The following is a 42,499-nucleotide window of genomic DNA, read 5'->3' on the forward strand; positions in this document are numbered from 1 at the left end:
CATTTTCGGGTATAGTAGTCATCGAGTAGGGTCCTTTCTTGGTGGTCTCAGCAACCCCGAGGATACCCTACTTTTTTATGTTCTGGGAATACTCCAGATCATGGTACACAGACTATTGTACGTCATCCGTCAGCCGCTCAACGACGCCAATAAGGCAGATATTCCTCCCCTATTCACCCGTCAGCCGCTCAACGACGCCAATAAGGCAGATATTCCTCCCCTATTCACCCGTCAGTTGCTCAATAAAAAAGCGGCGGACGATACGCTCTCTCCAGAGCCCTAGTCCACCGCTGTTTCCTTCTATCCTTTAAAACTATCCTGCCACCGAAGCAGGCGATGCTCTAACAAACGGACCAAGGAGTCCGAAAGCTTGCCGACGGCCGCAAAAATCGTAATGCCGACGAACACGACATCCGTCTGCATGAACGAGCGGGCATCCTGGATCATGTAGCCTACGCCAGATTCCGCGCCAACTAGCTCCGCCACCACGAGCACGAGCCACGCGATGCTAAGCGACAGCCGTACGCCGAGCAAGATGTTCGGCAGCGCCGCGGGAATGATCAGCTTCACGATCTGCCGGTAACGGCTGAATTGCAGCACGCGCGACACTTCGAACAGCTTCGAGTCCACGTTGCGGACACCGAGGAATGTGTTCACATAGAGCGGGAAAAATGCGCCAAGTGAGATGAGCAGCACTTTGGACAGCTCCCCAAAGCCGAACCACATAATGAAGAGCGGCGTAATGGCCAGCAGCGGAACGGTGCGAATCATTTGAACCGTCGGATTCACGTATTCCTCAACCCGCCGCGACATTCCGACGAACAACCCGAGCAACAGGCCGCTGCCCCCGCCGATAAGAAAGCCTAGTGATGCCCGCACAACACTGATGCGCAAATGGCGCCCTAACTCGCCGTCGGCGATTAACGAAACGTATTGCTTCAATATAAGCAGCGGCGACGAGAATAGCTGCTGCGAAATCACCCCATAAGAGCTCAACGATTGCCATAATACAAGAATGATGGCCGGGATCAGTGCCGCCCTGTAGGCTAGCTTCCATTTGGCTGATCGCGCTTTGTTCACTGACGCTGGCTTATTCAAAACGCCCCCCTGCTTGCGCGCGTCCGCCTGTACGGTTGTCGACATCTCTCTCAACCTCTTCCTACAATAGAATCTTCTTTCTGCCTAAATGCTGTAAGCGTCCTGTTCCTGCTCCGTATGCTCTAGCTTGCTGAGCACATGCGTACGCAGCTCCGTGAAAGCCCGGCTCGTGCGCTTGCGCGGATACGGCAAGTCGATCGGCACGATATCTTTGATCCGGCCCGGCTTCGCATCCAATACGACAACCCGCGTGGACAGGAACACTGCTTCATCAATGTCATGCGTGACGAGCACCATCGACGTCTTATTCGTTTCCCAAATATCGAGCAGCGCCTCCTGCATGTGGCTGCGCGTGAATGCATCCAATGCGCCGAACGGCTCATCGAGCAACAGCACCTTCGGCTTGCGAAGCAGCGCCCTTGCGATCGCTACCCGTTGCGACATCCCGCCGGACAGCTGTCTCGGGTACGCCTTCTCGAATCCGGTGAGCTTCACTAACTGAATCAACTCATCGACCCGTTGGCGAATCGCAGGGTCCTTCAGCGACAGGTCGGCTGCGATATTGCCCTCAACCGTTAACCACGGGAATAACCGATGCTCTTGGAAAATGAACCCTTTCTCTTGCGAGGGGCGAACAACCCGCTCGCCTTCCAGCAGCACTTGGCCTTCGAAATCGGTGTCCAAGCCTGCGATGATTTTCAGCAGCGTACTTTTGCCGCAACCGCTGGGCCCGATTATCGTCGTAAAGTCGCCTTCGTTTACGTTTAGGCTCAGCCGATCCAACACATGCACGCCAGAGCCATTGTCCCCTCGAAACGTTTTGTTCACTTCCTGAATTTCAAGCACGGATCCCATGCCCAACACCCCTTCTACGCAGCCTGCTCGGCTCTATTATTCATCATCACTCTTGGCGAGAGACGATTCTCGTTTCCGTTTATTGGGGCTAATCTTAGCATTCGGGTCGGTATACTGTCAATACCCGAGTAAAACACTAGGAGAAATATTTATTCAAACATATACACCCTTCTATGAGAGTCATGGCAGGACATGAGAGTCATGGCAAGACACATGTGCAGCAAGACACAACTAAGCAAACTGTGCTCCGTTATGCTTGTCACGCTTAACAGTAAACTGGATGTTTCTAGTAAGAGAGAATATGGGGTGCCGCCGTACTGTCTATTTCTAACGGACCGAGGAGACGTTATTTGGCCAAAAACAGATGTTTTTTTGTTCTAACGGACTCAGCAGCCGTTATTCGGCTAAAAACACCATCATGAGGCAGCAAATAGACTAAATAACGGCTGTGGAGTCCGTTACATTTGCAATCGGCCCAAATAGAGGGATATAACGGCTGTCAGGTCCGTTAAAACTGGAGGGGATCGAATCTGAGTCTGTGGCATCTGCCGAAATTACGCCAGAAGCGCTGTTCGCACGCCAAACAGCCCCTATCCAGTGAAGGAAAGAGGCTGCTTGGTGTGCGTTTTATCACAATCTGCTGCTCTACTAAACCTTGAACTTCCCAATCATCGCCGAAAGCTCGCCAGCCAAGGCCGATAACCCGTCCATCGCCACGATCATCTCTTGAACGCCCGCATTCTGCTCCTCCGTATGGGCGTATACCTCACGGGAGCCGTCCGCCGCCTGTTGGGCAACATGCTCAATCGTCTGGATCGCGTGGACAGCCATATCTGACTGCGCGACAAGCGCATTCGCGCGCTCTGCAACTTTGCTAATCTGGCTAGCAACGTCTTCCATCGCTTGGCGAATGCCGCCGAACACTTCCCCTGTCTGGTTTACGCGATGCATGCCAGCCGTTACCTCCCGAAGGCTGACATCGGCTGCTTTCATAACCGAAGCAGTTTCGGTGCGAACGCCTTCAACAAGCTCGGATACGGCCGAAGCTGCGTTTCCCGTCTGCGTGGACAGTTTGCGCACCTCATCCGCTACAACCGCGAAGCCTTTACCCGCTTCGCCTGCACGTGAAGCTTCAATCGAAGCATTAAGCGCCAGCATCTGCGTCTGCTTGGCGATATTCGCGATCAAACTCGCTGTCTCGCCAATTTGCTCCGAGCGAATGCCCAGGCGCTCAACGAACGATCCGAGGCTGCCCATCTGCTCTTGAATGGCATGCATCTGCGAAACTGTCGATAATACAATTTCTTCGCCTGAACGCGTCGCCTGCAACGCGTAAGCGGATTGTTGGTCTGCACGCTCCGCCAATTCCGCGATTGCGCCAGCTCCAGACGACATCGTGCCAACCGCTGTGACGCCGCGGTCAACCCCCTGCACCTGCTTCTCCGTTCCAACCGCAATCTCGCCCATAATCGAAGAAATCTGATCCGAAGACTGCATAATATAATCCGATTGCTGGCGCAGCTTGTCCGCTGATTCCGTTACTTTGCCAGCATGCTGCCCTAGCTCGCTAATCATGGCATGCCAATTGTCCTTCATGCTATTAATCGCCAATGCCAAGTCCAGAATCTCATCCCGATTGCGCACATCGACGGACGCAATTGTCAGGTCGCCCGCAGCAAGGCCACCTGCCGTCCGAACCATCGTCCGCATCGGGCGAACGATAAGCCTTGATAGAATAAGGCCGATGAGAATGGCAAATGCAAGAACCGCTACACTGCACAGAATGAGCGTATTGACCGTCTGTTTCGATTCCTGCTTATAATCGCTCAGCCTCTGCTGCAGCGAGGCTTTCTCTGCCTCCCCCAGTTGTTCGGCTGATTGATTCAATTGGTCTGTGATCGGAATCGCCCACATAGACGCTTCCGTTTTCGCGAGATCAACGCGCTTCTGCTCCACATAACCCCGTACCTTCACAAGCAGACGCCCGAATGTCGCATTCGACTCTTCCAGCGATTGTACGGCTTTGTCCCGCTTCTCTACGCCAGTATCTGCGCCCAATCCTTCAATTCGCGAACCGAGCTGTTTGCTCAGCTCTTCCATTTGCTTCGCTTTATCCGCCGTCGGATCGACCAAGTAACTAAACAGCAAGCCATGCTGGTGCTGCGCGTCGATCTCAATTGCAGAAACAGTCTCCATTGCTTGCGAATACGAATCGATTAATGCCGTGTAATTTCGGTCCAGCTTGTTCATAAATAGGTAGGCGATACCTGCGGTCGCACATACCAGCAGCGACACCGCCACGAAAGCGACGGTCAGCTTGCGGCCTAGCGAGAAACGGAACGATTTTGTCACCTGAAGCCCCCCTCAAGTTTTTGTCTATATACACGCGCAAGGGCCGCCAGATAAAAAACACCTGCGGCCGATTACGAACGATATGTTATGAAATTATTTTTTCGCCATATATTTGCGGATGTCGAATGCAACTGCCGCAACGATGATGAGCCCTTTAATGATGAGCTGGTAGTATGGGCTTACGCCTACGAACGTCAAACCGTAGTTAATAACGCCGAAGATGAGTACGCCTGCTGCAACGCCCGGTACCGTACCGACGCCGCCTGCTGTAGATACGCCGCCGACTACGCAAGCCGCGATCGCATCAAGCTCATACATGTTGCCGTAGTTGTTCGTTGCGCCGCCCGTACGCGCTGCTTCCAGCACGCCTGCTAGGCCATAAAGCCCGCCGGATACGGCATAGATGATGATCAAGTTACGTGCAACGTTAATGCCGGATACATGTGCTGCTTGGACGTTGCCGCCGATTGCATACATGTTCTTGCCAAGGCGTGTCTTATTGAAAACAACCCAGCAAATCAGTGCTACTACGAGAGCGATGATAACGATATACGGTAGCGTATAGCCGCCGCCTAGATCGAAGTAACCCGAGCCCCACTTCATGAAGTCTGAACGCAAGCCGCCGATTGGCTGCGATTGGTTCGGTTTCATATCGAAGTACAGCGAGTTCAAACCATAAATGCCGACCATCGTGCCCAGCGTTGCGATGAACGGAGGGACATGAAGCTTCGCGACGATCAAGCCGTTAACCAAACCTACGAGCAAGCCCGCGATGATGCCGATAATAACCGGAATCCCTACCCACAGATGCGGCAAGTCTGGATAGAACTTGTTCGCATAAGTATCAATCTGAAGCATCGATGCTGAGATAACAGCTGTTAGTCCGACTACGCGGCCTGACGACAAGTCCGTACCGCCTGTAATAAGGACAAATGCTGCGCCCAATGCGATTATAAGCCGTGTCGACGATTGCTGCAAGATGTTAATAAACGTCGAGAAAGCCAAGAAGTTTGGATCAGCGATTGCAATGCCGATGACGAGCAAGATGAGCACGACGAAGATTGCTCTCTGCGCCAAATAATTTCTCACTTTGTATAATGGATGCGTGTTCATGCTTTATTCCCTCCTGTAACTGCCGATCGTTGCTGTGCCGCCAGCCGCATAATTTCTTGCTCGGTTGCCTTGCTGCCTTCTACGATGCCTGTCATTCGCCCTTCGCTCATGACCATAATCCGGTCGGACATGCCCAGCAATTCCGGCATCTCAGAGGAAATCATAATGATGCTTTTCCCTTGCTTGGCGAGTTCGATAATGATGGAGTAAATCTCGTATTTGGCACCGACGTCGATGCCGCGCGTCGGCTCGTCGAGCAGCAGAATATCGGGTTCCGTTAGCAGCCAACGCGCCAGCAGCACTTTCTGCTGGTTACCGCCGGACAGGTTCCGAATTTGCGTATCAACCGAAGGCGTCTTCGTCCGCAGCTTCTCTACGTTCAGCTGCGCTTCTGCCCTGCCTTCGCTCTCCTTGATTAATCCGAGCTTGTTCTGGTAACGGCCCAAGTTTGCGATAATCGTATTCTCGTAGACGGACAGTACAGGGAAGATGCCTGTAACCCGGCGTTCCTCTGTGAGCAGTGCGATCTTATGCTGCTTGGCGTCAGCTGGAGACTTGATCTTCACTTGCTTGCCATTAATGCTAATCGTACCGGAAGCGACGCCACGAAGGCCGAACAGCGCTTCGATCAGCTCTGTACGCTGCGCGCCGACAAGGCCGCCCAAGCCGAGAATCTCGCCGCGGCGAAGCGCGAACGATACGTCTTGGAACGATTTTGGATTCGGTGACGAAAGCTTCTCGACATTCATGAGTGTCTCGCCCGGCACATTCGTCCGCTCTGGGAACCGCTCTGTCAGGTCACGCCCTACCATTCGGGAGATGATCAGGTCTGTCGTCAGCTCGCTCGAATCCCAAGTGCCGATATATTTGCCGTCCCGCATAATCGTAACCTCATCGGAGATTTGCAGGATCTCTTCCATTTTGTGCGATATATAAATAATAGAAACACCGCGCTTGCGCAGCCGATTAATGATGCTGAACAGCTGTTCGACCTCGTTCCCCGTAAGCGAGGAGGTCGGCTCGTCCATGACGATGACCTTGGAGTTAAACGAAACAGCTTTCGCAATTTCCAGCGATTGAATCTTCGATACCGACAGCGAGCCCGTCCGAGCGCGCGGATCAACATCAATTTCCAGATCGCGGAACAGTTGCAGCGTATCCTCGTACATTCGCTTTTCATTAACAAGCTTAAGCGGACCGAATCCAAACGTCGGGAAACGTCCGAGCCAAATATTTTCCATTACGTTCCGGTGAGGAACGGGGTGCAGCTCTTGGTGAATCATTGAAACGCCGCTGTTTAGTGCATCTTTGGAGTTGTTAATCGCCATTTTGCTGCCATTGATAAAGATTTCGCCTTCGTCCGGCTTATAGATGCCGAACAAGCATTTCATCAGTGTTGATTTCCCTGCTCCGTTCTCTCCCATAAGCGCATGCACGGTACCGGGCTTCACTTTCAGTGTTACATTACTGAGCGCTTGCACGCCGGGAAAGGCTTTCGAAATCCCTTTCATCTCCAGTACATGTTGCTCCGCCATTCTCTATCCCTCCCACTTGACCAGCCCTCGCACGGAATGCGAGAGGGGCAACGCTTCAAAATGCCGCTGCCCCTCCCCCATCATTCCTTATTGCGCGTCAGCAATGTTGTCTTTGGTGATTTTTTTGTATGCAATCCATACATATTTGCCGTCAGTGATGTCAAAGCCGATGTTTTCTTTCGTTGGCGTTTCGCCTTTAGCCAGTGCCGTAGCAATTGCTACCGAAGCTGCGCCTTGGCTCTTCGCATCGTTAAGCACCGTTCCGAGCATCGTGCCGTCTTGGAGCGCTTGGATAGCAGGAGCTGTTGCATCAACGCCTACAACTGGGATGTATTTGTCGCCAGTGAAGTAGCCAGCTGCTTTCAATGCTTCGATTGCGCCGAGCGCCATGTCGTCATTGTTTGCGAGAACCGCTTCGATTTTGTCGCCATTGGAAGCGAGGAACGCTTGCATTTTCTCTTGGCCTTTTACGCGATCCCACATTGCTGTATCTTCAGCGAGCTTGTCAACTTGGATACCAGCGTCTTGAATCGCTTGTACCGAGAATTTCGTACGGAGCTCAGCATCTTGGTGCCCTGGCTCGCCAGTCAGCATAACGTACTGGAGTTTGCCGTCGCCGTTTTTGTCTGCTTTAGGATTAGCTTTCCAGTAGTCAACGATCAGTTGGCCGGAGATTGTGCCGGACTCTTCTGCTTTCGCGCCTACATAGAATACTTTGTCCCATTTGTTCATGTCTTCAGCTACCGGCTCGCGGTTCAGGAAGACAACTGGCGTGTTCGAGCTTTTTGCTTTGTCGATGATAACGCCTGCCGCCGTACGGTCAACTGGGTTGATGATCATCGATTTATATTTTTTGGAGATAAACAGATCGACTTTTTCGTTTTGCGTTGGTTGCGCGTTCTGGCTGTCAACGATGTCCAGCTCTGCTTTGCCTTTTGCTGCATCGGACATTGCGTTACGAACGCCCGTCATGAACGTGTCATCAAACTTGTAGATTGCTACGCCAAGCTTTGGCGTTCCAGCTGCTGCCGTGTCGCCGCCGCTGCCACTGTCTTCTGTCTTAGAAGCGCTGTTGCCGCAAGCTGCAGCCGTAAGCATAACCCCTGTCATAAGTGCAAGCATCAACGTCTTTTTAGTCTTTTTCATCTGTATTGACCTCCCTGGAGACCTCTGTAGTTCGCTATCGAGCAGCCTTTAGCTTTGTGTGCTTCGTGCGCTTCGCTTAGCGTCTAACGACATTATGCTTCATTTACGGCTGGATTCGAATGTAAAATTCTCATGCTTTCTATCGAAATTCTCATTACTTCGTCGAACGTTATGCGCATTTTTATAGTTACGGCGGTTTTCGTTAAGCTATTGGATAAAAGGAAACAGCATCTTCTGATTCGTCATCCAAAACATGTTGTCTGCATTAATAACCTTTGTCTCCAGCAAAATAGGCTTATCATCCCGTGCATTCGAGAGAAGGGAAACCGCCTGCTGCACGCCAAGGTAGCCGGTACTGAATCCGTTCTGTACGACTAGCTGTTGAATAACGCCGTCTTGCAGCAGCTCCAGCTGGCCGGTATCACTGCCGAAGGCGACTAGCTTAATCTGGCCCTGCTTGCCTAGCCGTTTCACCTCGTTGGATAACCCAAAGGAGCCCGTTGACTCCAGTGCTAGTGCACCATCGATTCGCCCACCGTCAAGCAGCTGCTTCGCCGCCTCCCAGCAAGCATCCTTCTGATTCCCGCATGCGCCGCTCTGCGCCATCGAAATTCCGCTATAGCTTGCAAGCACAGCCCGAATGCCGCTTTCCCGCTGCACCAGATCGGGATCAATTCGGTCCGAACGAAGAATGACGACCGTCCCCCGGCCATTCAACAGCTTGGCCATCGCCTCTCCCGCCTGCCGCCCCGCTTCTTCATTGTCTACCGATACCGCTGCCTGCACGCCCTTGGCTTGCCGGACATCGTTCAGTGTCACGACCGGCATGCCTTTGGCCGATGCCTTCGCTGCCACCTCTGACAAAACCTGCTCTGTCGCCGGATCAATGAGGATGGCAGACACGCCGTCGTTCACGGCCCGCAAGGCAGCAGCAAGCTGCTCATCCGCATCATCTGATGGCTCGAATGCAATGTATTCCAGCTGTGCGTCGAATTCCTTCGCTGCAGCGTCCGCGCCCAGCCGCATCGCCTCGCCCTGCTCGCTCGCATGAACGGGGGCAACTAGCACAATACGCCGAGGCGTCTCCGGCGCCTCTGATGTAAGCTGCGAAGCAGCGCATGCCGGCAGCAATATCAGAACAAGCAGGAACAACAGCACGGTTCCGATCCTCCATCTGCCGAAACCTTTTGCCTTAAGCTTCATCCCCCTGCACCTCCTCGTCACGCTCCCGCACGATCGGCATCGTTACGCGCACCGTCGTCCCTTCCTCCTGCTCACTTTCATAACTGAGCCCATATTGCGCGCCATAATACAGCCGGATACGGTCATGGACATTATGCACCGCAACGCCCGAACCTGCACTCGTCTCCAAAGATGGTTCGCTTGATCGCACCGCATCATTCGAATCCGTCCGGTCCAAAATGCCCGCCAGCTTCTGCGGCGACATTCCGATTCCATTATCCGCAACGACCAGCACAAGAAGCCCGCCCTCTACAGTTGCACGAATTTGAATGAGCCCTTCGTCCACCATATATTCAATGCCATGCACGATGGCATTCTCGATCAACGGCTGCAGCACCAGCTTCAGCGTACTGCAGTCTAGCGCCTCTTCGTCCGCATCGATGGTGAAGGCAAACTTACGCTTAAACCGCATTTGCTGAATGGTCAAATAATGCCGCGCATGCTCCAGCTCCTCACGAACGAGTATCGTCGTCTTGCCTTTGCTAAGGCTGATGCGGAAGAGCTTGGACAGCGACGTAATCATCGTGATGACATCCTCGTTCTTGCTCATGCCGACCATACGAACGACTGAATTGAGCGTATTGTATAGAAAATGCGGGTTAATCTGCGCTTGCAGCGCTTCCAGCTCATATTTCCGCTTGGACTCCTGCTCGAAGACGATCTGCTTCATCAGTTGCCTGATCTTATCCAGCATCAGGTTAAATCGGCTTGCAAGCTGCACAACCTCAAGCGGACCTTGCACCGGCAGCTCAACCTCGAAGTCCCCGCGTTCCACCGCCTTCATCGTCACGCCCATCCGCCGAATCGGCCGGGTCAGCATAGCAGCAAGCAGCATGGAAATGAGAATCGCCATAATGAGCACGACCGCAACGACGCGCACCATGTACCGGTTTACCTCTTGGCGGGTCGTCATAATTTCATCCAGGTAAGAGACGCCTACGACCTTCCAGCCGATATTTTGCACCGACTTCACCGTATTTAACCGTTTCACGCCATCCGATTCATCCGTATAGCTCGCAACCGAGGTGAGCGCTTGCTCCACGCTCTCGTTACGCAGCCCCATGTAAATTAACTGCTGCTGCGGATGGAAGACGATATTGCCCGCGCCCTCGTCAATGATATAAACATAACCCTTCTTGCCAAGGCTGATCCGGCTGCTGAGCTGATTAATTTTTTTGAAATTGATATCGACCAGCAGCACAATATTCATCGGTTTGCCGCCATGCATAACGGTGATGCCTTTGCTCATCGACACGACCCACTTGTATGTCCCGTTGTACAAATTTTGCACATGCGGCAGCGAGAAGCTCAGATGGTCCGGCACCCGAATCGCCGAGTGGAACCAGCTCTGCTGCGACACATGGGCGCTTGCCCGGACGGGCAGTGACGGATGGTTGCGCAATAGCGACCCTTGGGCGTCGAACAGTGCAATCGATACAAGATCGTCGCGGCTGTCCATGATCGTATCGAGCTGCTTGGTCAACTCCGCGTCATCCCACTGCCCTTCGGTCAGCATTTTTTTCTCTATCGTCCGGTATAACTGGGACATGCCGTCCACGTAATCCTCAAGATTGTAGCTCACTTGGTCCACAATCTGCTGCGTGCTCAAATAAACGTTTTGCTCGGCCGTTCGCGAAAACTTGTTATAAAGCAATACCGCTACGATGGCTACGATGAATAAAATAAAGAGCGAAAACGACCACAATATAATCGATCGAATGCTGCTTCGCTGCACCCATTCGCCCCACCGTAACGGCAGGATGGCCGAGCGGCTGCCGCCGCGCCTCATGTTTGCTGCTCCCCTTCCGCAGCAGAAGCAAGAATCCGGCTTCGGTACTCCTTGGGCGAGATGCCAACCTGTTTCTTGAAGCAGAAGCTAAAGTAATTCGCATCGGAAATGCCAACGCGCTCTGACACCTCGAACGCTTTCAGCTCGGTTGTGCGAAGCATTTCCTTCGCCGCTTCCATGCGAGTGTGCATAAGGTATTGCACGAACGTCATTTTGACCTCTTTCTTAAACAATCCGCTAAAGTAGCCTGTGCTGATGTGCAGATAAGCGCACAGCACCTGAATCGACATGTCCGGGTCAACATAATGCTCCTTCGTATATTGAATCGCCTTCTCGACGATATCTTTGTACGTGTGCTGCCGCTTGCTCGCAATATGCTTCATCAGGCGCTGGCAAAGATCATGGAACCACCGCTTCGCCTCAGGCAGCCCAGAAAACTTAAATATCTCGGCATGCATCTGGAAGCCAGCGCCGAACAGGCCATCCAGATCGACATCCGCATCCTTCGCCGTCCGCAGTACGGCCGTTACAACCTCAAGCAGATAAACCTGCATATCGCTGTAGGCATATTTCGATTCCAGCAATTCTGAGAATACAGCCTCGACCGCTTCCTCCAGCTCCTCCGCCGTCCCTAGCTTCAAGCTGCGAATGAGTGCCTGCTCCTTCAACTCATCGAACCGCAGCTTCTCATACCCGCGCCCTTCCACGTCATGGATATAAATGACTCGCTCCGAGCCCAGCACCAGGCGATAATCCAGCGCAAGCAAAGCATCGCCATACGAATATTTGACATCCGCAATGTCGGTCACGACAGATCCGACGCCAATCGTTACGGGCAGCTTCAAAAAGTGGACGATGCTCTTCAGGATGTTCCCGAGCGTCTCCTGCACGTTAACCAGCCAGCCCTCTTTATCCCCCGCATGCGCGTCAATGGCTAGTACAGCAATGCTATCTTGATGAATAAAAGCGGTTCCAATCCCATTCAAATCAACGAGTTCGCGGGCGATGTTCAGCATTGCGTGCAGCATGAGATCCAGATCGCCCGATTGCCGCAGCGAGTGCCCTGATTGTTCCGTTGCTTTATCATCCAAAGGATGCAGGGCAATGACCGCAGCCGCATAACGCGAGCCCAGCAGCTGAAGGCCATAATGATTCATCCGCTCTTCGATCTTCGACCGCGGCAGCTTGCGCGTAAGCAGCGTGGCGAGGAACGTTTCGCGCAGCACAGGCAGGCTCGTCCGATAATGCTCTTGCAGTTGGCGGATATCCTCACGCTCGGCGACTTCCGTTTCGATTCGGTCACGGATTTTGAGCAAAACCTCCCTGAAGCTTTCAGAAGAGAACGGCTTAAGCAAATATTCATCTACACTCAGGCGAATCGCTTGCCGCGCGTAATCAAACTCATCGTAGCCGGTGAGAATGACAATCTTAATGAGCGGATGATGGGCGCGCAGCCACTCCGCCAGCTGTAACCCATTCGTGAAAGGCATGCTGATGTCCGTAATGACAACGTCCAACGCTAGGCGGTCCGCCATCTCCATTGCTTCCTTGCCATTCTCTGCGGTCCCAACGATCGTAAATCCGTTTGCTTCCCAATCGATTTCCTGCACGAGGCCTTCGCGAACATCTATCTCGTCATCGACCAACAGCACTCTATACACAGATAATCCCTCCATGAACATTTCGAATTTTATTATTATCGGTTAAAAGCAGAAAAATCCACAACCCCTAAGGTTGTGGATTCGGCCGTTCATCCGTCTTGCGCGTATGCTTCAAACGGTACGCAAGAGGGGTCAAACCCTTCTGCCGCTTGAAAACTTGGAACAAATAATTACTATTCATAAACCCGTGGCTAATTGCGATCGCTTCCACCGTATTCGACGTTTCAACCAAATCCTCGCAAATGCGCTGCAGCCGAAACGCCTCCAAGTAGCTGCTAAACGACTCAATGCCGAACTTATTGAAAATGCGCTGCAGCTGGCGAACGCTAATCTGAATGCGATCCGCCACCTCCTGTAACGTGAGCGGGCTCGCATAGTTCGCATGCATGTATTGCAGAGCCATCTCGAAGCGATGGGCCTGAATGTCCCGCGCCGGCAGCAGTTGCTGCCCATTCGGGTCCACCGTCGCTTTGGCTGCCCGGATCAATATTTGAATAAGCGATTGCCGAATCGTCGTATACGCGCCCAGTTCGCCAGACCGCCATGCCATATACGCTTGCAGGAAGCTCGCCATCGCATCGTGCTGGTCCATGAAGGGGCGAAGCGGAAAACCATTTAGCGCTTGAATGCACGCTTCCGACTCACGATTTTCCCACTCCGCTCCCCACTCTTCTGATAATAGGTTGCCGGGAAGTGGCGTAATGTCCACATGCAGGCACAATTCATCCATGCCGCTTCGCGCATCCGCTGTTTGTTGGTGGACGACGCCCGGGCCCGTCAAATAAAACATGCCGCTGCCCAGCTTGTACGTCTGGTCAATAAGCGTTACGCTGCCTTTGCCTCGCGGAATGAAATGAAATTCAAACTCCGAATGCTTATGAAACTTAATCAACTGGCCAGGCTTAAACGTCGTCAGATGCCATTTGAGCACCCGAATCCCATACCGCCCCCACTTGAAATTTAGCTCTAAACGCTCTAGCGCATCCATCTTCTCCTGCATAATTGCAAATGGATACGGGCGATGGCTTAATTCAGATAAGCTCATCAAGCTGTACCGCCCTCTTCTCGGCTGCTGAACGGTTAGCTGCTTCCATCAGAGCGGTCAGCTCCTGCGCCATTCGGATGTTATCCGATGCGGCAGTATTGCGCTGAATATGGCCGACCCATTGCTCGAACGCCGAGCTGCGGCCCACTCCGCGATCAGCCTCGAGCCATTGCTGCTCGCCCGTATGGCTGCTCCGATACATAATCCGGTCATCCGGCGTACCGTATAGCAGCGACCCTTCCGTGCCATGAAGCTCAATTGTAAACGGCGAATGTGCATTCACGAAACCCGCTTCGACTACGCCAATCTCGCCATTTAGGCCAAGCAGCGTCACTACCGCGTTATCTTCAACCTCTTTGCCTAGCACGTAACCGAACGATGCGCTCACTTGCACCGGCATGCCTAAGAAGAGCCGCGCCAGATACATCGGGTGGCAGCCAAGGTCGATCAAAGCGCCGCCGCCGCATTGCTCACGGTTATAGAAGTGCTCTGGAAGCCATCCGGCGGTTGCGCCGTTATGGGACAACCGTACGCGCACATACGTGATGCGACCCAGCAGCCCTTTGTTTACAATCTGCTCAATGGCTGGCGTATACCAATCGTTCAACCGCGGCAGCGATACTGTCAGTTTCACGCCAGTTTTCTCCATAGCTGCTAGAATCGCGTTCACTTCCGCTGTCGTTAACGCCAGCACCTTCTCGGTGAAAATATGCTTACCAGCCAACGCTGCCTTCACGATCACGTCACGATGCATATTCGTTGGCGTATCGACCACGACCCCATCGACATCTTCCCTTGCGAGCAGCTCATCCAAATTGGCGACGAATGGCACGCCCAGCTTAGCCGCCGCTTCCGCCCCACGTTCAGGCAGCTCGTCCCACACCGCAACAACCTCTGTATCCGGGTGATTTAATACGTTTTCTGTATAATCCCAGGCATGTACATGCCAGTAACTAAGCATAGCGACTCTTATCATGTTGGCGAACGCCCCTTTACAATAAAAACTTCACATTTACGACTTTATTCTAAGTTAGCACACCGTATAGCATACGAACACTAGAACTTAAAGACATAAAAACTATATAATCGCGACATTAAGGACAACTTTTCCTTATCCATATTGACTCCCAATAGGAGCCAAACCTATAGTTAGGGCGTAATCAAATCCAGCTTGACGTGGAGGACAACTATGAGCGGTCTATTACGGGTAGGCATCATTGGATGCGGCGGCATCGCCAACGGCAAACATCTGCCAGCATTGAGCAAAAACAAGCATGTGGAAATCGTAGCTTTCTGCGACATTGAAGAGGAGCGCGCCGCAGCTGCACAACAGCAGTACGGCAGCGAGGGCTCTCGCATATATACGGATTACAAAGAATTGCTCCTCGATGGGAGTATCGATATCGTGCATGTGTTAACGCCGAATGACTCCCATTCTTTCATCACAATCGACTCACTGGAAGCTGGCAAGCACGTCATGTGCGAGAAGCCGATGGCGAAGACAGCCCAAGAAGGGCGAGCTATGCTGGCAGCGGCCAAGCGGACAGGCAAAAAACTGTCAATCGGCTACAACAACCGCTTCCGCCCAGATAGCCAGCATCTCAAAAAAGTGTGCGAGAAAGGCGCGCTCGGCGACATCTACTATGCCAAAGCACATGCGATTCGCCGCCGCGCCGTTCCGACTTGGGGCGTATTCCTCGACGAGGAGAAGCAAGGCGGCGGCCCGCTTATCGATATCGGCACGCATGCCCTCGACCTGACTTTATGGATGATGGACAACTATAAACCCGTTTCCGTTACGGGCTCCGTCTTCCATAAGCTCGGCTCCAAGGAAAACGCCGCTAACGCTTGGGGTCCGTGGGATCCGGCGAAATTCACGGTCGAGGACTCAGCGGTTGGCTTTATCAAAATGGAAAACGGCGCAACGATCTCGCTTGAAGCGAGCTGGGCGCTTAATTCATTGGACATCGACGAGGCAAAATGCACCCTCTGCGGCACGGAGGGCGGCGCGGACATGAAGGGTGGCCTCCGCTTCAATGGGGAAGAAGAAGGGCGCTTATATGTAAAAGAAGTCGACCTGAAGGCAGGCGGCGTTGCGTTCTATGACGGAGCCTCGGCGAAGGATATCGACGTAGAATGCGCAGCTTGGATCGATGCGGTACGCTTCGATCGCGAGCCGATCGTGAAGCCGGAGCAAGCGCTCGTCGTAACGGAAATTCTCGAAGCGATCTACACGTCCGCGCGTACGGGCGAGACGGTATATTTTGGCCGATAATGCCGAATAGGCTGAAAAAGGGAAGGTGCCGCAATCGGCCCTTCCCTTCTTTGCATTCTCTCCTTCTACTTCATTGCACCTTGCATAAATATCAGTTAGTTATGTAAAAGGGGGCTGGCGACGAATGCCTTTCGTTAACCGATTTTTCCTGAATACGAATGGAGCAGCTACGTTTACAGGCAACACCCTCGGCCTTAGCCGCTCGAACTCCGTCGCCGTGCCGGGAACGGTCGACAGCATCGGTGCGTTCGTCACGACCAATACCGGACTGACATTTGGCACCTATCCCGCGGGAACGACCGGCAATTACACGTTAAACAGCTCATCGGCTGTCCTGCAGATGCCTCTAGGTTCAACCGTCGTCTACGCGGAGCTGATCTGGGGAGGCACCTATATTAATAACGGCGTTAATCTGAGCGCATTTATCGATGATCCTGTCGGTTTCCAAACGCCCGCCGGCACATTCAGCATCACGCCTGCTGCCGCTACCGCAATGGAAATCGTGGTCAGCAATGACCCGGGCGGAACCCCGGTCTCCGCCTATGTCCGCTCCGCTGATGTGACGAGCTTAGTCGCGAGCGCAGGCGCTGGCACCTATACGACGAGCGGCGTCGTCGGCACAATTGTCATTCCAGACCCTACCTCCAACCATGCAGGCTGGACGCTTGCGGTCTATTACCATAACGCTTCGCTGCCGCTGCGCAATCTTTCGCTGAGAGTCGGGGCGACCGTCATTCTGGCAACATCAGGTCCCGTCGACACGCCGATTTCTGGCTTTGCTACGCCATTCCTCGGCACGCTGAACGGACGGGCGCTTGTCGGCGCACAAGAAGGCGACGCCAATAAAACCGGCGACCAAATGCTGTTCGGTCCAACCTCCGGCTCATTAATGACGCTATCCGGACCGAATAACTTCGTAAACAACTTCTTCGCTTCGCAGCTGAATAAGGACGATGGAACACTCGATACGAGCGGCACCTTCGGCACTCGCAACCAAGTCAACGGGCAACCCGGCTTCAACATTATTGGCGGACGCCAAGGCTGGGATATTACGAACGTGACGATTTCCCCAACCCTCAACAATGCCCAGACGACAGCTGTATTCCGATTAACGACCAACGGCGATGGCTACCTCGTTGACTCCATCGGCATTCAAATCGACATCCAACAGCCTATTCTAGAGGTCGAGAAATCAGCCAATCGCAGCGTAACTGTTGTAGGCGATGTTGTCACCTACACCGTTAAGATCAAAAACACGGGCAAGGTAAATGCCACCGCCGTCGTCCTCTTCGACGGAACGATTGACGGCGCAACCTTCGTGCCCGGCAGCGTGTTTGTTAACGGGGTGCAGATGCTCGCCGCCGACCCGTCATTAGGCGTTCCGATCGGCACGATAGCCCCTAATACAACCGTAACCATTATGTTTGATGAGCAAGTTGTGTCGGTTCCAGAGCCGCCTCAATTAGTAAATCAGGCATTCGCAGCATTCACCTTCCAGCCGACGCCCGACTCGCAGCCAACCTCAACATCCGTGCCTTCCAACTTGGTCAAAATCCCAATTATTCTCCCGCTTATCGTCGTCGAAAAATCAGCCGACCTAATGAGTGCGATCATCGGCGATACGATTACCTATACCTTATCTGTGACGAATATAGGCAATATTGCGGTTACAGCCATCATTACTGACCCGATCCCTGCTGGAACCACCTTCGTCGCAGGCAGCGTATTTGTTAACGGGGTTAATCAGCCCGGCGATAATCCGAACGTCGGGGTCGATGTCGGCGTACTTAATCTCGTGCAGACGGTCACGATCAACTACAAGCTTCTCGTAACCTCCAGCCCACCGAATAATCTGATTCATAATCAATTTAAAACGGATTTCATCGCTCAACTGCCCGATGGGCGCAAAATACCAGGCGTCGTCATCTCCAATCCAGTAGACATTCCTGTGACGAGCCCGATGCTGGCTCCGGTCAAATCGGCGGATTTGCCAAGCGCGATTGTCGGGGAAACCATCACCTATACCGTTACTTTCACAAACAATAATGCCTTCCCGCTGACGCAAGTCGTCGTTACTGACAATGTTCCAGTTGGCTCCTCCTTCGTCCCTGGCAGTGTTACCGTCGGCGGCAATCCAAACCTGAGTGCCAGCCCATTGACAGGCATTCTGGTTGGCACTTTGGCTCCGAGCGCCAGCGCCATTGTTACTTTTCAATTGAAGGTCGATTCCCTGCCCGATCCAGCCACACTCACCGACCAAGCCACCGTCACGTTCACTGCGGGCACGGAAACTTTGAAGTCAATGTCCAATCCCGTTACTATTCCGGTCGTTACTCCTGGGGTTTCGCTCATCAAACGTGCTGGCGTTGCCACTGCGAATGTCGGCGATGTCGTGAACTACAGCATAACAGCAACGAATACAGGATCGATTGCTTATGACAGCGCCATCGTGTTTGATCCGTTGAACGCATTTTCCGCTTTCGTGCCCGGCACCGTCATGATCGATGGTGCCCTCGCTCCCGCAGCGAGCCCGATAACGGGCATTCCAGTCGGAGTGATTGCCCCTGGCGGCTCTGTTGTAGTGTCTTACGATGTGCTCATGACAGCGTCGCCACCGGATCAATTCTATGTCAACCAAGCTAATGAAACCTTCACCTATACGCCGCCAGGGCGCCCAACATTGCCCGGGGACGGCCTTTCCAACATTGTTATCGTGCAAAATACGCAATTTACGCTAAGCATCGCGAAATCCGTATCGAGCCCAACTGCGGCGATCGGCGACGTCCTGACCTACACGATTCAAGTGATGAACCTTGGCGCAGTCGATTCGCTCAATACGATCGTCACCGACAGCTCTTCACCTGGCGGCCAGTTCGTATCCGGCAGCTTAAAACTTGGAGGCGTTCCAATCGCGGGAGATTTAGCCGCTGGCATTAACATTGGCACGGTGCCTGCAGGCGGCACCGCGGTCGTTACGTTTCAAGTGGCGGTCGTTGCCGTGCCTCCTTCGGGCGTGATTAGCGATGTATCGACTACTCGGTTTACAAGCGACGGCGTTGAGCAGACAGCCGTGTCTAATCCGGTTAGCGTAAGCATTACGCAGCCTTCCCTTACTGCCACCAAGCAAGCGCTGCAGCCGTTCGTTTTCGTCGGCGATATTATTAATTACCGATCCACCATAACGAACAGCGGGAGCTTCAACTCGCTGGCGACGTGGTTTGATATTTTGCCGGAAGGCACTTCATTCGTTGAAAATAGCGTCGCGCTAAACGGTTTCCCGGTTCCAGGCGCGAATCGTTTCACCGGCACGTTCCTCGGAACGATTGAAGCCGGCATCACGAACGTCATCACCTTCCAGCTCAAAGTCGAGTTTTACCCACCTTCGGGCATACTCGTCAACCAAGGCAACATGCTGTTGCAATTTACGCTGCCGGATGGCAGAAGCTTCGACGAACGAATTTTGACGAATCCGGTCACGGTCGTCGTGCTTGCTCCCCCTACTGTTGTCAAATCAGTTAGCGCTAGCGAAGTATTCGTCGGCGGTGTAGTTACGTATACGGTCGACGTCTCCAACCCCGGGAACACGCCATTTGATCGCGTCGTGCTCCAGGATATCGTGCCAAATGGCTTATCGTTTATCGACGGAACGCTAACCGTTGGCGGTGCGGCCGCGCCGGGCGCTAATCCTGCTCTTGGCATTACGCTCGGCACGATTGGACCGAAAAACAGCTTGCGCGTCACCTTCGCCGTTCGCGCCGTTCGCGAGCCAGAAAACCCGCTAACGGTTAACACCTCCAGCATCACATTCGACTACGTAGCACCGGACGGCCGTCGTGTGCCGAGCGCTGCGCAGTCGAATCCGGTGACCGTGTTGATTCTGGAGGACGAAGAGTAGGCTGCGCCGGATTGCGCTGGCCGCTCCTTTAGGGCAGGTTTTTCTGCCCTATTCGCGCTGAAGGGCGCGCTGGCCTCTCCTGTAGGCTGGCGCAGCGCAATGCAAAAAAGCAGAGCCGAAACCGCTCTGCTTTTTTGCATATTTGCAACTATGAATCCGATCGCCGGGCTAATGATGCTTCGCTAATCCACAGCTGCATCGCTTGCTGCCGAACAGCATGTTATAGCTTGCCGGAAAAGCTTGATTGACGCGCTGCACGCCCTTAACGAATTGCTTCTGGTCTGTGGGAACCTCGCCCAATTGGTCCGCTTTTGCCTGTGTATCAATCATTGCCCCCGGCGGAACGAACCGGTTCTCGCGAATGCGCACACCGTTTGTAACAACCGCCTGATTCGAAATAAACGCCCCGTTGCCAACCTCCGCATCGAACACGAGCGCCTGAAATCCAATAAACACATGGTCGCCTATAGCACATGGGCCATGCACAAGTGCACCATGCGCGCAGGTGACGCCATTGCCAATGTAGATCGAATATGAGCGCCCACTAACGGTAACATGTTCATCCTTCAAGCCATGCAGCACAACGCCATCTTGAATGTTAGAGCCGCTGCCGATATAGAACGGCGTCCCTTCATCAGCCCGTATGCTGACACAAGGCGCAATGAACACATTATCCCGGACAGTAACATCGCCGATTATGCTCACGAACGGGCTAACGAAAGCCGTCCCGCTAATGGCCGGCGCTTTCGATTGCGGAACAGAGGGCGTTCTCGGATTCGGGCTGATGAATCGGACGAACATATTGAATGGGCCTTCCGGTTTCAAAAAATGGGTCAGCGCCCGAAGCTTGCTGCTCTCCCCAGCTCCGTCCTTGCTGTCTGCCTTCATGGCATCCCCGCCTCGACTCGTTTCTTTCACTATATGAGCGGAGACGGCACTCCTGAACCAGAATTGCTTCGGTGGCATAATCGATTCGGTGGACGGTACTATCTCTAACGTGGCTAATAGGCTTCATTCTGCCCGCTTGTTGCCGTTGTGCTTGCTGTCTTTGCGCTTATTGCCTTCGCGCTAGCTGCCTGGCTGTCTCGCGCTGTCCTTATGTCATCTGCATAACTGTCTTCACGCCCCCGCAAGATTCGCGAATCATCAGCTCTGGCGTATGGTTAATGTTGATTTCTTCCTCTGAACCATTAATAGCGTTAATAAGCTGCAGCACTGCCATCCTTCCCAAATATTCATTATGCTGGTCTAAGGAAGTCAGCCGCGGTACGCTATATTCACCCGATGGGAACTGGTCACAGCTAGCAATCGCTATATGCTCAGGGCAGTTCAGCCCTCTATCCTTCATTGCACGAATAGCGCCGAGGGCGACCATATCGTTAATGGCAATAACAGCGGTCGGCAGCTGTGAAGTCGAATCTGCTCCCCCAGCTGCATCGAGCAGTTGGTTCATCGCGCTATACCCGTCTTGTGCATAATAATCGGACAGCACCACATGCCGCGGATCTACTGGTTTGCCTAATGCGGACAAAGCCTGTTGAAACGCTTCGACGCGGGCCGACGTAATCCGAATGCCCGGCTGCCCCCCGATAAACCCGATCCGTTCATGATTCAGCGCGACAAAATGATGCACAATCGCCGTAACGCCCTGCTTCAGATTGCGTTCGACGAACAAGCAATCGCATCCCTCAACGCGGCTGCCAATGATCACGACTGGCACTTGGCTATGCATCTGGTTTAGCGCCTGCAAAAATTCGCCCGAAATTTCTTCCTTATCCATGCTCCCGCCGAGAATGAGTACGCCATCCACTTGCTTTTCGAGCGCGATTTTGTAATAATCCGCTTCCGTCAGCTCCTCGGCTGGCCGCTGCTCCCCTCGCACAAACATCGTGTTAAACATTAACGTGGCGTATTGATGCTGCAGCGCAAAGCGCTCGACCTGTTGAAACAGCGAGGCGAAATACGGATTCGTAATATCCGGTAAAATAACAGCAATATTGCGCGTCGTATGATTGACCATCCCTCTGGCAAACACGCTCGGCGTATAGTTGTATTCGTCGATGATCCTTTGGATTTTCTCCCGCTTCTTCGGGGATACCGACGGGCTGTTATTCAGTACACGCGATACGGTTGAAACGGACACGCCGCTTTTTTGAGCGATTTCGGTAATCGTTATTTTGGTTTTCACGCCCAATTCCTCCAAATCCGTCCGATAACATGGCTATGGATCGATTTTACCCGAAAGACAAACGGAATTCAACGCTAATTTGGTAACGTTACCACAATGAAAGTCAATTCACCCCCTTTATCCCCATTCATTTCGACAGCAGCCCTCCCCTCTCTAACCCCTTATACGACAAAACAATCCATTGACATGCTCGTTTTTGTTTGCTAACCTCAGTTCAAAAGTTATCCCTATCGTTTCTCCTAATTTGGTATCGTTACCACAAACTCAAATCAAACTGGGGGTTCCTGCTATGAGCCATCCGCTCGCTCCATCCATTCTTGCCGTCGATCTCGGCGGCACCTCGATTCTCGTTGGCGAAGTTACACAAAGAGGCGAAGTGCTCCATAGCCGCTCTTACCGAAGCGACACAACTTCGCAAGCGGCTGCCATGGCGCGCATTACGCAATCCATTCAACACTACTACGAGCATGAGCGCTGCCTCGACCGCGAACAGGTCGCGATCGGCATCGGCGTGGTCGGGCGAGTGGATACGCAGCAAGGCATCTGGCTCGAAATTCAACCCGGCAAAACGGACCCGACTAATGTGAAACAGCTCATCGAAGCAAAATTCAAGCTCCCATGCGGCATCGACAATGACGTAGCCTGCGCGACGAAGGCAGAGCAGCGTTTTGGCTGGGGAACCGTTTCGGACGACTTTATTTATTACAACATCGGTACAGGCATTGCCGCAGGCTTCGTCGTGGCGGGACGTTATATCGAAGGCAACCAATTCAACGCAGGCGAGGTTGGCCATATGGTCGTCACGCTCGGCAGCGGCATCGCTTGCCCCTGCGGACGTACGGGATGCGTAGAGCGAATCGCTTCCGGCTTAGGCCTGCATGAGCGCATAATGGCGTTGAAACCCGGCTATCCCGCCTCTGCTGTTGCCATTCCAGACGGGGAGCGCCTGCAAGCCCGCCATCTATTCAAAACAGCGCAAGCCGGCGATGCATTAGCGGTACGCGTGACCGAAGAGGCAGCCGAAGCTGTCGCAGCAGCGCTCATGAATCTCGTTCGCGTATCGGATCCGGACACGATTGTGCTGGGCGGCGGCGTGGCGCGCAGCGATTATTTTCGCAATAGAATCCATCATTACTTGAACCCGCGAACGATGCGCTTCGTCGCCAACGGTATCGTTACGACCAAACAAGCAACATTGGAGGCCGGGCTAGTCGGGGCTGCCCTTGCAGGATACGAAGCGCTGGCGCAGCGCACTGCCGGCATAACGATGCCTGATCGGGCAGCCGAAATGGATAAAGGAGCTGACGAGCGATGATGAACGAATCTTTGTGGCGGGACATCCGCCAATCGGGCTATCTCCATCGCCCCTTGCCGTTATATGGGGACCGTTCGCTTGAACAGGAGCAAGCGCGGGAGACGATTCTCCATGCTGCAGCCTTGTTCCCCACCGCGATAGAAGAAGCCAGCGTCGCCGGTCTCATATGGGAGCATCGTGGTGCTGGCACGCTAAGCGCGACATCGGAAGGCTTGCCGCTGTTGGGCTCCCCTACCGTTATGCCCGCTTGGCCGATAGGGGCTCCAGCAGACGGCGACTATACGAATTTCGGAAACGCATGGATCGCCGCATCGCTTGAGCGTGCCAATTGGGAATCGTTCAATCGCATGACGCTCGAGCTGCGCCCCGACTTTCAAGGCGTGCCGAACGCTTATGTGATGATCCAATTCCGCAATGAGGGCGCCATTCCAATACCTGATCTCTACGAGCGTGAAGGCGTTCACGGCGTTAACCTGCGCAATCAGGAATGGAACACGATTCATCTGAACATTCAGGAGTTGCCCCGGGATGCTATAACGGAGATCGCCATCGGCTACATGATTAACGGCAAGGAAAGAGCAACCGGAGACACGATGGAGCTGCGCTTGCGCAGCATTACGTTGGAGCAAGTGCCTGTCAGTTCCGTATCCAAAGGCTGGCTGCCAAGCGCGGGAACGATCATCTATTCCCAAAGCGGCTATAGCTTGCATGGCACGAAGACAGCCTTCGCATCAGAGCTGGCAGCTGCAGCATTCCATTTGAAGCGCGATGGCGAGGAGGAGATCGCCTACTCCGGCGATATACGAATGATAGAAACAGCATTGGGGTCATTTGCGTTGCTCGACTTCACCCCTTTCAAGCAGGAAGGCCGTTATTATTTGCAGGCTGGCGATGTTCGAACGGAAAGCTTTACGATTGGAGCAGCTTCCTCCGTCTGGCATGCATCGCTATGGAAGGCGCTGAACTTTGTCTTTTGCGAACGTTGCGGGTATCCCGTCCCGGGCATTCACGGCGCTTGCCATGCTGATATTACCGCTTCCCATGAAGGCAGCATGATTAGCTTCAATGGCGGCTGGCATGACGCTGGCGACGTGTCGCAGCAGCTCATTCAGAGCGCGGAGGTAACCGCTGCGTTGTTCGAGATGGCGGAGCAAGTGAAGGCGCAGGACGAGGATCTTTATCTGCGGCTACTGGAGGAAGGCGAATGGGGCATCGATTTTCTGCTCAAAACGCGCTTCGGCGACGGCTACCGCGCGACCAGCGCCGGCATGACCCGTTGGACCGATGGCCGTATCGGCGGCATGGATGATGCCGTCGCACGCGTGCATAATCAGGCGTACGAAAACTTCTATTGCGCAGGCATCCAGGCAGATATCTCCCGTAAGCTGCCGAACGCTGCCCTCTCCACCCGTTTGCTGGAAGCGGCGAAGGAGGATTTTGATTTTGCGCTGGAGGAATACGGCAAGCATGGCTTCGGCCAAAAACCGACTTTCTGGGAGCATACGTACCAAACGTCCGAAAGCTTGTACATGGCGACCGCTTCGTGGGCTGCAACAATGCTGTATAACACTACGAAGGAGGAGCGTTATGCAAAGCATGCGGCTTCTTTTATCGCCTACGTTCAACGTTCCCAAGAGCTAGACGGCATTCTGCTCGATGATGGAACGGCGATGCGCGGCTTCCTTTATCGCAATCCGGACAAGCGCGTCGTGCAGCATTTTAACCATCAGGCCCGTGAGCACCTGTACATGCAAGCGTTGGTCGCGATACATCAGTCCCAGCCGGAGCACACTGAGGCGGATAGCTGGCTTGCTTCAATTCAGGCGTATGGCGAATATGTGAAAAAGCTAGCTGCTTACACCGCCCCCTACCCGATGCTGGCTAGCGGCTTGTACCATATTGACGAGCATTTGGACAGCCGCAGCTTCAACCTGCAGCATCTGCTGATTGATGAACAAGCATTGGCTGACTACAGCCTCCAGCTGCAGGCTGGCGTTCGGTTGAATGCATCCTTTTATCTGCGCCGGTTCCCTGTCTGGTTCTCATTCCGCGGCAACAATGCGATTCTGCTCTCTGCTGGCAAAGCGGCGTCGGCCGCCGGCGCTTACCTGAACGATCAGGAGCTGCTCGATATCGCCGAAGGGCAGCTGCGATGGATCGTCGGGTGCAACCCATTCGGCCAATCGCTCATGCATGGCGAGGGCTATCGCTACGCGCAGCAATATTCTGTGCTATCCGGCGAGATGACCGGCGAGCTGCCGGTCGGCGTCCAGACATTCGGTAATGAAGACGAGCCGTACTGGCCCCAATTTAACAATGCAACCTATAAGGAAGTATGGACCGGCAATGCTGGCAAATGGCTGTCGCTCGCTGCGGATTTGTATGCGGTGGATGCTCGGCGGTAGTTCTGGAGACAGTGCTGGAGGCAACTCTCGCGACAGCTCTGGCGGATGTTCATATGATGCCAAGCGATGATTCAGGGGGATATTCAATGAAACCGACGATGATGACGTATATTCACGAAGAAGAAGCGATGGCTCGCCAGATTCTCGCCAATTACCCTGCGCAGGTGCAGGAGTTCGTTGATCACGCAAACGGCAAGTCCGACTGGCTCGTGCTAGCGACGGGATCTAGCTATAATGCTGCGCTGAGCGCCAAATATTTTATCGAGAAATGGGCGGCTGTGCGGATCGATCTCAAAGAACCGTTCCACTTCACGCACTACGACCGGATTAGCCCGTACACGGACCTTGCGATTGGCATCTCACAAAGCGGCCAAAGCACTTCCACCATCGGCGCGTTAGATCGCATTCGCGGCCTGGCAGGCGACAGGCGTATCGCGACGGTTGCTTTCGCGAGCGATACGTCCAGCGTAATCTCAGCATCCGCTGATGTCACCGTCGATATCGGATGCGGCAAAGAACGCGTCGGATACGTGACCAAAGGGTTCGTCGCCACCGTGCTGACACTCATGCTAGCCGGCCTGCGCCTAGCCGAAGCGAAGGGGCTGGCTACACATGCCGAAGTCCGCGCACAGCTCGAACGCTTTCAAGCGGCCATTGATGCGATTCCAGCCATCATTGCCAAGACAGAATTATTCTTCGAGCAGCATCGCGAGTCGTTCGTACATGCGCCGCGATTTACCGCGATTGGCTACGGTCCGGCAATCGGCACGATTAAGGAAATTGAGACTAAGTTTTGCGAAACCGTCCGCATGCCAACGCAAGGCATCGAGCTCGAAGCGTTCATGCATGGCCCTTATTTGGAGGTAAACCCGGCGCACCGCATCTTCTTCCTCGAGACTGGCGGTCCCGTGAACGGCCGGCTGGAGCGGCTTCGCGAGTATGAAGGGCGGATTACCGACTATACGTATACGGTCTCGCTTGGTCCGGCTTCAACCGTGTCAAGCCCTCCGGATTTGAATGGCGTATCAGCAGATTTGCCAGAAGGATCATCCGCATCGGGTCCATTGAACGTTTCGGAATGGGCAGCTGCTTCGTCCACGAACGACCGTACACTCGCGCTGGATCTCGACATTGATGAGTTTACCGCACCCCTCAGCCTTATTCTCCCGTTCCAAATTCTCGCCCATCACATCGCTGAGGCAAAAGGCATCGACCTAACAAACCGCATCTACACCGACTTTGGCGTTGCGATGAGCAGCAAAACGCAGCCCGGCGATTACGCTTAGGCGAACGGCTGGGCGCCGGCTTGCCGCACCAATAGGGCAGATTTTTATGCCCTATTCATCACTTTGCCGGCATGCGGCGCACGGTCTCACGCACAAAAAATAGCGGTGCAGAATGATCTCTGCACCGCCACCGCAAAACATTATGCGCCTTACACGCCGCCTTCTTCAGTCACGTTTGCCGCGTTCGCGCCACCCATGCCTTGATGGATGCCAGCAGTTGCTTCGCGTCCTCGTATCCTTGCCGATGCAGCGCTTCGAGCTTCCTCGGATTGCGCTCCATCCTTCCGACCTCCAGCGGACGCTGAGGACGAATGACGAAAATGTTGCCCTTGCGCTCCTGATCGTCGATATAGGCAAGCGTGTCGTTGTAAATTTTGTGCCGTTGCAGCAATATTCTTACGAATTCCGGAAACTTGCCATACGCGCGGCGCACGAACCAGCCGAACCGGTTGCGCCCTTTGCGGTACTCGATATTCCGGGTCAGCACGACGATATTGCGCTGGTAGCCATCTTCCTCCGCCTGGCGCAATGGAATCGGGTCGGATATCCCGCCGTCGAGCAGCGCTTTCCCTTCATACTCCACAATTGGCGCAATGAATGGCAGCGAGCTTGATGCCCGCAATACCTTCCACAAATCAAAGCCAGGGTCTGTCTTGCTATGATAAATGGTCTTGCCCGTACGGATATCCGTCGTGCCTACGACGAATTGCTCCGGGCTATCCATAAACGCTTGATTGTCAAAAGGAACAAGCACATTCGGGATCTCATCGAATATAAAATCCATCCCAAACAATTGACGGCTCTTCCACATGTTGCGCCATGAAAGATACCGCCAGTCTTTGACCCACGTCTTATTAATTTCTTGATTCCGTCCCAACTGTCTCGATATATAACTCGCTGCCATACAGGCACCAGCGGATACCCCAACCGTATAAGGAAAATAGATATGTTGTTCCGAAAAATAGTCCAGCACGCCTGCCGTGTATACGCCGCGCATGCCGCCGCCTTCTAATACCAAGCCGACGCCTTCCATTCCCATTTGCCCCCTAGACACGATACGTTAACGTTAACTTTACCTATTGTACCTATCGGCAATCAAGCTCGTCAAATGCTAACAAACGGCAGGCGCTAAGCTCCGCCTGGCCAAGATATAGAACACATAGCAACCCCCGGCCAAATGGCCGGGGGTTGCTGCTGGCACTGCTTCTAAATTTTCTTACATTTCTAAACTTGCTTACATTAAGAGCCCAACACTTCAAACTCCCACAGGGAGTAGCCATAGCCTGTCGTTCTTGCCGTACCGTACATGCGAACGTATCTGCCGTTGACTGGGGAGCTGAACGTAATGTTTTCTACGCCGCCCGTTCCATTTGTCTTCGTGTAAGCATCGGTCCACGTCGCATTGTCGCTGGATACTTGGATCTTGTAGTCTTTGCCAGCTGCTGTCTCCCAGTTCAGCTTAACGCCCGTAAGCGAATAGCTTGCGCCAAGGTCAACTTGAATCCATTGCGGATCGCTATTGTTGGATTCCCAACGCGTATTCACATTGCCGTCGAAAGCCGCTGCTGCTGTGTTGCCGCCTACTTGGGAATAGGCACTTGCCGTTTTATTCAACGCTTTGTTCGTTGGAGTTCCGCCGCCTGTGCCTCCGCCTGTTCCGCCCGAACCATACACTTCAAACTCCCACAGCGAGTAGCCGTAGCCAGTCGTTCTCGCTGTACCGTACATGCGAATGTACTTCCCGCTTGCTGGCGTTGCAAACGTAATGTTCTCTACGCCGCCTGTTCCGTTTGTTTTGGTGTAAGCATCCGTCCATGTTGCGTTATCGTTGGATACTTGGATTTTGTAATCCTTGCCCGCTGCTGTTTCCCAATTGAGCTTAACGCCCGTGATGGTGTACGTAGCGCCCAGGTCAATTGTAATCCACTGCGGATCTTGGTTCGCTGATTCCCAACGCGTATTCACGTTGCCATCGATTGCCGCTGCAGCCGTATTGCCGCCCGTCAATGACGTTGCCGTTTTGTTCAATGCAATGTTGGTAGTAGCTGCACCAATCGTAATAACCGAAGTCGCGATCGCCGAATCCGTCGAGCCCACTTTGAAGGCAATCGCCTTCACCGTCGTCGTCGCTGTTACCGGGAATGCGCCTGCATACACCGTACCGCTAGTCGACGTTGGATTCGAGCCGTCTGTCGTATAACGAATCGATGCGCCGGAAGTTGCCGTGCTGATCGAAACGTTTTGCGTGCCTGTATACGAGCCAGTTGCTGGCGTAATGACAGGCGTATCTACCTGTGCCGACGTCGAAGGCGTACCGTATACTTCAAATTCAAATAACGAGAATCCGTAACCCGTCGTTCTTGCAGTTCCATACATACGCACATATTTGCCGGTTACTGGCGCCGTGAACGTAATGTTTTCTACGCCACCCGTGCCGCCTGTTTTCGTGTATGCATCCGTCCATGTTGCATTGTCGCTGGACACTTGAATTTTGTAATCCTTGCCTGCTGCCGTTTCCCAATTGAGCTTAACGCCCGTTACGCTGTACGTTGCGCCAAGGTCTACCGTAATCCATTGTGGATCACTTGCAGCCGATTCCCAACGCGAATTCGCATCGCCGTCAAATGCTGCTGCCGCCGTATTGCCGCCTTGTGCGGAAGACGCCGTAGCTGTTTTGTTCAGCGCGCGGTTGACGTTCGTTGCGCCAATTGTAATGACAGATGTTGCGACTGTGGAATCCGTCATGCCAGATTTCACTGCAATTGCCTTCACCGTCGTCGTTGCCGAAACTGTGAATGCGCCTGCATAAACTGTACCCGTTGTTGCCGTTGGCGTGGAGCCATCCGTCGTGTAACGGATCGTTGCGCCTGCCGTTGCATCCGTGATCGTTACGTTCTGCGTGCCTGTGAACGTGCCCGTTGCAGGCGTGATCACTGGCTGCGCAACTTGGCTTGCCACGTTGATCGTGTACGTCGCTGTCGACGTAGCGGAATCATTCATCAAATCCTTGAATGCTTTAGCTTTGATCGTCGTGTTTTGCGACACAGTGATCGGTGCCAAGTACTTAACAGAGTTAGCGTTCGGCTCAGAGCCGTCCGTCGTGTAACGAATCGTTGCTCCTGCCGTTGTCGTAGCAATCGCAACGGATTGCGCTGCGCTGTACGAGCCGCTCGCTACGCTGAACGTCGGTGCAGCAACTTGGCCGTTCGGTGCCGGCGGTTGAACGCCGTTCACTGGGTTAGCCGCTACTGTTTTCAGCGGAGGAACGGTTACTGTACCTACGATGCTGCCAGCTGCATTACGGAATACGACGTATTGCGTCGTGCTCGTCGGGTTCCAAATGTTCGCTGTGTACGTACCGTTCTTTTTGAACATTTGGTACGTCGTCCAGTTGGACGAATAGATATCCGTCGTGCGCGTACCGAATGCATCCATTGCATGGAGGAACCAGTACGTGTTCGGCCATTCTTTCTTGCCGTTGTTATCGTCGTTCGCGATCTTCGTCGGATCCCATTTCGCCAATGCGCCTTGCGGATCACTCAACGCTTGGAATGGCCAAATGATATGGTACCAGCCAGTTTCGTTGCCGCCCTTATCTTGCTTAAACGCAGTGTACGCTCTTGCAGCTGCATCTGGGCGCACGCCGAAGTACGTCATGTAAGGAGCGGTCGGAAGCCATTGAATACCGTACATATTGTTCGCGTCAGCCGCGAAATAAGTGCCGTAGTAGTTTTTGCTGCCGTAAACCTGTGCAACTACGCCATGGTTAAAGCCTGGCAGCCAGTTGTCTTGGTCATAGTTGAACCAGTATTGAAGAACGGAATTCGTTTCAACTGCATACACCCACATACCCGCATCGCGGTATGCTTTGTTATCCGTAACAACGCCCCACAGGTATTCACCCGCGTAAGCAAAGAGTGCTTCGGACGTTGCTTCTTGGTTGTTGCCGTCATAGTTGTCGCCATAACCGCCTGCCCATGAAACGCCCTCATATGGATCGAAAGCGCGCATGAACGGATACATCGAATCCGTACGCGATGGGTTGCCTACGTCACGGATCAGGTGCTCGACCATGCCGCCGTAGTTGTTCAGGAAGTCTTTGTCATACGTTGCGAGTACGGCAGATGCATAGATGTAGTAGCTCCATACATAGTGATGGTCGGACATCCATTTGGCCATGCCATGGTCGCCGCCGTCGCCTTGCATTGCGCCCCACTCAGGCGAATAGTACAGGTAGAATGGATAGTCATTCGGCCATCCGCCGCTGTACGTGTACCAGTTGGTAAGAATATTTTTGAGAATCGACAAGGACTTGTCCCGAATTGCCGTCTCTCCCAATTGGTCTGCAATCAGCACTGCTTGCGCGAGCGGATGCAGGTTTTTGCCTTCCCAATACGGGTCATCCCACATGTAGTTGTTCTCAAGCATCGTGTTCGTATTGTTCAGGTAGCTGATTACTTCAGCACGGTTGTAGCCTGCGGAGCCTGTCGGCTCAGCGAATTGTGGAATAATGCCCTCAAATTTGTTCTGGACGAAGAACGTGTTGCCTTCGTGCACCTTCATCGTACCGCGGATCGATGGGTACGTCAGTGCCGTCAGGGACGTTGCGGACGTAATCGTCTTCCATTGGTTAGGCAAGAGCGCCATCAAGGAATCAGACGAGAAGCCGCTGCGCTTCAGTTGAACCGTCGACTGGTACGTCGTCGTAACGTTGCTTGTTGCGTCTTCTACGTTGTAGCTTGCTTTCGTGTTCGTTACGAACGCGTAAGCATGCTGGTAGTAGTAGTTCAGGTTGCCGTTAGCAGGCAATGTGCCGATGGACAAGTAGTTTTCGCCGCTGCCCAATTGGATCGTCAGCTTGCCGTTAACCTTCTTGAACACCGTGCCAGCTGGAGCAAACAAGCCGTACGATCTTACTTTGTTGTTGCCGCCCGTGTCGACGTTCGCGATTTCTACGCCGATGTGGTCTGCCGTTACAGTCGAGCCTTCTGCTGCGAGCAACGTGTTGTTGCTGTCATCGAAGAAGCGAGTCGACGTGCCGTTCAGCACGAGGAATGGTGAGGACGGGTCCGAGAACTCGTTGAACAGGTAAGGCGAGCCCTTCACCATCGTCGTTTTCATTTTGAACGTGTTGTCATCGCTAAGCACTGCTCTTACCGAGTAGTCGCCATAGCCATCTACCTTAGCGGACATCGTCATCGGGTTGATGTTATTCGCCATCAGGTAGAAGTCAGGCGCGCCTGCCGTGCTCATCGTTTTGCCGTCTGCCGACACGAAGCCTGCACCCGGATTCATAACGCTAAGGCCTTGATCCGTGTACTGCGTACGGAATGGCAGTGCGACGATGCCGTCACTGAGGCGTTTGATCAGAATCGATTGCCACCAGCCGCCAGAAGGCAACGGGCCAGTAACATTGTCCGTTTTGTAAGTCGGATAAGTTGGTGACGTCGTCGTAATGTCGTTGGTTTTGTAGCTGCCTGCGCCAACGTTTACGATTTGTGGAACTGGTTTAGCCGGGATATGAACCGGTGGAACCGGATCGCCGTTCACAAAGTCGTAGACTTCCATCTCGTACAACGAGTAGCCGAAGCCCGTCCCTCTTGCGAAACCGGACATGCGGACGTAACGCCCGTCAGCCTTGATCTTGATCGTCTCTACCCCGCCTTGGCCATAAAGCTGGCGGTATACGGTTGTCCAGTTCGTGCCATCGTTGGACACTTCGATATCATAGGATTTTCCGAAGGCAGATTCCCAGTTCAAAATGACCGTTCCAATGTTATGCACACTGCCGAGGTCTACGCTGATCCATTGCGGATCCCAAGACTCGGAGGACCAACGCGTCGTGTAGTCGCCATCGAATGCTTTGGAAGCATTCACGATGCCTGGGTCAGTCGACCATGTAGGCACTTCCCACGTCGAAGCATTTGTCTGCTTGTTGATTGCAATGTTCGTAGGTGCCGGAGGCTGTGGCGTCGTGAATTCGCCATATACTTGGAACTCGTATAAGGAGAATCCGAAATCTGCCAATGCGCGTTGCTGGCACAATACGCGTACATAGCGGCCCGAACCCGACAGGTTCGTCAAATCATTAATTCCACCTGTACCCGTCGTAGTCGAATAAATATCCGTCCATGTGTTGGCATCATTCGATACTTGGACTTTATATGCTTTGGCATATGCGCCTTCCCAGCTCAGATATACGCGATTAATATTCGCGACGGAGCCCAGATCGACATAAATCCACTGTGGGTCCATCTGCCACACGCTCGCCCAACGCGAGCTAATATTGCCGTCTACCGCCCGTTCTGTCATATTGGCGCCTTCTGTGGAAGATGCCAGCACCGGTTTACGAAGCGACAACAGCTGGGACGCTGCTGCGTGGGCCGGAGCTGCACCCACAAGGGACATCAGACTGATCAGCAATGCCATACTGAGCGTAATCGCAATCATGCGATTCATGCTTCTGAAGCTATTCACTTTCATTTGATGCACTTCAACTACCTCCTTCAATGAATGGATGAAGCATTCTCCCGCAAAATGTGTCAGTATCCCCCCATTTACAGTTCAACCATCGTATTCCTCCAGTAAATGAGAATGCATTCCCTATAATGGTAGAGGAAGGAAAGGTAGATTTATAGAAGTCATATTTCCATTTATGCGGTGCATTTTTTAGATAGTTATCTAGCGCCTAACGTTTCGCTCACTTGAAAACAACGTTGTAATTGTGCCACAATAATACAGGCAAGCTTCACGCCATTATTGTCATACATACGTGTACAGGCGCAGCCTGTGAGGAGGATACAAATTGATGAGAACGATCAAGCTCGGAACAAGCACATTAGAGGTTCCTGTAGTCGCAGTGGGTTGCATGCGCATGCAATCGCTGGACCAAGCAGGAGCGGAGCGCTTCGTCCAAACCGCGATGGAAGCTGGCGCGAACTTCTTCGAGCATGCCGACATTTACGGCGGCGGCGAATGTGAATCGATTTTCTCCAAAGCGATTCATATGAACGATTCGGTTCGCGAACAAATCATCCTCCAGTCCAAATGTGGCATTCGCCAAGGGTCATTCGACTTTTCCAAAGCGCATATTCTTAACTCCGTTGACGGCATTCTGCAACGGTTGAATACAGACTATCTCGACGTTCTGCTGCTGCACCGTCCGGACGCGCTTGTGGAACCGGAAGAAGTAGCTGAAGCATTTGACCTGCTGGAAAGCTCGGGCAAGGTTCGCCACTTTGGCGTATCCAACCAGAATCCGATGCAAATCGAATTGTTGAAAAAATTCGTGAAGCAGCCGCTTGTAGCTAACCAGCTCCAGCTGAGCATCACGAACGCCCATATGATCGCCAACGGCGTCAACGTGAACATGGCCAATGATTCAGCTGTGAACCGCGACGGCAGCATTTTGGACTACTGCCGCCTGCATGACATGACGATTCAGCCTTGGTCGCCGTTCCAATACGGCTTCTTCGAAGGCGTATTCCTCGGCAGCGACAAGTTCCCGGAACTGAATGCGGCAATCGATAAAGTAGCGGCAAAATACGAAGTTAGCAGCACGACGATCGCGATTGCGTGGATTCTCCGCCATCCGGCACGCATGCAGCCGGTTGTCGGCACGATGAACCTGGAGCGCCTGCAAGATTGCTTCAAAGCAAGCGAAATTACGCTAACGCGCGAAGAGTGGTACGAGATTTTCCGTGCGGCAGGCAACATTTTGCCATAGGGGAATGCAAAAAGGACCGCCCCGTGCATGATGCACGGGATGGTCCTTTTTGATGTGCGTGTAGATGCTGTTGTACTGGTGATGCGGGTGCGGCTGGCTAACGGCGGCACATGGTGCCGATGCGGTACACAGTGCCGATGCTGTGCATGGCGCTCATGCGGTACACGTTGCTGGCGCATCATAGCCGCGCTCTAACGGACTGAGATGACGCTATTTGCCGAAAATCGGTCCTTTTAAAAACGTAACGGACTCAGCGGCCGTTATTAGCCCGAAAACGCCTCATTGAAGCTAAATTTTGCTCAAATAACGGCTCCTGAGTCCGTTAGCCACCAATACTCGCGTATTTGCGCCGATTAACGCCCACTCGGTCCGTTAGCGCTACCAACCTAGCCCCCCATCCAGCTCTACAGAAGCTTTCTATAAATATACGTAACATCCTTTGCGTCGTAGCCAGTCCCGATTGCATACGCCCCGCTTGGATGTACGACGTAGCCCGAGGTTTCTAGCCCGGCACGGTCGAAATTAACGGTCTTGATCAGCTTCCCGTTCATGTCGATCAGGCTGTTGCCCCATAGGATTCGATTGTCTTTCATAAACAGGTAATCTTCCCTGATGCGGGAGTCCGGGACATATTCCCAGACAGACTTCCCTGTCCTCATATCGATGCAATACAATTTGTCGTCATACAGGTACAGGCGGCCGTACCGCACGGTCAGGCCATGCAGCCATTCTAACGTGAACGGGCGCTTCCAGACGACGCGCTTGTTGGCATCTACCAAATACAGAATCGAGGAGGCATCGCTCGAAAACATGTTTGAAGTTAAAATCAAGCGCGAGCCATCGCTGTTTTTCACAATCGCGGATACGTTATCATTAAAATCTTCCGTAACAAATTCAAATCCATCAAGCGCATAAGCGTGGTTCTTTCCGTTAGCGGTTTTATTGTAGAAGCCATTCTTCCACTCGAAGTCACTGTTGTACTTTAGCGACTGTACCGTTGCGCCCGTCTTTGGATTTAGCGTATAAAAGCTAATCGTGCCATCCTTGTTGCCCGGGTAAGCCCGCAGCAAAATCCGGCTATCGCTTACCTCCTCCACATAAAGCGTGCTGTTAAAATGCCGCGTCCACTTGGCATTTCCTTTGCGGTCATAGAACGTTAAATCGAGGTAAATGCCTCCCCATAAATGCCGGTCCAATAAAATGCCGCTGCTATTGGACTCCACGCTCATGACTTGTTCTTGCTTGCCCTTCACGCTGAACACTTTCTTGCCCGCAGCATCATAGTAGCGGTAATAACTGATTCGCTTGTCCACATCCGCCGAAATATAATGGATGCCGCCATTGCTGTCCACATTAAGAAATTGCGGGCTTTGCTTGTCCACAGGCACTGCCCATTCGCCGGATGCGGCTTGGACAGAAGCTGACGGCTGCGCCAAAGCAACTGCCGCCATGATCATGCTAAGGAAAATCCATACGAGTTTTTTCATGTTAAATCTCCCATCGAGTCATAGAGTAGTAGGCCAATAGATCTAATCATAAATGGTTTTCCAAATCACTTCCATCCTTATTATGGAAATCAAATCTGGCACCATCTAGTTCTAGCAACCCACATGTTTGCCTATCGAATCGAAGCATGCTAGAGTAGTAAAATCATACAAATAATTACTAAAATTGATAGTCATCTAGGATGTTAACAATGCCAAACTAACGATGGGAGTGTTTGTTCATGTCAGATGCAACGCAGTATGCGAATACCGGCAAATTTAATGCTAGAGTGGAGCTTCATGCGAGGTTTAGTACGAACGCCTATCCGTGGCCCCGTTGGGTGCGGGATCAAATCGAAGCGCCTGATCAAGCGGATGTGCTGGAGCTTGGATGCGGCACGGGATTGTTGTGGCTGGCCAATGCGGACCGCATTCCGGCAGGCTGGCAAGTTACGCTATCCGACTTCTCTGAAGGGATGCTCTCGGGTACGGCAGCTGCGCTTGCAGCAGTTGAACATCCTTTCCGCTACGAGCAAATGGATGCTTCGCAAATTCCCCACCCGGATGCCTCATTTGATATTATCATCGCGAACCATATGCTGTACCACATCGAAGACCGCCAGCAGGCGCTGCGCGAAATTGCGCGTGTCCTTCGTCCCGGCGGCATCCTATGCGCATCAACAATCGGGTCTGGCAACATGAAAGAGGTCAAATCGCTCATGCGCGATTTCAATTCCGGTTCTAATTACGAAGTGGCATTGGGCACGGTATCCGAGCGGTTCTCCCTTGATAACGGAGCCGAGCAGATTGGGCAGGTTTTCGCACATGTGGAAACCCGATTATACGCCAACACCTTGCATGTGACGGACCCGGAAGCGATCGTTCGTTACCTGCTCTCGGTCAACGGCTTAATTGCAGGGGCAATCGCGCTCCCTCCAGAGCAAGTGGAATCATTCAGTGCCTTCCTGCAAAGCAGGCTGAACGCTGACGGCTCATTCGATATCAGCACAGAGTCGGGCCTGTTCATCGCCCGTAACGATTAAGGGCAAGCTTCAAACTTAGTGGCGCCCTTTTTGGGCGGAATAGCGGCTCTGAGTCCCGTTATAAAAAAGGTGCCCCAAAAGCAGAACTGCTTCTGAGGCATCTTTTTCATTTTTGCCACATCCTATTTACGCTTCCTGCTTCCCATCAAATGCTCCAATCCAGGTTCTCCTCTTGCTTAAACTCCTGCGGTGCACGCCCTCGAATGATCAGCTCCGGATTTTTGACCGTTACGCGAGCGCCTTCCGGCACCGACTTCGAGATAAACACGTTGCTGCCGATGATGACGCCCTTGCCAATGACGGTTTCCCCGCCAAGGATCGAAGCTCCAGAATAAACGGTCACATCGTCCTCCAGCGTAGGATGGCGCTTGACGCCATGAAGGGCTTGTCCGCCCCTCGTCGATAATGCGCCCAACGTTACGCCATGATAGATTTTGACCCGGTTGCCGATGACGGTCGTCTCGCCGATCACGACGCCTGTCCCATGGTCGATAAAGAAGGAATGGCCGATCTTCGCACCCGCATGGATATCGATCCCCGTCAGGTTATGCGCATACTCGGTCATAATGCGAGGAATTAGCGGCACGGACAGCGTGTGAAGCTCATGCGCCGCCCGATAGATCCCAACCGCGAACAGCCCCGGATAGGAGAAAATAATTTCGCTCGTATTGCTCGCTGCAGGATCGCCCTCGAAAGCAGCCTGTATGTCGGTTGCCAGCACCGCGCGCAGCGCCGGCACCTTGCCCAGAAATTCGGTAACGATCGCCTCCGTGCGATCCTTAACCTGCTCAAGGAATGCTGCGTCTTGATTATCGTTAGCATATCGCAGCACGCGGCATACTTGATCAGATAAAATCTCATGAATCTGAATCAGCTTTTCGCCAATATGATAGTCCATTGTCGCTTCGAGCATATTTTGTTTGCCAAAGTAACCAGGGAACAGCAACTCGCGCATGAGATGAATCACTTCGATGATGCGATTCCGGCTTGGCAGCAGCGTGGGATCGATCGAGCTATTAATCGGGTAATCCCGGTAACTGGCCCCAATATTTTCGACTAACTCGTTTAGTTTGCCATGAAAAACGCCTCTCAAATAAAACGCCCCTTTGCCTATTAATAACGGTTATCTATAGGACAAACATACCATCATTCCTCGCGATCCTCAACCGACAATGAATCGGACAAGGTTCAAGCCCGGCCTTGGCGACCGAGCTTCGTTCATTATTTTATAAACCCATATTCGCGCCTGTTGCCTTCCCCTTCCGGCCATCGCTCCTGAATATTAAGATGAATGCCCCCATCGCTAATAAGCCTAGGATGAGGCCCATTACTCCTTCACCGTTCATAAGAAGCAAACGCCCCTCCATTAGGCCAGGCTTATTCGTATAAATATCGCCATTGACCGTCGTATTAAGCACATTCCACACCGAATGGAACAACAGCACGGGCAACAAGCTGCCAGATAAGTAATAGCAATAGGAGAAGACGAAGTTAAACACAAATACACCGCCTGCTTGAACCGCGACGAGCAGCCACGGATGGCCTATGCCGTTGGCTTGAGCTAAACAATAGATAGCTGGGACATGAAAAAGCGCCCACACAATCCCCACCACAACTGTTGCTTTTAACTTCCCCATCTGTTTTGTTAAGGCTGGCAGCAAATAGCCTCTCCACCCATATTCTTCCCCTAAGACAACGACCAGATTGATAATAATCATCACGATCATTTTGATGGCAAGCGCCACATCTATTGCCTGGCTAGCATTCAATTTTCCTATGCCTGCCAACCGAGATAATAAGGCGCATAAGATAATAACGGCGGCCGGAAAACCAATGCCGAATAAGAGTGCTTTGGCGTTCGTCCCCTTGATGATGGGATGAAACTTCTTACGCTGGATTTTTACAAAAAGAATCGCTACGCCCGCCGGTATCGCCATAATAACTGGATACCACTTTAAGCCCACTGCCGGCTTGATGAATAACAGGGCTGTCACTAACCAAGTAACGAATAGCACCACCACCACATAAAGCTTGGCAGCCTTCGTCTGTATAACACTGCTTGCCATCACCGATAACCACTCCCCATTAGGGTGCTCCGCCCCTCGAATCCCCCTTAGTATACAGCTTGCGATATGCTTAAAATAGAAACTTTGGTAACCAATGGAGGTGACTTAAGTCACCAAAATCGAATGGGGACTGCCTGCCCGCAGCACAAAAAAAAGGGTCCCCCAACTCACTTTACTTTTGTAATTAGATATGGTAAGTTAATTTCGAAAATATTAGAAATATAGGTGAAGCCCATGGACGCAGCACAATTACAAGCACAGGCGATTAAAGTTCATCGCGCATTAGGCGAGCAGACGCGCTACCGCATCGTCCAATTGCTCGCAACAGAAGGTGATCTCTGTCCCGCCGAGCTCGAAAAACGGCTGGAGTCGATTCCGCTCTCCACCCTGTCCCATCACTTGAAGCAGCTAGCCGAATGCCAGCTCCTCACCCCTCAGAAGCAAGGAACCTTCATTTACTACAGCCTCAATAGAGAAACAGTACAGAAATTCGCTGCTTATTTGATTAGCTAAAAATTTTCATTAGTATTTCGATATTACCGGAAATATCGAATTTATATAGATAGTTGACCATAAAGGAGATTTCGCCAATGTCCTCCACATGGAAAATCTACATTCTTGCGTTAGTCAGCTTCTTAGTCGGCACATCCGAGTACGTTATTGCAGGCATCCTGGATAAAATAGCGGCCAACCTCTCGATCTCGCTCGTCGCTGCCGGCCAGCTAATCACTGTCTTCTCCATTGTCTATGCGTTTGGCACCCCGCTCCTCATCGCCCTAACTGCCCGATGGGACCGCCGCAAGCTGCTGCTTAGCGGGCTTGGCCTCTTCGTCCTCGCGAATGGGCTTGTTTTTGCCCTTCCCGGATTCCCATTATTTCTAGTTGCTCGGATTGTCATGGCGCTCGGCGCCGGCATTGTTGTCGTCACTGCATTGACCGTCGCCTCTTCTATTGCGCCGCAAGGCAAGCAGGGGAGCGCAATCGCCACCGTTATTATGGGCTTTACCGCTTCCCTCATTATCGGCGTCCCCATCGGCCGAATCGTCGCTGTCCACTATGACTGGAAAATCATATTCGGCGGGATCGTCCTGCTCGGCCTAGCCGCAATCATCGTACTCTGGGCAACCATTCCCCATACGCAAAATGCCACTCCCGTCCCGCTCCGCCAACAGCTTGCTATCCTTCGCAGCCCCAAAATCGTGTTAGCCCTTGCCGTCAGCTTCTTCTGGCTAGCCGGTTATTCGCTCTCTTATACGTATATTTCCCCGTTCCTGCTTGAGGTCACTGGCATGAATGAACAGACGCTCAGCGCTGCCCTACTGGCGTTCGGCATTGCCAGCCTAATCGGCTCCAAGCTCGGCGGTTACGGCACCGACCGTTGGGGCGTGAACCGTACGCTCCTGTCCGGCATGGTGCTGCATGTTATTGCCTTGCTGCTGCTGTCGATCGCCATCCACTCGCCAATCATCGTCTTCGCAGCATTGATGCTATGGTCGTTCTCCGCATGGTCTTCAGGGCCAGCCCAGCAATATAATCTTGTCACCTTAGCACCGGAGTCAGCAAGCATTATGCTCAGCCTGAACAGCTCCGTCATGCAGCTCGCAATGGCAGCAGGAGCAGGAATCGGCGGCCTTGCCGTCGGGTCGGTCTCCTTGAGAGCCGTCATGTGGATGGGTGCGATCGGCGTAACGGTAGCGATTGGCATTATCGTGCTATTTACTCGTTCTGCGCGTGCAACCCACTCCAATTCCCCGATTGCCGAAACACAGGAACTGCCGCAAGCTTGATAGAAACCTATTGAACCCCCTATTTTATCCAGTTATACTAAACCGATAAACATGGCCATTCATCCATAAGGTGGGATTTCAATGGGAAGAACCATTATTATCAGCGATATTCACGGCTGCCTTACACAATTGCAAGCCCTTCTTGAAGTCGCTGGATTCGATGCGAATCGTGACCATCTCATCCTGCTTGGCGACCTGATCGATCACGGGCCGCAAAGCCGCGAGGTGGTCGACTTCGCCATTCCGCTCGTACGCGCTGGCATTGCTACAGCCATTCGAGGCAATCATGATCAGCGGCTGATCGAAACCGTAAACGGCGAGCCTGAGGCGCTCGCGAAGTTTTTCAAGCATGGCGGGCAAGCGACATACGAGAGCTACATTGGCCCAAGGGAGCACCGGACGGAATCTGAGATGCTTCGGGAACTGCAGGAACGGATTCCTTCCGAGTTTCAGCATCACTTGGATTTTATCGCTGACATGCCCTACTACTTAGAGGATAATTCGTATATTTATGTGCATGCAGGCATCCACCCCGACTACAAGCACGATTGGCAAAACCAGCCGCATCGGGAATTTCTTTACGTGAAAGACCCCTTCATCTCGCAGCCGACAGGCCTCGCCAAACCCGTCGTGTTCGGCCATACGAAGACGGCCGATATTCACGGCAAACCCGATATTTGGTTCAATGAGGACAAAATCGGCATCGATGGCGGATGTGCTTACGGGTATCAGCTGAATGCGCTAGTGGTGGGTGAAGATGGGACGCTACATGCGTTTCATATCAAATATAAAGAAGAAACCCAACCTTAAGGCAGTGTTTCTTGCCGAGAAACTCTCGACAGTTTTCTTTACGTCTAGAGGATTGATTAGTAGGATAGGACAGAAAACCCTGCGCTATCCAGCCAACTGACGCGCTAGAGTGCGAATAGGGTAGAAAAAGCTGCGCTATCCAGCAAGGCAACAATCGCCGAACAGAATAAAAGTGCCGGAAAAGTCCAATGCTTTTCCGGCACTTTTAGAAACCCACGTTTTTTCAAAACGCTGGGTTTCTCTTTGTTTTATCGGGGCTGTATTTAAAGGAAAAAAAGTATGGTTTAACGCTTTACGCCCTCCGTTCCAGGTGGAGGGCGATCTTCTTCATGTTCTGTACCGCAGCGGTCATCAACGCTTGTTCCATCACGTTGTTTAACCCC

Annotated in this window: 29 protein-coding genes; 11 read left to right on the forward strand and 18 right to left on the reverse strand. The window is 52.9% G+C overall.

What is annotated here, in order from left to right; translation table 11 throughout:
• Window positions 1-283 (forward strand): hypothetical protein (locus GON22_RS26275; protein ID WP_237179313.1); only part of this gene is annotated, 283 nt, incomplete at its 5' end.
• A gap of 17 nt (window positions 284-300) precedes the next feature.
• On the opposite strand, the gene GON22_RS22940 is transcribed toward GON22_RS26275, so the two are convergent.
• The 11 genes from GON22_RS22940 to GON22_RS22990 all read right to left on the reverse strand — a co-directional run bounded on the left by GON22_RS22940 (window position 301) and on the right by GON22_RS22990 (window position 14,812).
• Window positions 301-1,143, reverse strand: a complete 843-nt coding sequence (locus tag GON22_RS22940) for an ABC transporter permease (RefSeq protein ID WP_160398439.1) — start codon at window positions 1,141-1,143, stop codon at window positions 301-303.
• Between the two features lie 39 nt (window positions 1,144-1,182).
• A complete protein-coding gene (locus GON22_RS22945) occupies window positions 1,183-1,953 on the reverse strand; it encodes an ABC transporter ATP-binding protein (protein ID WP_160398440.1) in 771 nt (256 codons plus the stop codon).
• Between the two features lie 648 nt (window positions 1,954-2,601).
• Window positions 2,602-4,305, reverse strand: a complete 1,704-nt coding sequence (locus GON22_RS26625; protein ID WP_160398441.1) for a methyl-accepting chemotaxis protein — start codon at window positions 4,303-4,305, stop codon at window positions 2,602-2,604.
• Window positions 4,306-4,398: 93 nt separating this feature from the next.
• Window positions 4,399-5,418 (reverse strand): galactose/methyl galactoside ABC transporter permease MglC, encoded by a 1,020-nt coding sequence (gene mglC / locus GON22_RS22955; RefSeq protein WP_160398442.1) that lies wholly within the window; start codon window positions 5,416-5,418, stop codon window positions 4,399-4,401.
• Window positions 5,415-6,953, reverse strand: a complete 1,539-nt coding sequence (locus tag GON22_RS22960) for a sugar ABC transporter ATP-binding protein (protein WP_160398443.1) — start codon at window positions 6,951-6,953, stop codon at window positions 5,415-5,417. The genes mglC and GON22_RS22960 overlap by 4 nt, the downstream gene beginning before the upstream one ends.
• Before the next feature lie 87 nt (window positions 6,954-7,040).
• Complete coding sequence (locus GON22_RS22965; protein WP_202113462.1) at window positions 7,041-8,099, reverse strand: galactose ABC transporter substrate-binding protein; 1,059 nt, start codon at window positions 8,097-8,099, stop codon at window positions 7,041-7,043.
• A gap of 207 nt (window positions 8,100-8,306) precedes the next feature.
• The gene (locus GON22_RS22970) at window positions 8,307-9,302 is read right to left on the reverse strand and encodes a substrate-binding domain-containing protein (protein WP_160398444.1); all 996 of its coding nucleotides are present in this window, start codon (window positions 9,300-9,302) and stop codon (window positions 8,307-8,309) included.
• The gene (locus GON22_RS22975) at window positions 9,292-11,130 is read right to left on the reverse strand and encodes a cache domain-containing sensor histidine kinase (RefSeq protein WP_160398445.1); all 1,839 of its coding nucleotides are present in this window, start codon (window positions 11,128-11,130) and stop codon (window positions 9,292-9,294) included. Before GON22_RS22975 ends, GON22_RS22970 begins: the two co-directional genes overlap by 11 nt.
• Complete coding sequence (locus GON22_RS22980) at window positions 11,127-12,791, reverse strand: response regulator (RefSeq protein ID WP_160398446.1); 1,665 nt, start codon at window positions 12,789-12,791, stop codon at window positions 11,127-11,129. The genes GON22_RS22975 and GON22_RS22980 overlap by 4 nt, the downstream gene beginning before the upstream one ends.
• Before the next feature lie 67 nt (window positions 12,792-12,858).
• Window positions 12,859-13,836 carry an AraC family transcriptional regulator gene (locus GON22_RS22985; protein WP_160398447.1) on the reverse strand — a complete coding sequence of 326 codons (978 nt, stop codon included), beginning with the start codon at window positions 13,834-13,836 and terminating at the stop codon, window positions 12,859-12,861.
• Complete coding sequence (locus GON22_RS22990; RefSeq protein ID WP_160398448.1) at window positions 13,823-14,812, reverse strand: Gfo/Idh/MocA family protein; 990 nt, start codon at window positions 14,810-14,812, stop codon at window positions 13,823-13,825. Before GON22_RS22990 ends, GON22_RS22985 begins: the two co-directional genes overlap by 14 nt.
• 213 nt (window positions 14,813-15,025) lie before the next feature.
• On the opposite strand from GON22_RS22990, the gene GON22_RS22995 reads away from it, so the two are divergent.
• Complete coding sequence (locus GON22_RS22995; RefSeq protein WP_160398449.1) at window positions 15,026-16,111, forward strand: Gfo/Idh/MocA family protein; 1,086 nt, start codon at window positions 15,026-15,028, stop codon at window positions 16,109-16,111.
• Window positions 16,112-16,235: 124 nt separating this feature from the next.
• Complete coding sequence (locus GON22_RS23000; protein WP_160398450.1) at window positions 16,236-20,006, forward strand: DUF11 domain-containing protein; 3,771 nt, start codon at window positions 16,236-16,238, stop codon at window positions 20,004-20,006.
• Between the two features lie 168 nt (window positions 20,007-20,174).
• Here GON22_RS23000 and GON22_RS23005 read toward each other — a convergent pair whose 3' ends face one another.
• A complete protein-coding gene (locus tag GON22_RS23005) occupies window positions 20,175-20,894 on the reverse strand; it encodes a carbonate dehydratase (RefSeq protein ID WP_160398451.1) in 720 nt (239 codons plus the stop codon).
• Window positions 20,895-21,102: 208 nt separating this feature from the next.
• Window positions 21,103-22,194 (reverse strand): substrate-binding domain-containing protein, encoded by a 1,092-nt coding sequence (locus GON22_RS23010; RefSeq protein ID WP_160398452.1) that lies wholly within the window; start codon window positions 22,192-22,194, stop codon window positions 21,103-21,105.
• A gap of 289 nt (window positions 22,195-22,483) precedes the next feature.
• Between GON22_RS23010 and GON22_RS23015 the strand changes: the two genes are divergently transcribed.
• The 3 genes from GON22_RS23015 to GON22_RS26630 all read left to right on the forward strand — a co-directional run bounded on the left by GON22_RS23015 (window position 22,484) and on the right by GON22_RS26630 (window position 27,200).
• A complete protein-coding gene (locus GON22_RS23015; protein WP_160398453.1) occupies window positions 22,484-23,509 on the forward strand; it encodes an ROK family protein in 1,026 nt (341 codons plus the stop codon).
• Window positions 23,509-25,914 (forward strand): glycoside hydrolase family 9 protein, encoded by a 2,406-nt coding sequence (locus GON22_RS23020; RefSeq protein ID WP_160398466.1) that lies wholly within the window; start codon window positions 23,509-23,511, stop codon window positions 25,912-25,914. Before GON22_RS23015 ends, GON22_RS23020 begins: the two co-directional genes overlap by 1 nt.
• 86 nt (window positions 25,915-26,000) lie before the next feature.
• Entirely contained in the window at window positions 26,001-27,200 is a 1,200-nt protein-coding gene (locus tag GON22_RS26630; RefSeq protein ID WP_160398454.1) for an SIS domain-containing protein, read from the forward strand.
• A gap of 169 nt (window positions 27,201-27,369) precedes the next feature.
• Here the strand turns inward: GON22_RS26630 and GON22_RS23030 are convergent, their stop codons facing one another.
• Complete coding sequence (locus tag GON22_RS23030; protein ID WP_160398455.1) at window positions 27,370-28,233, reverse strand: patatin-like phospholipase family protein; 864 nt, start codon at window positions 28,231-28,233, stop codon at window positions 27,370-27,372.
• 206 nt (window positions 28,234-28,439) lie between these two features.
• Complete coding sequence (locus GON22_RS26280) at window positions 28,440-33,683, reverse strand: galactose-binding domain-containing protein (RefSeq protein WP_237179317.1); 5,244 nt, start codon at window positions 33,681-33,683, stop codon at window positions 28,440-28,442.
• A 325-nt stretch (window positions 33,684-34,008) separates the two neighbouring features.
• On the opposite strand from GON22_RS26280, the gene GON22_RS23040 reads away from it, so the two are divergent.
• Window positions 34,009-34,926, forward strand: a complete 918-nt coding sequence (locus tag GON22_RS23040; protein WP_160398457.1) for an aldo/keto reductase — start codon at window positions 34,009-34,011, stop codon at window positions 34,924-34,926.
• 404 nt (window positions 34,927-35,330) lie between these two features.
• Here GON22_RS23040 and GON22_RS23045 read toward each other — a convergent pair whose 3' ends face one another.
• Window positions 35,331-36,413, reverse strand: a complete 1,083-nt coding sequence (locus GON22_RS23045) for an outer membrane protein assembly factor BamB family protein (protein WP_160398458.1) — start codon at window positions 36,411-36,413, stop codon at window positions 35,331-35,333.
• A 239-nt stretch (window positions 36,414-36,652) separates the two neighbouring features.
• Between GON22_RS23045 and GON22_RS23050 the strand changes: the two genes are divergently transcribed.
• Window positions 36,653-37,453 carry a class I SAM-dependent methyltransferase gene (locus tag GON22_RS23050; RefSeq protein ID WP_160398459.1) on the forward strand — a complete coding sequence of 267 codons (801 nt, stop codon included), beginning with the start codon at window positions 36,653-36,655 and terminating at the stop codon, window positions 37,451-37,453.
• 145 nt (window positions 37,454-37,598) lie between these two features.
• On the opposite strand, the gene GON22_RS23055 is transcribed toward GON22_RS23050, so the two are convergent.
• Both GON22_RS23055 and GON22_RS23060 read right to left on the reverse strand, forming a co-directional pair.
• The gene (locus GON22_RS23055; RefSeq protein WP_160398460.1) at window positions 37,599-38,546 is read right to left on the reverse strand and encodes a serine O-acetyltransferase; all 948 of its coding nucleotides are present in this window, start codon (window positions 38,544-38,546) and stop codon (window positions 37,599-37,601) included.
• Between the two features lie 133 nt (window positions 38,547-38,679).
• A complete protein-coding gene (locus tag GON22_RS23060; protein ID WP_237179318.1) occupies window positions 38,680-39,519 on the reverse strand; it encodes a CPBP family intramembrane glutamic endopeptidase in 840 nt (279 codons plus the stop codon).
• Window positions 39,520-39,753: 234 nt separating this feature from the next.
• On the opposite strand from GON22_RS23060, the gene GON22_RS23065 reads away from it, so the two are divergent.
• The 3 genes from GON22_RS23065 (at window position 39,754) to GON22_RS23075 (ending at window position 42,116) form a co-directional block, all read left to right on the forward strand.
• On the forward strand, window positions 39,754-40,032 hold the full coding sequence (locus GON22_RS23065) for an ArsR/SmtB family transcription factor (RefSeq protein WP_160398462.1): 279 nt from the start codon (window positions 39,754-39,756) through the stop codon (window positions 40,030-40,032).
• 77 nt (window positions 40,033-40,109) lie between these two features.
• Window positions 40,110-41,306, forward strand: coding sequence for an MFS transporter (locus GON22_RS23070; protein ID WP_160398463.1), 1,197 nt, complete (start codon window positions 40,110-40,112; stop codon window positions 41,304-41,306).
• Window positions 41,307-41,387: 81 nt separating this feature from the next.
• Window positions 41,388-42,116, forward strand: coding sequence for a metallophosphoesterase family protein (locus tag GON22_RS23075; RefSeq protein WP_160398464.1), 729 nt, complete (start codon window positions 41,388-41,390; stop codon window positions 42,114-42,116).
• Window positions 42,117-42,499 lie beyond the last annotated feature (383 nt).

The sequence above is a fragment of the Paenibacillus sp. MMS18-CY102 genome (genome assembly GCF_009789195.1).
Classification (GTDB): Bacteria; Bacillota; Bacilli; order Paenibacillales; family Paenibacillaceae; genus Paenibacillus_T.

What these genes read in the sequence shown, in the direction of transcription:
- GON22_RS22940 (WP_160398439.1), bottom strand. Translation starts at nt 1,143, where the DNA reads ATGTCGACAACCGTACAGGCGGACGCGCGCAAGCAGGGGGGCGTTTTG.
- GON22_RS22945 (WP_160398440.1), bottom strand. Translation starts at nt 1,953, where the DNA reads ATGGGATCCGTGCTTGAAATTCAGGAAGTGAACAAAACGTTTCGAGGG.
- mglC (WP_160398442.1), bottom strand. Translation starts at nt 5,418, where the DNA reads ATGAACACGCATCCATTATACAAAGTGAGAAATTATTTGGCGCAGAGA.
- GON22_RS22960 (WP_160398443.1), bottom strand. Translation starts at nt 6,953, where the DNA reads ATGGCGGAGCAACATGTACTGGAGATGAAAGGGATTTCGAAAGCCTTT.
- GON22_RS22965 (WP_202113462.1), bottom strand. Translation starts at nt 8,099, where the DNA reads ATGAAAAAGACTAAAAAGACGTTGATGCTTGCACTTATGACAGGGGTT.
- GON22_RS22970 (WP_160398444.1), bottom strand. Translation starts at nt 9,302, where the DNA reads ATGAAGCTTAAGGCAAAAGGTTTCGGCAGATGGAGGATCGGAACCGTG.
- GON22_RS22975 (WP_160398445.1), bottom strand. Translation starts at nt 11,130, where the DNA reads ATGAGGCGCGGCGGCAGCCGCTCGGCCATCCTGCCGTTACGGTGGGGC.
- GON22_RS22985 (WP_160398447.1), bottom strand. Translation starts at nt 13,836, where the DNA reads ATGAGCTTATCTGAATTAAGCCATCGCCCGTATCCATTTGCAATTATG.
- GON22_RS22990 (WP_160398448.1), bottom strand. Translation starts at nt 14,812, where the DNA reads ATGATAAGAGTCGCTATGCTTAGTTACTGGCATGTACATGCCTGGGAT.
- GON22_RS22995 (WP_160398449.1), top strand. Translation starts at nt 15,026, where the DNA reads ATGAGCGGTCTATTACGGGTAGGCATCATTGGATGCGGCGGCATCGCC.
- GON22_RS23000 (WP_160398450.1), top strand. Translation starts at nt 16,236, where the DNA reads ATGCCTTTCGTTAACCGATTTTTCCTGAATACGAATGGAGCAGCTACG.
- GON22_RS23005 (WP_160398451.1), bottom strand. Translation starts at nt 20,894, where the DNA reads ATGAAGGCAGACAGCAAGGACGGAGCTGGGGAGAGCAGCAAGCTTCGG.
- GON22_RS23015 (WP_160398453.1), top strand. Translation starts at nt 22,484, where the DNA reads ATGAGCCATCCGCTCGCTCCATCCATTCTTGCCGTCGATCTCGGCGGC.
- GON22_RS23020 (WP_160398466.1), top strand. Translation starts at nt 23,509, where the DNA reads ATGAACGAATCTTTGTGGCGGGACATCCGCCAATCGGGCTATCTCCAT.
- GON22_RS26630 (WP_160398454.1), top strand. Translation starts at nt 26,001, where the DNA reads ATGAAACCGACGATGATGACGTATATTCACGAAGAAGAAGCGATGGCT.
- GON22_RS23030 (WP_160398455.1), bottom strand. Translation starts at nt 28,233, where the DNA reads ATGGAAGGCGTCGGCTTGGTATTAGAAGGCGGCGGCATGCGCGGCGTA.
- GON22_RS26280 (WP_237179317.1), bottom strand. Translation starts at nt 33,683, where the DNA reads ATGAAAGTGAATAGCTTCAGAAGCATGAATCGCATGATTGCGATTACG.
- GON22_RS23040 (WP_160398457.1), top strand. Translation starts at nt 34,009, where the DNA reads ATGAGAACGATCAAGCTCGGAACAAGCACATTAGAGGTTCCTGTAGTC.
- GON22_RS23045 (WP_160398458.1), bottom strand. Translation starts at nt 36,413, where the DNA reads ATGAAAAAACTCGTATGGATTTTCCTTAGCATGATCATGGCGGCAGTT.
- GON22_RS23050 (WP_160398459.1), top strand. Translation starts at nt 36,653, where the DNA reads ATGTCAGATGCAACGCAGTATGCGAATACCGGCAAATTTAATGCTAGA.
- GON22_RS23060 (WP_237179318.1), bottom strand. Translation starts at nt 39,519, where the DNA reads ATGGCAAGCAGTGTTATACAGACGAAGGCTGCCAAGCTTTATGTGGTG.
- GON22_RS23065 (WP_160398462.1), top strand. Translation starts at nt 39,754, where the DNA reads ATGGACGCAGCACAATTACAAGCACAGGCGATTAAAGTTCATCGCGCA.
- GON22_RS23070 (WP_160398463.1), top strand. Translation starts at nt 40,110, where the DNA reads ATGTCCTCCACATGGAAAATCTACATTCTTGCGTTAGTCAGCTTCTTA.
- GON22_RS23075 (WP_160398464.1), top strand. Translation starts at nt 41,388, where the DNA reads ATGGGAAGAACCATTATTATCAGCGATATTCACGGCTGCCTTACACAA.